This window comes from Gracilibacillus dipsosauri, from assembly GCF_003176895.1.
In the GTDB taxonomy this organism is placed as follows: Bacteria; Bacillota; Bacilli; order Bacillales; family Amphibacillaceae; genus Gracilibacillus; species Gracilibacillus dipsosauri.
On record NZ_QGTD01000008.1, the window covers coordinates 460,397 to 518,067 of the forward strand.

At 36.1% G+C, this 57,671-nt stretch carries 66 protein-coding genes and 1 other RNA gene (2 of these 67 running past the window's edge); 60 read left to right on the top strand and 7 right to left on the bottom strand.

Going from position 1 to position 57,671, the window contains the following annotated elements; genetic code table 11:
* The 50 genes from sleB to nth form a co-directional block, all read left to right on the top strand.
* Positions 1-599: the 3' portion of a spore cortex-lytic enzyme gene (sleB, locus tag DLJ74_RS09340; protein WP_425454577.1), read on the top strand. The gene continues 226 nt to the left of window position 1, outside the view; 599 of the gene's 825 nt are visible here — the last part of the coding sequence; the start codon falls outside the window, past its left edge; its stop codon occupies positions 597-599.
* Between the two features lie 15 nt (positions 600-614).
* The gene (ypeB, locus tag DLJ74_RS09345) at positions 615-1,946 is read left to right on the top strand and encodes a germination protein YpeB (RefSeq protein WP_109984249.1); all 1,332 of its coding nucleotides are present in this window, start codon (positions 615-617) and stop codon (positions 1,944-1,946) included.
* Between the two features lie 146 nt (positions 1,947-2,092).
* On the top strand, positions 2,093-2,758 hold the full coding sequence (gene cmk / locus DLJ74_RS09350) for a (d)CMP kinase (protein ID WP_245902306.1): 666 nt from the start codon (positions 2,093-2,095) through the stop codon (positions 2,756-2,758).
* A 2-nt stretch (positions 2,759-2,760) separates the two neighbouring features.
* The gene (locus tag DLJ74_RS09355) at positions 2,761-3,339 is read left to right on the top strand and encodes a lysophospholipid acyltransferase family protein (RefSeq protein ID WP_109984251.1); all 579 of its coding nucleotides are present in this window, start codon (positions 2,761-2,763) and stop codon (positions 3,337-3,339) included.
* Positions 3,340-3,439: 100 nt separating this feature from the next.
* Positions 3,440-4,582 carry a 30S ribosomal protein S1 gene (gene rpsA, locus DLJ74_RS09360; protein WP_109984252.1) on the top strand — a complete coding sequence of 381 codons (1,143 nt, stop codon included), beginning with the start codon at positions 3,440-3,442 and terminating at the stop codon, positions 4,580-4,582.
* A 136-nt stretch (positions 4,583-4,718) separates the two neighbouring features.
* Entirely contained in the window at positions 4,719-5,312 is a 594-nt protein-coding gene (locus DLJ74_RS09365; RefSeq protein WP_109984253.1) for a YphA family membrane protein, read from the top strand.
* Between the two features lie 130 nt (positions 5,313-5,442).
* Positions 5,443-6,753, top strand: coding sequence for a ribosome biogenesis GTPase Der (gene der / locus DLJ74_RS09370; RefSeq protein WP_054859688.1), 1,311 nt, complete (start codon positions 5,443-5,445; stop codon positions 6,751-6,753).
* A 12-nt stretch (positions 6,754-6,765) separates the two neighbouring features.
* Positions 6,766-7,806, top strand: a complete 1,041-nt coding sequence (locus tag DLJ74_RS09375) for an NAD(P)H-dependent glycerol-3-phosphate dehydrogenase (protein WP_109984254.1) — start codon at positions 6,766-6,768, stop codon at positions 7,804-7,806.
* A 58-nt stretch (positions 7,807-7,864) separates the two neighbouring features.
* Positions 7,865-8,125 carry a stage VI sporulation protein F gene (locus DLJ74_RS09380; RefSeq protein ID WP_054859356.1) on the top strand — a complete coding sequence of 87 codons (261 nt, stop codon included), beginning with the start codon at positions 7,865-7,867 and terminating at the stop codon, positions 8,123-8,125.
* A gap of 256 nt (positions 8,126-8,381) precedes the next feature.
* Entirely contained in the window at positions 8,382-8,585 is a 204-nt protein-coding gene (locus tag DLJ74_RS09385; RefSeq protein WP_425454574.1) for a DUF2768 domain-containing protein, read from the top strand.
* Positions 8,586-8,605: 20 nt separating this feature from the next.
* Positions 8,606-9,322 (top strand): hypothetical protein, encoded by a 717-nt coding sequence (locus tag DLJ74_RS09390; RefSeq protein WP_109984255.1) that lies wholly within the window; start codon positions 8,606-8,608, stop codon positions 9,320-9,322.
* Positions 9,323-9,632: 310 nt separating this feature from the next.
* Positions 9,633-11,111 carry a stage IV sporulation protein A gene (gene spoIVA, locus DLJ74_RS09395; RefSeq protein ID WP_054859359.1) on the top strand — a complete coding sequence of 493 codons (1,479 nt, stop codon included), beginning with the start codon at positions 9,633-9,635 and terminating at the stop codon, positions 11,109-11,111.
* Positions 11,112-11,598: 487 nt separating this feature from the next.
* Positions 11,599-11,871: an HU family DNA-binding protein gene (locus tag DLJ74_RS09400; RefSeq protein WP_054787972.1), complete on the top strand. Its 273-nt coding sequence runs from the start codon at positions 11,599-11,601 to the stop codon at positions 11,869-11,871.
* Positions 11,872-12,108: 237 nt separating this feature from the next.
* A complete protein-coding gene (locus DLJ74_RS09405; protein ID WP_054859360.1) occupies positions 12,109-12,870 on the top strand; it encodes a heptaprenyl diphosphate synthase component 1 in 762 nt (253 codons plus the stop codon).
* Positions 12,867-13,592, top strand: a complete 726-nt coding sequence (menG, locus tag DLJ74_RS09410) for a demethylmenaquinone methyltransferase (RefSeq protein WP_109984256.1) — start codon at positions 12,867-12,869, stop codon at positions 13,590-13,592. Before DLJ74_RS09405 ends, menG begins: the two co-directional genes overlap by 4 nt.
* Position 13,593: 1 nt before the next feature.
* Complete coding sequence (hepT, locus tag DLJ74_RS09415; protein ID WP_109984257.1) at positions 13,594-14,565, top strand: heptaprenyl diphosphate synthase component II; 972 nt, start codon at positions 13,594-13,596, stop codon at positions 14,563-14,565.
* 18 nt (positions 14,566-14,583) lie between these two features.
* Positions 14,584-15,030: a nucleoside-diphosphate kinase gene (gene ndk / locus DLJ74_RS09420; RefSeq protein WP_109984258.1), complete on the top strand. Its 447-nt coding sequence runs from the start codon at positions 14,584-14,586 to the stop codon at positions 15,028-15,030.
* 32 nt (positions 15,031-15,062) lie between these two features.
* Positions 15,063-15,833, top strand: coding sequence for a CheR family methyltransferase (locus DLJ74_RS09425; RefSeq protein ID WP_109984259.1), 771 nt, complete (start codon positions 15,063-15,065; stop codon positions 15,831-15,833).
* Positions 15,834-15,923: 90 nt separating this feature from the next.
* Positions 15,924-17,090 (top strand): chorismate synthase, encoded by a 1,167-nt coding sequence (gene aroC, locus DLJ74_RS09430; protein WP_109984260.1) that lies wholly within the window; start codon positions 15,924-15,926, stop codon positions 17,088-17,090.
* Positions 17,091-18,167 (top strand): 3-dehydroquinate synthase, encoded by a 1,077-nt coding sequence (gene aroB / locus DLJ74_RS09435; RefSeq protein WP_109984261.1) that lies wholly within the window; start codon positions 17,091-17,093, stop codon positions 18,165-18,167.
* Positions 18,168-18,169: 2 nt separating this feature from the next.
* Entirely contained in the window at positions 18,170-18,538 is a 369-nt protein-coding gene (aroH, locus tag DLJ74_RS09440) for a chorismate mutase (RefSeq protein ID WP_109984262.1), read from the top strand.
* 34 nt (positions 18,539-18,572) lie between these two features.
* Positions 18,573-19,661: a histidinol-phosphate transaminase gene (hisC, locus tag DLJ74_RS09445; protein WP_109984606.1), complete on the top strand. Its 1,089-nt coding sequence runs from the start codon at positions 18,573-18,575 to the stop codon at positions 19,659-19,661.
* 15 nt (positions 19,662-19,676) lie between these two features.
* Positions 19,677-20,777, top strand: a complete 1,101-nt coding sequence (locus tag DLJ74_RS09450) for a prephenate dehydrogenase (RefSeq protein WP_181397488.1) — start codon at positions 19,677-19,679, stop codon at positions 20,775-20,777.
* A gap of 9 nt (positions 20,778-20,786) precedes the next feature.
* A complete protein-coding gene (gene aroA / locus DLJ74_RS09455; RefSeq protein WP_109984264.1) occupies positions 20,787-22,079 on the top strand; it encodes a 3-phosphoshikimate 1-carboxyvinyltransferase in 1,293 nt (430 codons plus the stop codon).
* 212 nt (positions 22,080-22,291) lie between these two features.
* Entirely contained in the window at positions 22,292-23,560 is a 1,269-nt protein-coding gene (locus tag DLJ74_RS09460; RefSeq protein ID WP_109984265.1) for a tetratricopeptide repeat protein, read from the top strand.
* Between the two features lie 20 nt (positions 23,561-23,580).
* The gene (locus tag DLJ74_RS09465) at positions 23,581-24,147 is read left to right on the top strand and encodes a ReoY family proteolytic degradation factor (RefSeq protein WP_054859368.1); all 567 of its coding nucleotides are present in this window, start codon (positions 23,581-23,583) and stop codon (positions 24,145-24,147) included.
* 203 nt (positions 24,148-24,350) lie between these two features.
* On the top strand, positions 24,351-24,809 hold the full coding sequence (locus tag DLJ74_RS09470; RefSeq protein ID WP_109984266.1) for a DUF2487 family protein: 459 nt from the start codon (positions 24,351-24,353) through the stop codon (positions 24,807-24,809).
* Positions 24,810-24,929: 120 nt separating this feature from the next.
* Positions 24,930-25,433 carry a QcrA and Rieske domain-containing protein gene (locus DLJ74_RS09475; protein WP_054859369.1) on the top strand — a complete coding sequence of 168 codons (504 nt, stop codon included), beginning with the start codon at positions 24,930-24,932 and terminating at the stop codon, positions 25,431-25,433.
* A gap of 3 nt (positions 25,434-25,436) precedes the next feature.
* Positions 25,437-26,111, top strand: coding sequence for a menaquinol-cytochrome c reductase cytochrome b subunit (qcrB, locus tag DLJ74_RS09480; RefSeq protein WP_109984267.1), 675 nt, complete (start codon positions 25,437-25,439; stop codon positions 26,109-26,111).
* A 27-nt stretch (positions 26,112-26,138) separates the two neighbouring features.
* On the top strand, positions 26,139-26,915 hold the full coding sequence (locus DLJ74_RS09485; protein ID WP_054859370.1) for a menaquinol-cytochrome c reductase cytochrome b/c subunit: 777 nt from the start codon (positions 26,139-26,141) through the stop codon (positions 26,913-26,915).
* A gap of 166 nt (positions 26,916-27,081) precedes the next feature.
* Positions 27,082-27,675: a lipoprotein heptaprenylglyceryl N-acetyltransferase LhaT gene (lhaT, locus tag DLJ74_RS09490; RefSeq protein ID WP_425454575.1), complete on the top strand. Its 594-nt coding sequence runs from the start codon at positions 27,082-27,084 to the stop codon at positions 27,673-27,675.
* Positions 27,676-27,763: 88 nt separating this feature from the next.
* Positions 27,764-28,483 carry a sporulation protein YpjB gene (locus DLJ74_RS09495; protein WP_054859371.1) on the top strand — a complete coding sequence of 240 codons (720 nt, stop codon included), beginning with the start codon at positions 27,764-27,766 and terminating at the stop codon, positions 28,481-28,483.
* Between the two features lie 125 nt (positions 28,484-28,608).
* Positions 28,609-29,280, top strand: a complete 672-nt coding sequence (locus tag DLJ74_RS09500) for a zinc metallopeptidase (protein WP_109984269.1) — start codon at positions 28,609-28,611, stop codon at positions 29,278-29,280.
* A 138-nt stretch (positions 29,281-29,418) separates the two neighbouring features.
* Positions 29,419-29,757 (top strand): nucleotide pyrophosphohydrolase, encoded by a 339-nt coding sequence (locus tag DLJ74_RS09505; protein ID WP_109984270.1) that lies wholly within the window; start codon positions 29,419-29,421, stop codon positions 29,755-29,757.
* A 3-nt stretch (positions 29,758-29,760) separates the two neighbouring features.
* Positions 29,761-30,561 carry a 4-hydroxy-tetrahydrodipicolinate reductase gene (dapB, locus tag DLJ74_RS09510; protein WP_054787982.1) on the top strand — a complete coding sequence of 267 codons (801 nt, stop codon included), beginning with the start codon at positions 29,761-29,763 and terminating at the stop codon, positions 30,559-30,561.
* Positions 30,562-30,570: 9 nt separating this feature from the next.
* Positions 30,571-30,963 carry a methylglyoxal synthase gene (gene mgsA / locus DLJ74_RS09515; RefSeq protein ID WP_109984271.1) on the top strand — a complete coding sequence of 131 codons (393 nt, stop codon included), beginning with the start codon at positions 30,571-30,573 and terminating at the stop codon, positions 30,961-30,963.
* 30 nt (positions 30,964-30,993) lie between these two features.
* Positions 30,994-32,124, top strand: coding sequence for an N-acetyl-alpha-D-glucosaminyl L-malate synthase BshA (bshA, locus tag DLJ74_RS09520; protein ID WP_109984272.1), 1,131 nt, complete (start codon positions 30,994-30,996; stop codon positions 32,122-32,124).
* Positions 32,117-33,307, top strand: a complete 1,191-nt coding sequence (locus DLJ74_RS09525; protein ID WP_109984273.1) for a CCA tRNA nucleotidyltransferase — start codon at positions 32,117-32,119, stop codon at positions 33,305-33,307. The genes bshA and DLJ74_RS09525 overlap by 8 nt, the downstream gene beginning before the upstream one ends.
* The gene (locus DLJ74_RS09530) at positions 33,294-34,271 is read left to right on the top strand and encodes a biotin--[acetyl-CoA-carboxylase] ligase (RefSeq protein ID WP_109984274.1); all 978 of its coding nucleotides are present in this window, start codon (positions 33,294-33,296) and stop codon (positions 34,269-34,271) included. Before DLJ74_RS09525 ends, DLJ74_RS09530 begins: the two co-directional genes overlap by 14 nt.
* A 14-nt stretch (positions 34,272-34,285) precedes the next feature.
* Positions 34,286-35,122, top strand: coding sequence for a 3-methyl-2-oxobutanoate hydroxymethyltransferase (panB, locus tag DLJ74_RS09535; protein ID WP_109984275.1), 837 nt, complete (start codon positions 34,286-34,288; stop codon positions 35,120-35,122).
* A 2-nt stretch (positions 35,123-35,124) separates the two neighbouring features.
* The gene (gene panC, locus DLJ74_RS09540) at positions 35,125-35,976 is read left to right on the top strand and encodes a pantoate--beta-alanine ligase (RefSeq protein WP_109984276.1); all 852 of its coding nucleotides are present in this window, start codon (positions 35,125-35,127) and stop codon (positions 35,974-35,976) included.
* 27 nt (positions 35,977-36,003) lie between these two features.
* Positions 36,004-36,387, top strand: coding sequence for an aspartate 1-decarboxylase (panD, locus tag DLJ74_RS09545; protein ID WP_054787983.1), 384 nt, complete (start codon positions 36,004-36,006; stop codon positions 36,385-36,387).
* A 75-nt stretch (positions 36,388-36,462) separates the two neighbouring features.
* Positions 36,463-39,144 carry an ATP-dependent DNA helicase DinG gene (gene dinG / locus DLJ74_RS09550; RefSeq protein ID WP_109984277.1) on the top strand — a complete coding sequence of 894 codons (2,682 nt, stop codon included), beginning with the start codon at positions 36,463-36,465 and terminating at the stop codon, positions 39,142-39,144.
* 66 nt (positions 39,145-39,210) lie between these two features.
* Positions 39,211-39,999: a ComEC/Rec2 family competence protein gene (locus DLJ74_RS09555; RefSeq protein WP_109984278.1), complete on the top strand. Its 789-nt coding sequence runs from the start codon at positions 39,211-39,213 to the stop codon at positions 39,997-39,999.
* Between the two features lie 127 nt (positions 40,000-40,126).
* Positions 40,127-40,300 carry a YpmA family protein gene (locus tag DLJ74_RS09560; RefSeq protein WP_109984279.1) on the top strand — a complete coding sequence of 58 codons (174 nt, stop codon included), beginning with the start codon at positions 40,127-40,129 and terminating at the stop codon, positions 40,298-40,300.
* Complete coding sequence (locus DLJ74_RS09565; RefSeq protein WP_109984280.1) at positions 40,266-40,793, top strand: hypothetical protein; 528 nt, start codon at positions 40,266-40,268, stop codon at positions 40,791-40,793. The genes DLJ74_RS09560 and DLJ74_RS09565 overlap by 35 nt, the downstream gene beginning before the upstream one ends.
* Positions 40,794-40,814: 21 nt before the next feature.
* Positions 40,815-41,996: a pyridoxal phosphate-dependent aminotransferase gene (locus DLJ74_RS09570; RefSeq protein WP_109984281.1), complete on the top strand. Its 1,182-nt coding sequence runs from the start codon at positions 40,815-40,817 to the stop codon at positions 41,994-41,996.
* 36 nt (positions 41,997-42,032) lie between these two features.
* Complete coding sequence (gene asnS / locus DLJ74_RS09575) at positions 42,033-43,325, top strand: asparagine--tRNA ligase (RefSeq protein WP_109984282.1); 1,293 nt, start codon at positions 42,033-42,035, stop codon at positions 43,323-43,325.
* Between the two features lie 123 nt (positions 43,326-43,448).
* On the top strand, positions 43,449-44,123 hold the full coding sequence (locus DLJ74_RS09580) for a DnaD domain-containing protein (RefSeq protein WP_109984283.1): 675 nt from the start codon (positions 43,449-43,451) through the stop codon (positions 44,121-44,123).
* A 12-nt stretch (positions 44,124-44,135) separates the two neighbouring features.
* Positions 44,136-44,795 carry an endonuclease III gene (nth, locus tag DLJ74_RS09585; protein ID WP_109984284.1) on the top strand — a complete coding sequence of 220 codons (660 nt, stop codon included), beginning with the start codon at positions 44,136-44,138 and terminating at the stop codon, positions 44,793-44,795.
* A gap of 54 nt (positions 44,796-44,849) precedes the next feature.
* On the opposite strand, the gene DLJ74_RS09590 is transcribed toward nth, so the two are convergent.
* From DLJ74_RS09590 to DLJ74_RS20645, 3 genes are all read right to left on the bottom strand, one after another.
* On the bottom strand, positions 44,850-47,651 hold the full coding sequence (locus tag DLJ74_RS09590; protein ID WP_109984285.1) for a penicillin-binding protein 1A: 2,802 nt from the start codon (positions 47,649-47,651) through the stop codon (positions 44,850-44,852).
* Positions 47,652-47,668: 17 nt separating this feature from the next.
* The gene (gene recU / locus DLJ74_RS09595; protein ID WP_109984286.1) at positions 47,669-48,256 is read right to left on the bottom strand and encodes a Holliday junction resolvase RecU; all 588 of its coding nucleotides are present in this window, start codon (positions 48,254-48,256) and stop codon (positions 47,669-47,671) included.
* A gap of 322 nt (positions 48,257-48,578) precedes the next feature.
* A complete protein-coding gene (locus tag DLJ74_RS20645; RefSeq protein ID WP_219987225.1) occupies positions 48,579-48,689 on the bottom strand; it encodes a spore protein in 111 nt (36 codons plus the stop codon).
* Between the two features lie 339 nt (positions 48,690-49,028).
* On the opposite strand from DLJ74_RS20645, the gene DLJ74_RS09600 reads away from it, so the two are divergent.
* From DLJ74_RS09600 to DLJ74_RS09630, 7 genes are all read left to right on the top strand, one after another.
* On the top strand, positions 49,029-49,385 hold the full coding sequence (locus tag DLJ74_RS09600; RefSeq protein ID WP_054788957.1) for a DUF1798 family protein: 357 nt from the start codon (positions 49,029-49,031) through the stop codon (positions 49,383-49,385).
* A 127-nt stretch (positions 49,386-49,512) separates the two neighbouring features.
* Positions 49,513-49,788, top strand: coding sequence for a CotD family spore coat protein (locus DLJ74_RS09605; RefSeq protein ID WP_109984287.1), 276 nt, complete (start codon positions 49,513-49,515; stop codon positions 49,786-49,788).
* Between the two features lie 125 nt (positions 49,789-49,913).
* Positions 49,914-50,468 carry an SLOG family protein gene (locus DLJ74_RS09610; protein ID WP_109984288.1) on the top strand — a complete coding sequence of 185 codons (555 nt, stop codon included), beginning with the start codon at positions 49,914-49,916 and terminating at the stop codon, positions 50,466-50,468.
* A gap of 65 nt (positions 50,469-50,533) precedes the next feature.
* Positions 50,534-50,830 carry a cell division regulator GpsB gene (gene gpsB, locus DLJ74_RS09615; protein ID WP_109984289.1) on the top strand — a complete coding sequence of 99 codons (297 nt, stop codon included), beginning with the start codon at positions 50,534-50,536 and terminating at the stop codon, positions 50,828-50,830.
* A gap of 77 nt (positions 50,831-50,907) precedes the next feature.
* Positions 50,908-51,296: RNase P RNA component class B (gene rnpB, locus DLJ74_RS09620), an RNA gene on the top strand.
* A 90-nt stretch (positions 51,297-51,386) separates the two neighbouring features.
* A complete protein-coding gene (locus tag DLJ74_RS09625) occupies positions 51,387-52,520 on the top strand; it encodes a THUMP domain-containing class I SAM-dependent RNA methyltransferase (RefSeq protein ID WP_109984290.1) in 1,134 nt (377 codons plus the stop codon).
* Positions 52,521-52,546: 26 nt separating this feature from the next.
* Positions 52,547-52,837 carry a DUF6123 family protein gene (locus tag DLJ74_RS09630; RefSeq protein WP_054859385.1) on the top strand — a complete coding sequence of 97 codons (291 nt, stop codon included), beginning with the start codon at positions 52,547-52,549 and terminating at the stop codon, positions 52,835-52,837.
* Here the strand turns inward: DLJ74_RS09630 and DLJ74_RS09635 are convergent.
* The 3 genes from DLJ74_RS09635 to DLJ74_RS09645 form a co-directional block, all read right to left on the bottom strand.
* Positions 52,824-53,213 (bottom strand): ribonuclease HI family protein, encoded by a 390-nt coding sequence (locus DLJ74_RS09635; RefSeq protein WP_109984291.1) that lies wholly within the window; start codon positions 53,211-53,213, stop codon positions 52,824-52,826. The two genes, DLJ74_RS09630 and DLJ74_RS09635, sit on opposite strands and share 14 nt — an antisense overlap.
* On the bottom strand, positions 53,210-53,890 hold the full coding sequence (locus DLJ74_RS09640) for a queuosine precursor transporter (RefSeq protein ID WP_109984292.1): 681 nt from the start codon (positions 53,888-53,890) through the stop codon (positions 53,210-53,212). Before DLJ74_RS09640 ends, DLJ74_RS09635 begins: the two co-directional genes overlap by 4 nt.
* Positions 53,891-53,957: 67 nt before the next feature.
* Positions 53,958-54,158, bottom strand: a complete 201-nt coding sequence (locus DLJ74_RS09645; RefSeq protein ID WP_054788958.1) for a cold-shock protein — start codon at positions 54,156-54,158, stop codon at positions 53,958-53,960.
* 323 nt (positions 54,159-54,481) lie between these two features.
* Between DLJ74_RS09645 and DLJ74_RS09650 the strand changes: the two genes are divergently transcribed.
* Entirely contained in the window at positions 54,482-55,336 is an 855-nt protein-coding gene (locus DLJ74_RS09650; RefSeq protein WP_109984293.1) for a DUF72 domain-containing protein, read from the top strand.
* On the opposite strand, the gene DLJ74_RS09655 is transcribed toward DLJ74_RS09650, so the two are convergent.
* Positions 55,328-56,368, bottom strand: a complete 1,041-nt coding sequence (locus tag DLJ74_RS09655; protein ID WP_109984294.1) for a C40 family peptidase — start codon at positions 56,366-56,368, stop codon at positions 55,328-55,330. The two genes, DLJ74_RS09650 and DLJ74_RS09655, sit on opposite strands and share 9 nt — an antisense overlap.
* Positions 56,369-56,484: 116 nt before the next feature.
* On the opposite strand from DLJ74_RS09655, the gene DLJ74_RS09660 reads away from it, so the two are divergent.
* Positions 56,485-57,441, top strand: a complete 957-nt coding sequence (locus DLJ74_RS09660; protein WP_109984295.1) for a thymidylate synthase — start codon at positions 56,485-56,487, stop codon at positions 57,439-57,441.
* 16 nt (positions 57,442-57,457) lie between these two features.
* On the top strand, positions 57,458-57,671 hold the 5' end (the start) of the coding sequence (locus tag DLJ74_RS09665; RefSeq protein ID WP_109984296.1) for a dihydrofolate reductase. Its footprint extends 284 nt past the window's final position; only the first 214 of its 498 coding nucleotides appear in the window; its start codon is at positions 57,458-57,460; its stop codon lies off the right edge, out of view.

The following is a 57,671-nucleotide window of genomic DNA, read 5'->3' on the forward strand; positions in this document are numbered from 1 at the left end:
ATATTGATGGATTAGCTGGGGAAGAGACAAAACAAAAGTTGATTAGTGCTAGCGAGTATAACAAACAATATGTAAGAGAACAGATAAACAAAGGAAAAGACTTTACCCATTATGGCGGAATGGATATGGAGAAACAAACAAAAGAAAAAAATCCATCACCAAATAATCAAGGTCAAGAAACGGAAAAAAATAATGCAAAGGAAGAGGATCTTGAGCCAACAGCAGTGAACGTTCCTCAAGGTTTTTCACAAAATGATATAAAATTGATGGCAAATGCCGTTTATGGTGAAGCAAGAGGAGAACCATATCAAGGGCAAGTAGCTGTAGCTGCTGTTATTTTAAATAGAGTGGAAAGTCCAAGTTTTCCCAATACCATCTCAGGTGTTATTTTTGAGCCACGTGCGTTTACAGCTGTAAGTGATGGGCAGATTTGGTTAACACCAAACGAAAAAGCACGGAGAGCTGTATTAGATGCGATTAATGGTTGGGATCCAACGGGTGAAGCTATCTATTATTTTAACCCTAATACAGCCACATCTGATTGGATATGGTCAAGACCACAAATCAAAAAAATAGGAAAGCATATATTCTGTATGTAAATTGGAGGTGTTATGATGTTTAGATGGCTATTAATTACTTTATTAAGCTTAGGAATAGTTGGGGTTTCTGTTTGGGGATATCAAGAGCATCAAGAAAAAAATGCCATATTGATACAAGCAGAGAACAGCTACCAACGCTCCTTTCATGATTTAGCCTATTATATGGATTTATTACATGACAAAATCGGATCAACCTTAGCGATGAATAGTCGTGAACAATTATCTCCACAATTAGCTGAAATTTGGAGACTTACTTCTATGGCACACGGGAATGTTGGTCAACTCCCACTCACGTTACTACCTTTTAATAAAACAGAAGAATTTTTGTCACAAATGGGTGATTTTAGTTACCAAACAGCAATTAGAGATTTAGAAAAAGAACCATTATCAGATAAGGAACTACAAACCTTTGAATCGTTATATGAAATGTCTGGAGATATTGAATCAGAATTAAGAAAAGTTCAAAATATGGTTTTAAATGAAAACTTGAGATGGATGGACGTCCAGTTAGCATTAGTAAATAATGATGAACAAGCAGATAATACGATTATTGATGGATTTAAAACAGTGGAAAAAACGGTAGAAGGATATTCTGAAGGAAAAATGAATGCTAGCTTAATGGGAACATCTAGTAAAAAAGATGGTTTTAGCATCCTTGGTGATGAAAAAATATCGAAAGAAGAAGCAAAGAAAAAAATAAGAGAATTACTACAAGTGGATAAGGAAACAGAAATCAATGTTACTACTACTGGAGACGGGGCTACAGTTCCTTTATACAGTGGATCGTACCAGAAAAATAACCAATCAGGTTATATCGATATTACGCAAAATGGTGGTCATCCACTTACAATGATGATCAATCGAGAGGTGACGGAAGCTAAAATTGGTCTAAATAAAGCAACTCAACTAGCAGAACAATATCTGCAGGATTTAGATTTTGAGGAGTTAGCTTTATTAGAAAGTAATCAATATGATAATGTAGGGGTCTTTCATTTTATTCCTCAAGTCGATGACGTCTGGATTTATCCTGATGTGATTCAGGTTAAAGTAGCTTTAGACAATGGAGATATTTTAGGACTTGTGGCAAAAGATTATTTTGAGAACCATCGGGATCGAGAGATTCATTCACCAAAAATTACAGAAGAAGAAGCGAGAAAGGAAGTCAATCCTAACCTGAAAATTCATGAAAATCATCTAGCTATTATCGAGGATGATTTAGGAGAAGAAGTCCTAGCGTATGTCTTCTTAGGTACATTAGGAAACGACAGCTACAAAATATTTATCAATGCAGAGTCCGGTGATGAAGAGCGTGTTGAAAAGCTAAAACAAGCAGAGATTAGATATTAGTTCGATTTAGAGAAGGGAATCTGTTCCCTTCTCCCTTTTTTTTGTGATAATATATAAGAGGTATTTATTCATCATCCGTAGGTGGTCCTAAGGATGATGACGGTTTACGCTCTGAAAAGAGAACCACAATGAAAGGGGCTTTTAGTGTGACAGAAAAAAAAATAGCTATTGCGATTGATGGTCCTGCAGCAGCTGGGAAAAGTACAGTAGCCAAAAAGGTCGCAGAAAAACTGCATTATGTATATATTGATACGGGTGCGATGTATCGCTCGTTAACATACAAGGTGCTCCAAGACAATATAGATATGAAGGATGAAAATGCTGTCCTTAATCTTCTAAAGAAAACAAACATTTTATTGGATCAACATTTTGATGTATACGTAAATAACGAAAAGATAACGGCGGAAATTAGAACATCAGATGTAACGGATCATGTGTCTCTTATAGCTTCTTATCCTTCAGTTAGAGAAGAAATGGTTACACGTCAGCAAAAGCTTGCAACAGATCGTGGGGTTGTCATGGATGGTCGAGACATTGGAACAAGAGTGCTACCTGATGCGGAAGTAAAGGTGTTTTTAATAGCAAGTGTGGAGGAAAGGGCAAAAAGAAGACATGAAGAAAATGTTACTAAACACCTCCCTAGTAATTTCGAACAGATTAAGTTAGATATCGAGAAGAGAGATCGAATGGATACTGAAAGAACCGCTTCACCTTTAAAGAAAGCAGATGATGCGATCGAAATTGACACAACCTCACTTAGCATTGAGGATGTAGTCAATAAAATTCTTTCATTAGTGCAAGAGGTGGAATAAATATGAGTTTCTATAAATTTGCTCGCTCTGTTGTTAAGCTATGGTTAAAATCAAAGTATAAAGTAATAACTGTAGGAACGGAACATATCCCTAAAACAGGTCCCGTAATTATTTGTTCCAACCATATTTCTAATTTTGACCCCCCAGTAGTTGGAATTACGTGTCCACGAGAAATTCATTTCATGGCAAAGGAAGAGCTATTTAATAATAAAATGCTTGCGTTTATTTTAAAGCATGTCCATGCATTTCCAATCAAAAGAGGGATGAAGGATAGAAATGCCCTTCGAAAGGGCTTAGAGGTCTTAAAGGATGGAAATGTGCTTGGCTTGTTTCCAGAGGGAACGAGAAGTAAGACAGGTGAATTAAAAAAAGGTTTAGCAGGAGCTGGGTTTTTTGCTCTTCGTTCTAAGGCAACCATTATTCCTTGTGCGATTATTGGTGATTATCGTGGTAAGGATCCACTAAAGGTTTCCTATGGTCCACCAATTGATATGGAGGGATTAAGAAGTGAAAAAGCTTCCGCACAAGAAGTAACAGATGTTATAATGGAACATATTAAAAAAATCAAAGAAAATTATTAACTTCAACATCGTTTTAACTTGACAAATTTGTCTAAATGTTAGAAGTTAGAAAAAAGCACATTTATGTTTTTTGTGTTGTAATTTGAAGGAGGTCTTTGTCATGGAAGAGATGAACCAAGAAAATTCCGAAATTAAAGAGCTTTCCATTGGTGACATTGTTAAGGGGAAAGTGGTTAAGGTAGAGGAGAAGCATATACTAGTAGATATCGGTCAAAAGGTGGAAGGAATTGTTCCTATTAGTGAACTATCTGCCTTGCGTATTGACACTGCAAGTGACGTGGTTAATGAGGGAGACGAACTAGAATTACAAGTAAAGAAAATAGAAGATGAAGAGATCGTTTTATCTAAAAAAGCGGTCATTGCTGAAAAGGCTTGGGAGGATTTACAAAAACAGTTCGACGAAAATCAAACACTTGAAGCAGTAGTGAAGGATGTCGTAAAAGGTGGTCTAGTGGTAGATGTGGGAGTAAGAGGCTTCATCCCTGCTTCCTTGGTAGAAACACACTATGTAGAAGACTTTTCAGATTACAAGGATAAACCACTTACATTAAAAATTGTCGAATTAGATAAAGAGCAAAATCGTATTATTCTTTCCCATCGAGCTGTAATAGAGCAAGAAGCACAACAGAAAAAGTCAGAATTGCTAGAGCAATTAGAAGAGGGTCAAGTGTTAGAAGGTACCGTTCAACGCATCACAGACTTCGGTGTGTTCGTAGATATAGGTGGAATTGATGGTTTAGTACATATTTCCCAATTATCACATACTCATGTCGACAAGGCTTCTGATGTTGTATCAGAAGGTGATACCATTCAAGTTAAAGTACTATCCGTGGATAAAGAGGAAGAAAGAATCTCATTATCCCATAAAGCTACACTTCCTGGCCCATGGGACAACATCGAAGACAAGATTGCAGTAAATGATGTGGTAGAAGGTACAGTTAAACGCTTAGTGAACTTTGGGGCATTTGTAGAAGTATTACCTGGTGTAGAAGGACTTGTTCATATTTCTCAAATTTCGAGAGAACATATTGGAACTCCAGGGGAAGTACTAGAAGTTGGTCAAAAAGTAAATGTGAAGGTGCTTGAAGTGAATGCTTCTGAAAAGCGTATTTCATTGAGTATAAAAGAACTAGAAGAGGAAAAACAAGACCAGGAGATCAAACAATATGAAGCTACAGAAGATCAATCAGGATTCCAGCTTGGAGACATGATTGGCGATAAGCTAGATAAGTATAAAAATTAGTGTTTTTAAGGGCTACTTCATTTAACAGATGAGTTGAATGTGGTAGCCCTTGTTTTTTGCTCCACTTTCTTTCATATAGTTTATCATCAGATGTATAAATAAAGCTGTCATGTCGATAATGATAAGGGTGATAGCTATGAACGAAAATCTATTTTTATGGGGTATTTGGTTGCTTTGGTGTTTAGTTACCTTTTTTATGGGGAAGTCGATCCAGCGGACTTATTATGGAATTGGTTTGCTTCTATTAAGCATATGTGTTCCTTATACACTTGAACTAAGTGGTATTTTATTTCCTATGTCCCTTATATTCCTTTTATTATACAGCTTTCTAGGTCTTGTGTTATTCCCGCTAAAGCTAAAAAAATATCTGCTTATCCTCTTATTTGCTTATCTTTATGTGATTTATTTCCTTTGGAGATTTACTAGCCCAATATTTGATGATAGCTGGTTTGTTACCTTAGCTATTGTGTTCTCTACTGTTGTATTCATGTTCGTTGAAAAACAATTTCAGTCGAAAATCTTAATGTGGTGTACAAGTCTAGCGATTGGTCACACACTTTATACATTTATTTGTTGGAGTTATTATTTACAATACAATATTAACTTTCAACACTTCTACAATATCTTTGTCGGAGTGATCGTCCTTTTTACGATACAACACTTTTGGAAAACATTTATGCATAAGGTGGATGTGCTACTTCAGGTGATTAAATCAAAAAAGGTAAGTTAATTCTTTTTAATAAACGATAATTATGTTATGTAAACTAAACTTCTATAAGCTTGTCTTTTTCCAATCGTTTATGGTAACTTTAATAGGTGATATGAAGATGGTGAAATTTATTGAGGAAGGATGTGCCTTCATGAGAAATTCAGTAGTTGCGATAGTAGGAAGGCCTAATGTTGGAAAATCGACGATATTTAACCGATTAGTAGGAGAAAGAATTTCAATTGTTGAGGATATACCTGGTGTTACAAGAGATCGAATTTATGCAAAGGCTGAATGGTTAAATAATAATTTTCGATTAATTGATACTGGTGGTATTGAAATAGGAGATGAACCATTACTGATACAGATGAGAGAGCAAGCAGAGGTTGCAATCCGTGAAGCAGATGTCATCATTTTTCTAGTAAATGGACGTGAAGGAATTACCGCAGCAGACGAAGAAGTGGCAAAACTGCTATTTAAATCAAGTAAACCAATTGTCCTAGCTGTTAATAAAATAGATAATCCTGAAATGCGTGAGCAAATATACGAGTTCTATTCTTTAGGATTTGGTGAGCCATATCCTATATCAGGAACTCATGGACTCGGTTTAGGTGATCTATTAGATCGAGTAGTAGATCTATTTCCTGAACATCTTAATGATGAAATTGAGGATGATGTTATTCATTTTAGCTTAATTGGGAGACCTAATGTAGGGAAATCCTCTTTAGTAAATGCATTGTTGAATGAAGAAAGGGTAATAGTAAGTGATATTGCAGGCACCACACGAGATGCGATTGACACATCTTTCACTAAGGAAGATCAGGATTTCGTCATTATCGACACTGCCGGGATGAGAAAAAGAGGAAAAATCTATGAAACTACAGAAAAATACAGTATTTTGAGAGCATTAAAAGCAATCGAGCGATCTGATGTCGTTTTGACTCTAATCGATGCAGAAACAGGTATAATTGAGCAGGACAAAAAAATTGCTGGCTATGCTCACGAAGCAGGTAAAGCAGTAGTTATTGTTGTAAATAAGTGGGACACGATCGAACAACATGATCATGCAATAAAGGAATTTGAAGAAAAAATTCGAGCACATTTTTCATTTCTTGATTATGCACCAATTGTTTTTCTTTCAGCAAAAACCAAAAAAAGAATTCATACATTAATACCAAAAATAATTCAGGCAAGTGAAAATCACACCAAAAGGGTGGAAACGAATGTATTAAATGATGTCATCATGGATGCTCTAGCTATAAATCCAACACCGACGAAACACGGGAAGCGTCTTAAAGTACTATACGCTACTCAAGTTGCTGTAAAACCTCCAACTTTCGTGGTATTTGTTAATGATCCTGAATTAATGCACTTTTCTTATGAAAGGTATTTGGAAAATAAAATAAGAGAAGCATTCGGTTTTGAAGGAACACCGATCAAGATTTATGCAAGAAGACGGAGTTAGGGGGAATTAAAGATGTCAAAAGTTGCTGTTTTAGGTGCAGGTAGTTGGGGAACAGCTTTAGCAATGGTTCTCCAAGATAACCATCATGATGTTCGGTTATGGACACATAAAGAAGAACAGAAAAAAATGATGATTGAAACTAAAAAAAATGAAAAATATTTACCAAACATTGTTTTGCCATCAGACTTAAAGATTGTAGATTCAATGGAAGAAGCAACTAAAGATGTAGATGCGGTTGTATTAGTAGTGCCAGCCAAAGCGATTAGAGAGACATGTAAAAAACTTCAGCCATATCTTCATGACAACCTTCTCGTTATTCATGGTTCGAAAGGGATTGAACCAATTTCACATAAGAGAATTTCTGAAATTATTGAAGAAGAATTAACGGGAACAAACTATTTGGATATTGTTGCATTGTCCGGCCCAAGTCATGCAGAAGAAGTGAGTTTAAAACATCCTACCACGGTAACAGCTGCCTCAACAAAGGAAGAGGCTGCTAGAATAGCCCAGGATCTCTTTATGAATCAATACTTTAGAGTGTATACAAGTAAGGATATTATTGGGGTTGAGTTAGGTGGGGCATTAAAAAATATTATTGCCTTAGGTGCAGGTATTTCCGATGGACTCGGCTATGGTGATAATGCGAAAGCAGCCCTAATTACGAGAGGACTTGCAGAGATCTCTAGAATTGCTACTGTATTAGGGGCAAACCCATTTACCTTTATTGGTTTATCAGGAGTAGGGGATCTAATTGTAACCTGCACGAGTGTACATAGTAGGAATTGGCGTGCAGGAAATTTATTAGGAAAAGGGAAAAAATTAAAGGAAGTTCTCCAGCATATGGGGATGACGGTCGAAGGTGTTAGAACAGCTGAGGCCACATACCAGTTAGCTGAAAAATGGGAAGTGGAGATGCCTATTACTTCGGGGATATATGAGGTGATTTTTCATGACAAGCACCCAAAGGATGTTGTTGACAAATTGATGCAAAGAAATAAAACAAATGAAATGGAAGACATCATCCGAATATGGTCCAATAGGTATTCTCATTAACTGTTTACACACTCCTTGCATACTATGGAATGGAAATCTATAGTTAGGAGGAGTGACATTGAGCGATTACAAACAAAAAATGTTTGATCAAATACAAAAAAAATCAAACATTCAGGCTGATGAAATTATGAAGGTAGCCCAATCTGTGCAAAATGCAGATTTTTCTGACGAAGCTACTGTTAGAAAGTTAATTCGCCGCCTTTCAAATATGGCAGGTAAACCTGTCTCAAAAGAAAAAGAAGATAAAATTGTCAAAGCCATTACGAACAATAATATGCCTGCAGATATGAATACACTGAGTAAATTATTTAAAAAGTGATCCTATGGGCACATGAGGATGCAATATCCAATTGCTTCGCATAGAATAAATCGCACAAGCATTCACTTTCAGGGTGAATAAGGGTATTAATTTAGTCATTGCCGAAGTAGATCTGCCCCTTCTACCTCGGTTTTTTTTATTAATCATTGTTTTTTGTTCATTGAAGAAAATTAAGGATGATGGAGTAATTGTGCTATAATATTTATGATCGATAGGATCTAAACGATTTGAATGCTTATACGAAGGAAAGGATGAAATGATATTGTCAGCTTCAATGATGATGATGTGGGTTTCTTTTGCTGGAATGTTTGCACTATTTTTGGCAATTGGGCTAATCTTACTAAGTAGATATAAATTGAAAGGGATTGTAGCAGGCATTGTAGCAACATTTGCTTATGCTTTTTTAATTATTGGCGGTTTAATTATCGCATTTGTTGTACTAAGAGGACCTACAGCATAAATGGAGGCGAAAGAGACAGAATGACACTAAGAAATAACTTTTTACTAATCTTATTACTATTAATGTTATCAGGCTGTATGTATCCACAAGAACAATTGAGCCAAAATGAACTCACAAACGATGCACAATTGAATATGGTTCAACAAGCTATTAATCAATATCAAGAGAGAAATGAAGGAAGACTCCCAATTATTACAAAAGATCAGGATACACCTATTTACCAAAAATATCTTATTGATTTTACCTTATTAAAACAACAAGGATTAATTCAATCCATCCCTGGATCTGCTTTCGAAAATGGTGGATTCTATCAATATGTTCTAATTGATGTAGAAACAGAGCCGACTGTAAAAGTCATCGATTTAAGAGTGACAGACCAATTAAGAGAAGTACAGCAAAAGCTTAATTTTTATCGGAATGAACATACATATCCACCATTTGGTGAAAAAGAAGGAGAAGGGGTCTATACCTTGAATTATGAGGCATTAAACCTAGACAAGCCTCCGCATATTGAAAGCCCTTATTCGGGGAATAATTTACCAATATTGATTAATACAGATGGTGAATTGATCATTGACTATCGATTAGATTTATATCCATTACTCGAAGAAACAGACCGTACTTTTCAACAGGATGAAGATATTCGATCACTTTTAACCGATCAATATCCTATTGTACCAGCATATTCTGCTCCATATTATGTAAAAAATAACGAACCTGTTTTTGCAATCCAATAAAATAAGAAACCGGACTTTATCAGAAAATGAGGTAGATAAAGTCCGGTTTTTCATTTCTTACATTTTTTACTTTTTATATCATTTTGTGCTTGAAGCATATTTCGGATTAATTAAAATAATATAGGACTAGATAGAAAAATAGGTACTATCTATCGTCTACTACTAATTTAGGACTTGTTTACAGACAATAGATAAAATTATTTTCCACTACTTATTATTTCTTAGCATATTTTAATAGGACAACATCATAAACTATAAATGTCAATTGCTCGAGTTATCATAAATGTTTAATAGATCGGGAGGGGATCACTTGGAAAGAGTAGATATCTTCAAGGATATTTCGAAGCGTACGAACGGTGATATTTATCTAGGTGTTGTAGGAGCAGTTAGAACAGGTAAGTCTACATTTATTAAAAAATTTATGGAAAAAACAGTATTACCTAATATTCCGAATGAAAGTGACCGATTAAGAGCACAGGATGAATTACCACAAAGCGCAGCAGGCAAAACGATTATGACAACAGAGCCGAAATTCATTCCAAATCAAGCAGTAACGCTACAAGTAGATGAAGGCTTAGAAGTAAACGTTCGACTAGTGGATTGTGTAGGCTACACCGTGAATGGGGCACAAGGTTTTGAGGATGAAAACGGTCCAAGAATGATTCATACACCATGGTATGAAGAGCCTATCCCATTCCATGATGCTGCTGAAATTGGAACGAGAAAAGTCATCCAAGAGCATTCTACTATGGGAATTGTAGTAACAACAGATGGAACAATTGGAGAAATCCCAAGAGAAGACTATGTGGATGCGGAAGCAAGAATTGTAGAAGAATTAAAAGAAGTAGGAAAACCGTTCATCATGGTTATTAATTCTGTTCAGCCATTTAATCAAGAGACTGAATTACTTAGACAAGAGTTAACAGAGAAATTTGATATTCCAGTACTAGCGATGAGTGTCGAGAGCATGACAGAACATGATATAAATAATGTTCTGCGAGAAGTATTATATGAATTCCCTGTGCTCGAGGTTAATGTGAATCTTCCTAGCTGGGTTTTAGTATTAGATGATAATCATTGGCTAAGACAAAACTATCAGGTTGCGATTGAAGAAACAGTAAAAGATATTAAAAGATTAAGAGATGTGGATCACGTTATCGGTTATTTTGATCAATTTGATTTCATTGATCAGGCTACATTAGCAGGAATTGAGATGGGAGAAGGGGTTGCAGATATTGATCTCCACGCTCCTAACGAATTATATGATCAGGTGTTAAAAGAGATTGTAGGTGAAGAGATAAGAGGGAAGGACCATTTATTACAGCTTATGCAGGAATTTACAAATGCCAAAAAAGAATACGATCAAGTCTCCGATGCTTTGAGAATGGTCAAGCAAACTGGATACGGAGTTGCTGCACCTGCTCTAACAGATATGGCATTGGAGGAGCCTGAGATCATTAGACAAGGGCCAAGATTCGGCGTTCGGTTAAAAGCTGTTGCTCCTTCTATCCATATGATTAAGGTGGATGTAGAGTCAGAATTTGCACCTATCATTGGTACGGAAAAACAAAGTGAGGAGCTGGTTAGATACCTAATGCAGGATTTTGAAGAAGATCCATTATCCATTTGGCAATCTGACATATTCGGACGTTCCTTAAGTTCTATCGTTAGAGAAGGAATTCAAGCAAAACTGTCTCTAATGCCTGAGAATGCAAGATTTAAACTAAAAGAAACATTGGAAAGAATAATTAATGAGGGCTCTGGTGGTCTGATAGCAATCATTTTATAACCAATAACGATTTTAAAAGCGATAATGCTACATGCGTTACGCTTTTTTATTTTTTGTGAAAAATTTGAAATAGGAAATGTTTTCATAGTTTAACCGTGATTCTCCATTTCCATCAAAATGTAAGAAAGAAGAGGTTCTTAGATGGAGTTTCCTCCTAATTTCGTTCATTTTTTAGTATAGAATCTCAAAAAATGTCTATACTGTTGATAAAATAGATAAATTGAATTTCCAAATCATAACAAATGCTGATATCATGGCATTTGAAAACACTTGCATCACTTTAGAACATGTGATACTATTCTTGTAAATTCAACAAAAATTCACTAGAAATAATTTTTTTCTAGTGAAAAACAAGATTAATTGTTGAATTATATTGGATTCTCAGTTATTATAAGCCTTGTCATCACATTCTGATGACAAAGCTATAAAGAATTCTGTGAAAATAATTTCCGAATTTTATAGCTTATTTTGGGAGGAGGTGAATATCATGAACAAAACAGATCTAATTAATGCAGTTGCTGAGAAAAGTGAGCTATCTAAAAAAGATGCTACAAAAGCTGTTGATGCGGTTTTTGAATCTATCATGGATTCACTTAAAGGTGGAGACAAAGTTCAATTAATTGGTTTTGGAAACTTTGAAGTGCGCGAACGTGCTGCTCGTAAAGGACGTAACCCGCAAACTGGAGAAGAAATCGAAATTCCAGCAAGTAAAGTTCCTGCTTTCAAACCAGGTAAAGCCCTAAAAGATATCGTAAAATAATAGATATTACATATGGGCAACTATAAAAAGGGTGCAAAATTGCACCCTTTTTTTTCACTATTTATAGTAGAAGGCTTAATAAAGCAAAGGGAATAACCGTTTGTTCCTTTTGTTTTATTAAGTCAGACTAAACGGGCATATTACGATTAGGAACGTTTTTACGAGAGAATAATGTAAAATTATGATATACTTATGATATGATAATAAAGGATTTTTCAAGAATTGCGGTGATTTCTCATGAGGCAGCATCCATTATTCGAGCATTATACGAATTTAATACATACTTCTACAAAAAATAAATACTTAAACAAGCATCTAGACAACGTTTTTGTTGAGACAGAAAAAATTCAAGCATTAGATTGTCTTATTAACAATAATGCGAACAAGGAGAATTTTATTCTGGCAACAATGCTTGTTCAAATTGCACTTAATACACATGATCAAATAGATAAGCAGATGGATGATCAAGATATTAAAGCCAAAAAAGAACAACAACTCACTGTGTTAGCAGGTGATTATTATTCAGGCATTTATTATCACATCCTTTCCCAATCCAGTGACATAAGCTTTATACGCCAGCTCGCCGAAGGTATTCATGAACTAACAAAACTTAAAACAACCGTTTTTTATCAAGCATACGATCGTACGGATCGCTTTTTGGCAGACTATTCTGCCTTAAACAGCATGATTATAAAATCTGTTGCAGCATATTTTAATCGAGAGACTCACTTTGATTTTGTTAGTAAATGGCTGCTTGCGATTAAATTAGAAAGAGAATATTCTAGGTTAGAGCAAGGGGACCAGACTTTTTTTCATCAATTGGTACAAGATAAACTACTAAAGCAAAACACAACAAAGCATTTACAGAATTTGCTTAAGCAGATGATTCATTATACCAAAAGAGAATTGAGTGACTATAAAAAATTATTACCAGAATATCTTCACCCTTTAACCACTTTTTCTGTTAATACCATTTTGGAAGAAGGATTATCGAAATGAAACCACAATCAAAAGAAGAAAAAGTACACCAAGTATTTGAAAAAATCTACGATAATTATGATCAAATGAATTCTATCATCTCCTTTCAGAAGCATAAAAAATGGCGTCAGGATGTTATGAGGAGAATGCAAGTTAATAAAGGAGAAAGGGCCTTAGATGTATGTTGTGGGACAGGTGATTGGACATTTGCCTTAGCGGAACAAGTAGGTAGATCAGGAGAAGTGATCGGCCTTGATTTTAGTAAAAATATGCTCTCTGTAGCCAAACAACGAAATCAAAAGGGAGAATTGCCACAGATAGACTTTGTTCATGGTAACGCAATGGATTTACCTTTTGAGGATAATTATTTTGACTATGTCACCATTGGCTTCGGATTAAGGAATGTACCAGATTATTTAAGGACGTTGGAAGAAATGTATCGCGTGGTGAAGCCTGGTGGAAAGGTGATTTGTCTAGAAACTTCTCAGCCAACCATCCCTGTATATAGACAGCTCTATTATTTCTATTTCAAAAATATCATGCCACTATTTGGAAAGGTTTTTGCCAAAAGTTATCAAGAGTATGTATGGTTACATGAATCAGCAAAAGACTTCCCGGGTAAAGAAGAATTAAAAAAATTATTCGAGAAAGCTGGTTTAAGTAATATTAAAATAAAAAGCTATACTGGTGGTGTAGCAGCAATGCACATGGGGGAAAAGATAGTAAATAGTAAAGGTGACTAGAATGAAGCTTGCTAAAAATTATGCGTTTTTAAGAAGAGACTTAAAGCAAATCGAATCAACATTAGAGGATACGATCTTCACAGATCAGCCAGTGTTACATGAAGCATCTACTCAATTATTAAGGGCTGGTGGAAAAAGACTTCGCCCTATTTTTGTTTTATTGGCAGCAATGTTTGGGAACTATAACCTTAGTAAAATAAAGAAAGTCGCAAGTGCTGTGGAGCTAATACATATGGCGTCATTAGTTCATGACGATGTGATAGATGACTCAGATACGCGAAGGGGAAAACCTACCGTGAAGTCACATTGGGATAATCAAATTGCTATGCTAACCGGTGATTTCATCTTCGCAAAGGCACTACAGCAATTCACAGATATTGAATACCCGAGGGCACATCAGATATTGTCTAAAACAATGGTTGAATTAACCATTGGGGAAATTGAACAAATAAGAGATAAGTTTAATTATGAGCAGAATTTCCGCTCCTATCTTCGGCGGATTAGGAGAAAGACGGCATTGCTCATATCCTCTAGTTGCCAATTAGGAGCAGTTGTAGCCGAAACTTCTAGTGAAACAGAAAAAGCATTATATAATTATGGTTATTATATGGGAATGTCTTATCAAATTATTGATGATATTCTTGACTTCACAGCAACAGAAAAAGAGCTCGGGAAACCATCTGGAAGTGATTTACTACAAGGAAATATCACTCTTCCCGTATTATATGCGATGGAAAATCCACAAATAAAGGCTTCTATTATCAATCTATTTGCAAATAAAGAGCAAATGAACCAGGTAGAACTAAAACGAGTGGTAGAGGCAATTGCAAAATCTGGTGCTATAGAAAAAGCAAGAAGAGTAAGTAATACATATTTAAAGAAAGCTTATCACTCGTTAAAAAAATTACCAAATAATCAATCCAAAAGTGCTCTTGAAAATATTGCAAACTTCATAGGTAATAGAAAAATCTAACTATTCGAGGTGAATCAAATGGAAAGAACATTTTTGATGGTAAAACCAGACGGTGTACAACGCAACTTAATTGGAGATATTGTGTCACGATTTGAGCAGAAAGGCTTCAAGATAGTCGGGGCTAAATTAATGACTATTTCAAAATCACTAGCTCAAAAACATTATGCTGAGCATGAAGGAAAGCCGTTTTTTGATCAACTAGTTGAATTCATTACTTCCGGTCCTGTATTCGCTATGGTATGGGAAGGCGAAAAGGTTATCTCTACAGCAAGAAAAATGATGGGAAAAACGAATCCATCGACAGCTGAAGTAGGGACGATTAGAGGAGATTATGGAATGGTTACACATCGAAATATCATTCATGGATCTGATTCCGAAGAGAGTGCAGAGAGAGAAATTTCACTATTTTTTAATAAGGAAGAACTAATCGAATACTCAAAAGACGTTGATAATTGGCTTAGATAACCACTTGTTTACAATACTAAGGGAGAAGAGAAATGGAAGAATACCAAGCGTTCATTCAAAAGGTTCATAGTAAAACGGGCCTTGATCTAAGCTTGTATAAAGAAGCACAAATGAAGAGAAGATTAACTTCACTAAGGAATAAACGGGGATTCCGAACGTTCGATCACTATTTTGATGCCATTAATAAAGACCAGACATTATTACAAGAATTCTTGGATAAAGTGACTATTAATGTATCAGAATTTTATCGAAATCCTAGTAGATGGAGCGTTTTAGAAAAGGAAATCTTACCGAAGTTAAAAGCAAAGAAAGACAAAATAAAAATTTGGAGTGCAGCATGTTCTACAGGAGAAGAACCATATACATTAGCAATAATTGCAAGCAAATTCTGGCAAACCACCGAAGTGGATATTTTAGCAACAGATATTGATGATAATGTAATTGCTAGGGCGAAGCAAGGTATCTATAATGAGCGTGCTGTACAGGATGTGCCAGAAGAAATGAAGAAAAGGCACTTTATACAGCAAGGAAATACTTACAAAGTAAAGGAATATATTAAGCAATGTATTACCTATAAAAAACATAATTTACTAGCAGACAAATATCCAACTAATATGGATTTAATAGTATGTCGAAATGTGCTCATTTATTTCACAGAGGAAGCAAAAAATTCTATTTATCATCATTTTAGTAAGTCCTTAGCAGATGATGGTGTGTTTTTTGTCGGTAGCACGGAACAAATTTTTCGTCCGGAAAAATTTGATCTGCGTGTCATGGATACTTTTTTTTATACAAGAAAGTAGTTTATTTTCATACTTTGTGAAATTCATTTACTTACAAATAAAAAAAATATGATATAGTAATACAAAATGAATCTACTGGGGGGACTTTTTATGCGCTACTTAACTGCAGGTGAATCACATGGTAAGCAGCAAACCACGATAGTTGAAGGCTTACCAGCTCAAATGCCAATCACAAAAGAAGATATTAATGAATCCTTATTACGTCGTCAAAAAGGGCATGGTCGAGGAAAAAGGATGCAAATAGAAAAAGATTTAGTGGATATCGTCGGTGGAGTTAGACATGGATATACGCTAGGATCACCCATTGCGCTTGTTGTACATAACGATGATTTCAAGCACTGGGTTGATGTAATGGGAGAAGATCCGGTACCAGAAGAACAAAATATCCGGAGAGTTGTAACAAGACCAAGACCTGGTCATGCCGACTTAAATGGTGCGTTAAAATATGGTCATCGGGACATGCGAAATATTTTAGAGCGTTCCTCCGCAAGAGAAACCACTGCTCGTGTTGCAGCAGGTGCTGTTGCCAAGACATTGCTAAAGCATTTAGACATCCATATTATCGGATATGTAAAAGAAATTGCAGCAATAAAAGCAGAGGAAAAACCTAATTTAAGTATTCAAGAAAGAATCAATATATCAGAGGCATCTCCTGTACGCTCTTTAGACGATGCTGCTGGTAAAAAAATGATGGATGCCATTGACCAAGCGAAAAAAGACGGAGATTCCATAGGCGGTGTTTGTGAAGTTTACGTGGAAGGAATGCCTGCTGGTATTGGTTCCTATGTTCACTATGACCGCAAGCTTGATGGGCGTATTGCAGGAGCCGTTCAAAGTATCAATGCATTTAAAGGAGTAGAGTTTGGTATTGGATTTGAAGCAGCGCGAAAAAATGGTAGTGAAGTGCATGACGAGATCGCATGGACAAAAGAACAAGGATATTACCGAAAAACGAATCGATTAGGTGGTTTTGAAGGTGGCATGACAACAGGAATGCCTATTGTAGTAAAAGGTGTTATGAAACCAATTCCTACCCTTTACAAACCATTACAAAGTATAGATATCGAATCAAAAGAACCATTTAGTGCAAGTATCGAACGTTCAGATTCTTGTGCGGTGCCTGCAGCTGCTGTGGTAATGGAGCATGTAGTTGCCTTTGAAATAGCCAAAGCAATTTTAGAACAGTTTCCCAATGATCAATTTCCAAAACTTAAAGAAGCGATTGATCAATATCGTGAGGAAATTAGGTGTTTCTAAATGCATAAACAAACGATTCAAACAAGTACGAATAAATATGATGTGATAATCGGTGAAGGGTTATTAACAAATATTGCTGAATATTTTCCTAAACGATACACAAATATATTAATCATTACAGATAGCGCGGTAAGGTCATTATATGCCGAAACGATTCAAACAGGACTAAAGTCACACTGTGATAATATCGGTATAGCCACTGTCCCAGCTGGTGAAGCATCGAAAAGTATCGATTATTATTATCAGCTTTTAACAGAAGCAGTCGATCATCATCTTGATCGGAAATCATTAATCATTGCACTTGGTGGTGGAATGATTGGCGATCTTGCTGGGTTCGTTGCTGCAACCTATATGCGTGGTATTGATTTCATTCAAGTTCCAACAACAATCTTAGCACATGATAGTAGTGTCGGTGGTAAGGTAGCTATTAATCATCCGAAAGGAAAAAACCTAATCGGAAATTTTTATCCACCTGTGGCAGTTATTTATGATGTCAAGACATTAACTAGCTTGCCTGCTAAAGAAATTCGATCTGGTTATGCAGAAATTGTTAAGCATGGATTTATTAGTCGAAAAGCGTTCTTAGATCAAATCATGAAGACTAATTTACGTAACACATTGGACCCATACGATTTAGTCGATCAATTACAAAAAGGAATTGCAGTAAAAGCAAGGATTGTAGAACAAGATGAGAAGGAAAATGATATTCGGAAATTTCTGAATTTTGGGCATACTCTTGGACATGCGATCGAGGCTGAATTAGGTTACGGTAACATTACACACGGAGAAGCTGTTGCCATTGGTATGTTATTTGCTATACGTGTAAGTGAACAAATATTCCAAGTAGAGTTACCTTATGATAGTCTACTTCAATGGTTGAAGGAAAATAATTATCCATTAACGATTTCGTCTTTAAACATCGAACACGTAATAGATCGCATGAAACTTGACAAGAAATCAGAGAATGCGATAGTGCAAATGGTGCTTTTAGAAAAAATTGGGCAACCAAAGATTGTAAATTTGGAAGACCAAGTGCTTAAGAAACATCTTGAAATTTTTATCAGAGAGTTGGGTTAACATTGATCAGAGGGATACGAGGGGCCACTACTGTTCAAGCTAATCAGGCAGAAGAAATAATTAAAGAAACAAAGAAAATGGTTGAAAAAATGGTAGAAGTAAATCAGGTTAAACCAGAGGACATCGCGTCAGTACTTATATCTGTAACTCCTGATTTAAATGCTACCTTTCCAGCAAAGGCGCTTCGTTTAATAGATGGTTGGAAGTATGTACCAGTTATGTGTATGCCTGAAATAAATGTTCCAGGGAGTCTTGCACAGTGTATTCGTGTTATGATGACAGTAAACACTTCATTGAATCAAGAAGAAGTAGAGCACATCTATCTAAATGAGGCAATTAAATTAAGACCAGATTTATTAGGAAAGGATTAGTACAATGAGAAATCGCGAAAATGATGAAATGCGTATTCAGGCGAAACAAGTTTTTCAAAGTATGTCTCCATACACTCCTGGAAAACAGATTGAAGATGTAAAAAAAGAATATGGCTTAAACCAAATTGTAAAATTAGCTTCGAACGAAAATCCATTCGGCTACTCATCAAAAGTAAAAAAAGCCATTCCTCAAATGCTAGATCACTTAGAAATTTATCCAGACGGATATGCAAAGCAATTACGTGATGGATTGGCATCTAAGTTAGAAATTAACGAGGAGCAGTTAACGTTTGGTTGTGGATCAGATGAGATTGTTGATATTATCTGTCGTTCTTATCTGGAAAAAGGGACAAATACCATTATGGCTACGCCTACGTTTCCTCAGTATAAGCATAATGCTTTAATACAAGGAGCGGAGATTATTGAAGTACCATTAATCAATGGTTATCATGATCTTCCAGCAATGCTTGATGCAATCAATCAACAAACAAAAGTTATCTGGCTGTGTTCGCCTAATAATCCAACAGGATCCTTAATTCCAAAGGATGAGCTAATTAACTTTTTAGATAATTGTCCATCCAATATTATCGTTGTTCTTGACGAGGCGTATTATGAATATATTGAAAGATCAAAAAAACCAGATAGTATTTCATTGGTTCAAAAATACGCTAACTTAGTTGTATTACGAACTTTTTCAAAGGCATATGGTCTAGCAAACCTGCGGGTAGGTTATAGTATTGCATCAGAGGAAATTACGACGATTCTTAACATAACCCGAGGTCCCTTTAATACGACAAGCATCTCCCAATTATCAGCTTTAATGGCATTAGAAGATGAGGACTTTCTTGAAGAAACATATAAACGAAATATTGAAAATAAAGTCGCATTCATGGAGTTTTGTAATGAAGTTGGATTAGATTATTATGATTCAGAGGCAAATTTTTTATTTGTCAAACTACCAACTAGTGGAGACCAATTATTTGAATTCTTATTAACCAAAGGCTTTATTGTCCGTTCTGGCGAGGCACTAGGGCATCCAAATGGAGTTCGAATCACTATAGGCTCTAAAGAGAACATGGAAGTATTACAGCAACGAATCAAAGAATTTTTAGCAAATGTTTAAAAAGGAGAATAAATCGTGAAACAAACGGTTTTAATAGCGGGCCTCGGTCTTATCGGAGGCTCGCTTGCTTTAAGTATAAAAGAGATAAAGGGAATAAGGTTGATCGGTTATGATGCAGATCGACATGCCCTAGAATATAGCAAAATGAATGGTATTGTCGATGATATCTATTATCAATTCGATAAGGCGGTATTAGAAGCAGATATTTGTATTTTTGCTACACCTGTTTCCAAAACGGTTGACTTAATTCATCAATTAAACGAATTGACTTTAGAGAAAGAGTTGCTTCTTTCAGATGTTGGTTCAGTAAAATCCTTAATTATGAATACTGCAGAAAAGATTACTTCAGATAAGGTAACCTTTATTGGTGGTCATCCAATGGCTGGGTCTCATAAAAGGGGCATCCAATCAGCAAAAGCTCATTTGTTTGAAAATGCGATTTATGTGTTAACTCCAACAAAAAAGAGTACTGCTGAGGATATGGAAAAATTGAAGGCTCTCTTAACACCTACGAAGGCCAAATTTTTGATCCTTGATGCAAAAGAGCATGATGAAATGACTAGTGTTATCTCCCATTTTCCACACTTAGTTGCTTCCTCTCTTGTTCATCAGGCAAGAGAGTGGCAAAAAATCCATCCATATATTCCGAAGCTAGCAGCAGGAGGATTTCGTGATATCACAAGAATTGCCTCCAGTAATCCAAGTATGTGGAAGGATATCTTTTTTCAGAATCGTGATAAGATGAGTCGTCTTCTAGCAGATTGGATAGAAGAAATGAAGAAGCTCAAGGATTTAATTGATTCTGGTGAAAAAACACAAATTCAAACATATCTAGAACAGGCTAAGGACTATCGAGACGGATTAGATAGTAAGAAAAAAGGTGCAATCTTATCATATTATGACTTATATGTAGATATATTTGATCAGCCAGGTGCACTTTTGAAGGTTGTCCATTTATTAGCAGAGCATGATATTAGTATTAATAATATTGAAATTCTAGAAATTCGTGAAGGAATAACAGGAGTTCTACGATTAAGTTTCCAAAATAAGAATGATCAGCAAATAAGTCAAGCAATCTTGAGTAAAAATAACTATGAAACAATGATAGAGGAATAGGAGAGATCGATGTTGTCTAAAAAAGTTTTATCATTTAAAGATAGAAGTCTAAAAGGGAATATTTCTGTTCCTGGAGACAAATCTATTTCCCATCGTGCCGTCATGTTTGGATCACTCGCAAAAGGGGAAACACGTATTACTAATTTTTTGGCGGGAGAGGATTGCTTATCTACCATTGCTGCATTTCAGGCAATGGGCGTCGATATAGTAAGAAACAATGATTCCGTACAAATCCAATCACAAGGAATCAAAGGATTAAAGGAACCAGCAGAACCAATAAATCTTGGTAATTCTGGAACAACAGCAAGATTATTAATGGGAATCTTAGCAGGTTTACCTTATCACTTCACCTTATACGGGGATGCTTCTTTATCTAAAAGACCAATGGATCGCATTACAAACCCTTTAAAACAGATGGGTGCAAAAATTGACGGTAGGGAAAATGGTAGACTTTTGCCCATCTCGATTCGTGGTGGTAATTTAAATCCCATCCATTATCATACACCGATGAAAAGTGCACAGGTTAAATCAGGTGTACTTTTAGCAGGCTTACTGACAGATGGAACAACAGTGGTAACAGAGGACACGAAGACCCGTGATCATACAGAAAATATGTTAAAAGCATTTGGTGCAAAGCTTAATGTTAATGGTACAGAAGTAACGGTTGAAGGGAATAAACCCTTAACAGCTTGTGATATAGAGGTGCCTGGAGATATCTCTTCTGCAGCATTTTTCTTAGTTGCAGCCGCAGTTACAGCTGGTAGTGAAGTGAAGATCACAAATGTAGGGCTAAATCAAACACGAACAGGAATTATCGATGTACTCCAATTAATGGATGTAGATATTACGGTCAAAGAAGATCGAATCGTAGGGGGAGAGCCTATAGGTGATATTGTCGTAAAATCATCTAAACCAAAAGCCGCAGTCATCGAAGGTGACATTATCCCACGAATCATTGATGAGATACCAATTATTGCCTTACTTGCTACCCAAGCGGAAGGTAAGACGGTTATTAAGGACGCAAAGGAATTACGTTTTAAAGAAACAGATCGAATCGAGTCTGTTGTGAGCACACTTAAAGCATTAGGGGCAGAGATTGAAGCAACTGAAGACGGGATGATTATAACCGGTGGGACGAAGCTTCATGGTGGAGTGACAAATTCATATGGTGATCATCGCATAGGTATGATGATAGCTATTGCTTCCTTACTTATAGAGGAAGAAGTTGAACTCATTGATGATAAATGTATAGCTGTTTCTTATCCTGGCTTTTTTGAGGATTTAGACAAGTTATCCCATTAGAAAAAGGATATAAGGACCACCTCAAAAACTTTCTGTATGATCATGTACTCTTACTAGGATACTATCCAAAAGCCAAGCATTGTTGTTGGCTTTTTTCTTATGTAATTTTAGTTTTTTTCATCCATCACAAAATTTCGTTTAGTTGCTTCCAAACATTTTTTCCGCTAATATGAACATAAGTAGAGCCTGTTAAAAAAGAAAGGTTGAAGCATGTGAATCCATTAAACCAAGCAATAGAACTCATTCATAATGGCGAAATGAATGAAGCATTCAAGCTATTGCAACAAGAGGCTGAGAATTCAGATACAGACGGCAAATTAGATATAGCGGAGATCTATAGTGAGTTGGGAATGCAGGAGGAAGCAGCTCACTTATTAGAAGAAGTTATTCAGATAGAGCCTTACAATAATGAGGCAAAATTAATGTTGGCCGAAATATTTATTAATGATAATAATGATGAAAAGGCAATAATGTTATTAAATGAAATAGACGAACAAAGTGAGTCATTCTTACAGGCTTTAGTTTTATTAGCAGATCTATATCAGACCCAAGGACTATTTGAAGTAGCTGAATCCAAATTGTTAGAAGCAAAGAGAAGGGCGCCAGATGAGCCAATTATTGATTTAGCACTTGCGGAATTATTATTTTCAATTGGATCCTATCACAAAGCTATCATATATTATGAAAAAATTTCCAAGACAACAGAAGAAATGGGTGGCGTTAATCTTCAGGCAAGACTTGCGGAATCTTTTGCCTTAAATGGACAATTTGAGGAGGCATTACGTCATTTTCAAGCATTAGAAATAGAGGACCCTGATCAACTCTTTCGATATGGTTTTCTTGCCTTTCAAGCAGAACGATTTGAGATAGCGATTCAGGCATGGGAGAGGCTATTAGATTTGGATAGTGAATATCCTTCAGTATACCCATATTTATCAGAGGCATATGAAGAGGAAGGATTATTAGAAGAAGCATATAATATTGTGTCAAAGGGATTAGAAATTGATCCATACAATAAGGAAATTTGGTTTATCGCTGGAAAAATAGCGAATAAGTTGGGAAATAGAGAAGAGTCCTATCAATATATGGAAGAGGCCTTAAAAATTGATCCAGAATATCAAGAGGCACTATTATTTTTGTTAGAGGCATTTAAAAAAGAAGAAAATTACCAAAAGCTAATCAACGTGCTGACAACAATCGTAGATATCGATCATTTAGATGGTGTTTTTCAATGGGAATTAGCCAAATCATATAATGAAGAAGAACAATATAAAGAGGCATTATTTACTTACCAAAAAGCATACACTAAAATGAACAGTGATACTGATTTCTTAAGAGATTATGGCTATTTCTTAGTAGAAGAGGGGAGGATTTCAGAAGCAATTAGTATTTTCAAGCAATATATGAAATGGGAACCTGCTGATTTTGAAATTCAGCAATATATAGAACGGCTAATGAATCAAAATGATACTCTCTCATAAAAACGGAGGGGAATAGCAAATTGGAAACATCAGTAAGTGTAGAAGATAAAAAAACATTTATTCAATGGTTTCTTGGCCATTACCAACTAAAAAAGAGAGAAAGTGTGTGGATTTTAAATTATTTATTAAACCACTCACAAGTTCTAGAACAGGTTCATTTTGTTTTAGAAGCCAGATTTTGCCCAAGGGCAATGATTATTTCAACACATTGTTCGAAAGAAATCGCATTCCGCTTTTATAAAAAGCATATTGTCACAACCGATGCAGATAAGTCCTTTCATGATATTCGATTACACAATGACGAACCAATTTACATTCAATTAAATTTTAAAGGTGCGCAACAAAGTGTCCAATACATGAATGTTTTGGAGGATAATCCTTTTATTCCTGATGACTATTTTTTATCAAGTCATGACAAAAAGGAGATGGATCTGTGGCTTGATTATTCTCTATATAAATTTAGAAAAGCCAAAATCGAACAAAAAATTAATGAAGCACTAGATCAAAAAAATGAAGAAATGTTTTTAAATTATACAGAAATTTTAAAAAAGCTGGATAATTTGTCAGATTATAGGTATAATGATTAATGAATAGGAACTGTTTATACACAGATTCTCTTATTGATCGAATTTCATTTTGAGAAAGTAGATGGAATTCGTTTTTTTCTTGCATTTTAAAAGATCGTTACTAGCTTTTCCTTCACTAATTGAATGGTTATAAGGTAATAGATATGAATAGAAGTATATTAAAAGAATATATATGGCGATCTAGTGGGGGGGAGGAAATCTTCATGAAATGGGACAAGGATGATTTAAAGGTCTATTATAAATCAAAGGAATATGTAGATACTGTCTGTATTCCGTTAGCTCCAATTTCTTACGAGAAGGAAGAAGAAGCTGTGAAGCTGTCCAATCAATATCAATCCTTACAATTGTTATCAACTGAATTAGAAAGAAATTATGTTGGTAGGATGATGTTAAGTCCATTGTATACATATAAGAAAGATAAAAATATGGAAATGGAAATCAAAAGAATGAATCAATGGATTCATGATTTTCAAGCAGATTTTAAGCATGTCTTTTTATTAACCTTTGATGTGAATTGGAGAAAGCAAGAAAAAGATCTTGATGGTCAGTTAATTTGGCTTCCTGGGACGTCGATTGAAGCACAGCCAACAGAGTTAACAAAGAAATGGATACAGGAACAAATAAGCCAAATTAGTGAATTGATTCAATCGTATTGGGACTAGAATGAAATTAAAAGGAGATTTTATTGACCATCTTAAAAGTTTGCGCTATCATAGTAATGTCCTAGTATAATAAGAGATTATAATCCATGAAGTCGGAATATGTGTAGAGGGGGGTAAATGATGTCGGAGAAAAAACAACAAGTGTCCCGTCGCCAATTTTTAAATTATACATTAACAGGTGTTGGGGGATTTATGGCCGCAAGCATGCTCGCACCAATGGTTCGTTTTGCAATTGATCCCGTTTTAAAAGCATCAAGTGCTAGTGAAATGCATGCTGTTGTTGAAGTTTCTGAAATTACAAAGGAACCACAAAGATTTGATTGGACAGTGGAACAAGTTGATGCTTGGTATACGTCCGATGTAACCCATAGTGCATGGGTTTACAAAAATGAAAAAGATGAAATAATTCCATTATCACCTGTATGTAAGCACTTAGGTTGTCAGGTGAACTGGGCTACAAATGAACCAGACGAATTTTATTGTCCTTGTCATGGTGGGCGTTATTATAAAAGTGGAGAAAACGTTCCAAATACACCACCAAATGCTCCTTTAGATTTATATGAATTTGAAGTGAGAGATGGCACTTTATTTCTTGGACAACCCGTACCAAGACAGGAGGTTTAATGAATGCTACAAAAGGTTTATGATTGGATTGATGAGCGTGTAGATATTACACCACTTTGGCGTGATATTGCAGATCATGAAGTGCCAGAGCATGTCAACCCTGCACACCATTTTTCTGCTTTTGTTTATTGCTTTGGTGGATTAACTTTTTTTGTAACGGTTATCCAAATTCTATCAGGTATGTTTTTAACGATGTACTATGTTCCTGATATTGAAAATGCTTGGCGTTCTGTTTATTATCTACAAACAGAGGTAGCTCATGGACAGATTGTAAGAGGGATGCATCATTGGGGTGCCAGTGTTGTTATAGTCATGCTATTTTTACATACTTTACGTGTATTTTTCCAAGGTGCTTACAAAAAACCACGTGAGCTTAACTGGATGGTAGGTGTGCTTATTTTCTTTGTTATGCTTGCACTTGGATTAACCGGATACCTATTGCCGTGGGATAACAAAGCATATTTTGCTACAGTAGTAACTTTACAAATTGCAGAACAAGTTCCACTGATCGGTGAATTTGCTAAAACATTGTTAAATGGAGATCCTTCTATCGTAGGTGCACAGACATTAGCCAGATTCTTTGCGATCCATGTCTTTTTCTTACCTGCCGCATTGTTTGTTTTAATGGCTGTTCACTTCATTATGATTCGTAAACAAGGGATTTCTGGTCCGCTATAAAATTAACGTTGTAAAGGAGGGATTTCAGTGAAGAGAGGAAAGGGAATGAAGTTTGTCGGGGATTCTCGAATTCCTGCTGAAAAGCAAAAATTTATTCCAAAAGATTATTCTGAATATCCTGGTAGAACAGAAGCATTTTGGCCTAACTTTCTATTGAAAGAATGGTTAGTAGGTGCGGTATTTCTTGTTGGCTTTTTATGTTTAACCGTTGCCCATCCTGCACCACTGGAGAAGATTGCTGATCCAACGGATGCTTCTTACATACCATTGCCAGACTGGTATTTCTTATTTCTATATCAATTACTAAAATATGAGTTTGCAAGCGGACCATATTTTGTATTAGGAGCACTTATCATACCTGGTCTTGCATTTGGTGGTTTATTTTTAGCTCCTTTCTTAGATAAAGGAAAAGAGAGACGACCACATAAACGACCAATTACTACATCACTAATGATTTTAGGTTTTGTTGCTGTATTTTGGTTAACTTACGAAGCTGCTGCTCATGTTGATTGGGAGGCAAAAGCTGAAAATAATAAACCGGAACTACCTAGTGAAGTGGAAATTGACACTTCAGACCCTGGCTATGCAGTTTTTGAAAAAAGCTGTATGCAGTGTCATGGAGGGGAATTAGAAGGTGGAGCGGCTGCACCAACCCTTATTGGAATCGATTATAGTGTTGATGAGATCAAGGATATTGCAGTGAATGGTATTGGTAGCATGCCAGCAAACCAATTCCAGGGCTCTGATGAAGAATTACAACAATTAGCAGAATTTATCGTATCTGTAAACGAAGAACAAGAGTAGTCTTAACCCTCGTCTGTTTGTAGGCGAGGGTTTTTCCTTTCTGTTATTGAAGTGATTAAAATTTTGTGAATAGAGATTGGAATCACAGACTGGAATTCTCACCATAGCTATCACATATATCTATGCGTAACAAATCTAATTATTTGTTTTATGAGGGGGTATCCTTTTGTTAAAATACTTATTTTTTAATCGCTATTCTCTAATAGCCTTGTTCACCATCAATTTACTCGGAACTATTTATGGGTACTACTGGTATAAATCCCAAATTGCTGAAACTCCTGCCATCTTTATCCCGTTTGTTCCAGATAGTCCTACTGCCAGTTTATTTTTCACCTTATTTTTATTGTTTTATCTTAATGGGAAAACTGTACGAACGATTGAGGCCTTAGCCTTTGTGTCACTTTTAAAATATGGGATATGGGCGGTAGTAATGAATCTGTTTACCTTAGTGGTGGATGGGCAATTACCGTGGACTGGATATATGTTGATGGTCTCACATGGAGCTATGGCTTTACAAGCTTATATTTACTCTCCATTATATACTTTTTCATTACGTCACTTAACGATAGCGTCCATTTTTTTGTTACATAATGAGATCATTGATTACGTTTATGGAATGATGCCTACATATGGAAGCTTGTCTGAATACGCTGATCATATAGGTTATTTTACTTTCTGGTTAAGTATCGCTTGTATCCTATTCGCCTATTTTAAGACGATTTATTCGAAAGAGAAAAAAGTTCATTCTAAATCCCTTTAATTATTCCAAACAGTATAGAGTAACTGACATATCTAACTTGGACACTTCATACATTAAGTATAAGGAATGTATGGAAGAAGGGGTTTGAGTGGACAGAAAATATTTATTTTGCGTATTTATTCTTATCTTTATTACTGCTACTTTTATAACATCACTTGTGAATGCACAACCTGAAAAACAACAATTAGTCCATTTTGAAAGACTGGTACAAGAAAAACGTTATGATTTAGCATGGAAAAAGCTTGAACAACAAAAGTTAGACTTAATGAATAAAGTACAGGAGAATGCTCCATCTTTCCGTCAAAGCTTTGAAAATATGGTGGAATTAAATATGCAAAACCTTCCGAATAGCTCTGTGTCCGATTATGAAAAAATGAAACAAGCTCAGACATTAGTCGTTGTATATGACGCGATCGTGAATAAAAAAGCACCTCTTTGGCACAAATGGAAGGAAGAATTAGAAATCTCCATCCAAGAAATACTTCATTCTAATGAGGTAACAGAGAGCCAAGTGAAGGCGGTTATGTATCAATGGGAGGTAATCTCACCAGTACTTAAGATGTATCTTCCGGAAGGGGAATACAAGGAGCTAGAAGCTGATTTTGATGAATTATATCAAAACAGCACTTGGAAGCAAGATTCCACATTAGAATCAGTATTTCAGCAAATGTCGCTAATTGATTTAGAAAGCTTACAAAAACAGCAACAAGAAAATTATCTACTTTGGTTGATGTTAGTAGTAGGTGGATTTATTTTCTTGTCATTATCCTATGTCGGTTGGGTAAGGTATAAAGCAGAAGGAAAATAATTCATAGCTTCACCATGTGAAAGCACCCACATAAAAAACACACTATTTAAAATAAGCGTACAAATTGACAGATGTTCATTTTTTGACTAAAATTGACCTATATAGAATGCTTGGAGGAATGACAAATGGGGTATTTGATTTATCTTGTAATACTCATTGCCGTACCTTTAATTGCCCAATCAAAGGTGAAAAGTACGTATAAGAAATATTCTAAGGTAATGAATTCGAATATGGTAACAGGGGCACAAGTGGCTAGAAAAATACTGGATGATAATGGCCTGTATCACGTTTCAATTGAAGAGACAAGAGGAACACTCTCCGATCATTATGATCCAAGGAAAAAGGTAGTTCGCTTGTCCAGTGATAACTATCATGGCTATTCTGCAGCAGCTGCAGCTATTGCGGCACATGAGGTAGGACATGCCATTCAAGATGCAGAATCCTATGCATTTTTACGTTTCCGTCACAGTCTTGTTCCAATTGCGGGCTTTGGAGATAAAATGTCGTTTATCTTTATCATAGCAGGTTTCCTTCTTGGGCAAATGAACTTAGTCTTAATTGGAGTTATTTTTATGGCGTTTGCTGTATTATTCCAATTAGTAACATTGCCTGTGGAATTTGATGCATCGAACCGTGCAATGGCACAATTAGTTTCATCAGGTATCATTCGCAACAATGAAGAGAGACAAACAAAAAAGGTACTAAACGCCGCAGCATTAACCTATGTCGCTGCAGCATTAGTTGCAGTAGCAGAGCTCATCCGCTTTGCATCCATATTCCTATTAAGTGAAGAATAGTATTTCCTAAGGCAGATGTATATAGCATCTGCTTTTTTGATATGGAGAAAAAGTATTTCCGTTCGTAATAAATCAAGCTGTCGATAAATCTTCATTGATTAGGAAGGAATGTTATACTTTATTTAAGGAGGTATTAGAATGTATAATAAAGATAGTGTCCAGGATATGCAGAAACGAGTCGATGCTTTTATCTCTCAATTTGAAGAAGGTTATTTCTCACCAATGAGTATGTTAGCAAGATTCACTGAAGAGATCGGTGAACTTGCGCGAGAGGTTAACCATGTATATGGAGAAAAGCCAAAAAAATCTACAGAAGAAGAAAATACGATCGAAGCAGAGCTCGGTGATCTTTTTTTCGTCATGATAAGCTTCGCTAATTCACAAAATATAAATCTTGGCACAGCTTTTGATCAAGCCATGACAAAAATAGAAACAAGAGACAAGAATCGATGGACCAAGAAAGAACTGGAGGAATAAACATTGGATAAAATTAAAGTTATTGTGGCAGGACCTAGAGGAAAAATGGGTGCAGAAGCACTTCGTATGATCGAAAAACAATCAGATTTAGAACTAGTTGCTTGCCTTGACCATAAGTATGAAGGAAAAAACATACAAGAATTTGAAGAACTGCCAAACTTAGATGCTGTTATCTATACGAATATAGAAGAATGCTTATCAACCGTTCAAGCAGATGTATTGGTAGACCTAACAACTCCTGAATTTGGTTACATACATACGAAGACAGCTATTTTAAACGGAGTTCGGCCAGTGGTCGGAACAACAGGCTTTACAGAGGAAGAATTGAAGGAATTAACAGACTTAGCAGAGGAAAAAGAAATTGGTGTCATCATTGCACCGAATTTTGCACTTGGCGCAGTATTAATGATGCAATTTTCTAAATGGGCAGCAAAATACTTTCCAGATGTAGAAATCATTGAAAAGCATCATGATCGTAAATTAGACGCACCATCTGGTACAGCTGTTAAAACGGCTGCTTTAATTAAAGAAGTAAGAGAATCCAAACAGCAAGGACATCCAGATGAAAAAGAAACGATTGCAGGGGCACGTGGAGCCGATGTAGATGGTATGAGAATTCACAGCATGAGGCTGCCAGGACTTGTCGCACATCAAGAAGTGGTTTTTGGTTCAAAAGGGGAAAATTTAACGATTAAGCATGACTCGTTTCATCGAGAATCCTTTATGACAGGAGTTAAACTTGCTATTGATCAAGTAATAAAGCTAGATCTACTCGTTTATGGGTTAGAAAATATATTAGAATAGGTGATGAGGATGAACATAGCATTAATAGCTCACGATAAGAAGAAAGAGGATATGGTAACCTTTGCCATTGCCTATACGAGCATTTTAGAAAAACATACCTTATTTGCAACAGGGACGACGGGAAAAAAAATTAATGAAGCGACAGGGTTAACGATTCATCGATTCCAATCAGGGCCACTTGGTGGGGATCAACAAATCGGTGCCAAAATCGCAAACAATGAAATGGATTTAGTGATATTCTTTCGAGACCCTTTAACAGCACAACCCCATGAACCAGATATTACTGCACTAATAAGGTTGTGTGATGTTTACCAAATCCCTCTAGTTACGAATTTGGGTGGTGCAGAGGTGTTAATTCGCGCGCTCGACGCTGGATTCTTCAATTGGAGAAATTTAAAATAACCACAATTGGAAGATAGGTAGGTTTTGTATATGAAAATAGGAATTACATGTTATCCTTCTGTAGGCGGTTCTGGTATTATCGCAACAGAACTTGGGAAAATGCTTGCTGAAAAAGGGCATGAAATTCATTTTATCACCTCTAGTGTACCCTTTAGACTAGATTCATTTTATCCTAATATCTATTTTCATGAGGTTGAAATGAGTCATTATCCAGTATTTCAGTATCCGCCGTATGATTTAGCACTTGCAACCAAAATAGCAGAGGTTATCGATAATGAGAAGCTGGATATTATTCATGCACATTATGCAATGCCCCATGCTATTTGTGCTATTTTGGCAAAGCAAATGGCGAAACACCCAACAAAAATTGTCACAACATTACATGGTACAGATATTACAGTTTTAGGAATTGATTTAAGCTTAAAGAAAATCATTAAATTCGGAATGGAACAATCTGATGCGGTTACAGCGGTTTCTCAGAGCCTGGTACAGCAAACCAAAGACATGCTAGAAACAAATAAAGAGATCGAGGTCATATATAACTTTGTTAATGAGAAAGAATATTATAAGCTTCAAAACACCAATCTGAAGGAAAAATACGGAATTCAAGATTCGGAAAAGGTACTTATTCATATTTCTAATTTTCGTAAAGTGAAGCGAGTAGAAGACGTTGTTCGAACTTTTGCGAAAGTAAATGAACAGATTCCTGCCCGGCTTCTCCTGATTGGAGATGGCCCAGAATACTGCCAAATTGTTGAATTAGTAAAAACGCTAGGGCTTAGTGAGTCTGTTCATTTCCTTGGAAAGCAAAAAAACATTCCAGAATTATTGTCTATTTCTGATATCAATCTATTATTATCAGAAAAAGAAAGCTTTGGTTTAGTATTATTAGAAGCAATGGCTTGTGGTGTTCCATGTATTGGAACAAATATAGGTGGAATTCCAGAAGTGATCCAACATAAAGAAAATGGTTATATCGAAGAGCTAGGAGATGTGCAAGCGTTCGCTGATCGAATCCTTACTTTATTAGAAGATAAAGAGAAGTATCTACAATTTTCTAGAAATGCAATTAATCATGTGAAAACTAACTTTTCTTCAGACCAAATTAGAAACCAATATGAAAGACTTTATCAAAAAGTTTTAGGAGTCGGACATGAGTAAATGGTTATTTTCCCATGCTTTTAAAATCATTGAACAGATAGAATCTAATCGATTTCAAGCATTTATAGTAGGTGGTGCTGTACGCGATTATCTGCTTAACCGTCCTATATCAGATATCGATATTGCGACAGATGCTTTGCCTGCAGATATAATGAAAATATTTGATAAAGTAATTCCTACAGGCATTAAACATGGGACTGTGCTCGTTCGGTCCCAGCAGTTATCTTTTGAGATCACAACCTTTCGAAAAGAAAGTGGTTATCAAGACCACAGACATCCAGATAGTGTGACTTTTGTCTCGGATATAGAAGAAGATCTGTCAAGAAGAGATTTTACGATGAACGCATTAGCAATGGCTCGCAATTTCAAGGTCATTGATCCATTCGGAGGAGAAAGTGATATTAAGGCTCAAATCATTCGAATGGTAGGTAATCCTAATCATCGATTACAAGAGGATCCGTTAAGGATGATGCGAGCTGTCCGATTTAGTAGCCAGCTTGGTTTTGCTGTCGACCCGATAACCTTAAAAGCTATTCAAAAAAATGCACTATTATTAGAACATATCGCAGTAGAAAGAATAGCAGTAGAATGGGAGAAGCTTCTTACAGGCTCTTATATGAGAAAAGGCCTGCAGCTATTATTGGAAACTGGCATTCATTCACATTTACCTCTTTTATCAGAACACGTAGAGGTTCAAAATCAGTTAAAGAAATTAAAAGTGCCTTTCCCTAGTATGACCGCATTTATCGCATGGGCACATTTACTAAAACGAAATACCCCCATTTCAGCATGGTCACGCAAGTGGAAACTATCTAATCAACAAAAGAAGGATGCTAATCTACTCGTAAAAGTTTTTGATATTTTATATGACGAAAATCAATGGAAATGGGCTGTGTATCTTTTACCGGAACGTCTTATCTCTTCCTTTGTAGCCGTTTATACAAGCTTTACAAAACAACCGATTACTATGGAAAAAATAATTGATATAAAGAGGAACCTACCTATAAACTCTCGTGCTCAGCTTGATATTAATGGGAAAGATGTGATGAAATGTTTTCCTGAAAGATCGAAAGGTCCCTGGATACAAAAAAATCTAGAACGTGTGGAACAAGCAGTAGTCAACGGGGAAATTGAAAATGATTCAAAAAAAATAAGTGAGTGGATATTAAATGAAAGATTCTAAACGCAATCAATTGATACAGCTATTAGCGAAGCATGAAGAAGACTATATTTCTGGCCAAACATTGTCAGACAAATTAGGTATATCAAGAACAGCTGTCTGGAAGCATATTAATGAATTAAAAAAAGATGGGTATCAGTTCGAATCTGCCCCCCGAAAAGGTTATAAGTTAATTCATCGTTCTTCTGATCTCAGCGAAAGCTCGATTAAATGGGATTTACAAACAAACTGGGTAGGACAAAAAGTTTATTTTCAAGAAGAAATGGATTCTACACAGGATTACGCTCATCGGCTGGCGAGAAAAAATGCGGAACATGGCACAGTTGTCATCACTAATAAACAAAAAAAGGGTAGGGGAAGGATGAACAGAAGCTGGGAATCTAACCACCCAGAGGGTATCTGGATAAGCATCCTCTTACGACCTGACACCCCTCCACATCATGCTTCCCAGATGACGTTATTTACAGCAGTAAGTATTGTGGAATCATTAAGACTTATAACGAATGCAGATATCCAGATTAAATGGCCAAATGACCTCTACTTAAACGGAAAAAAAATATGCGGCATTTTAACAGAAATGCAGGCAGAGCTTGATCAAATAGACTACTTAATTATTGGTTTTGGGATTAATGTCAATCAAACATTGGCTACTTTTCCAGAGGACTTAAAGAATAAATCGACTTCCCTTTCGATTGAAACAGGAAAGGAATGGAATCGCAAGGAGTTAATCCAAATTATCCTAGAGAATTTTGAAGATCATTATCATCACTATCTTGAAAATGGATTCCATCATACAAAACAAAAATGGATGAACTATGCATATAAATTAAATGAAAAAGTGGAAGTTAAAACTCCAAAGTCGCATTATTCCGCTACCATTCAAGGTATTAATGATGAAGGTGCTTTAATTGTCAAAAAGGAAAATCAACAACTAGAAACGATCTATAGTGCAGAAATTCATTGGTAAGAGGGGAATTTTTTATGAAATCAACCATTCAATTAAAAGAAATGAAAAAAAATAATGAAAAAATAACGATGGTAACAGCATATGATTTTCCATCAGCTAAAATAGTAGAAGAAGCTGAAATGGATATGATTTTAGTAGGAGATTCGTTAGGAATGGTAGTTTTAGGATATTCATCCACCGTGGAAGTAACAATGGAAGACATGATTCATCATGCAAAAGCTGTAACACGAGGTGCACCAAATACATTTGTCGTAGTGGATATGCCCTTCATGTCCTACCACATTTCAATGGAACAGGCTATGGTAAATGCACAGAGATTAATGCAAAAAACTAATGCTCAAGCATTGAAGCTCGAGGGTGCATCCCCAGATGTTTTACAATTGGTTAAAAAGCTTACGGATGCAGGGGTACCTGTCATTGGACATTTAGGTTTAACACCTCAATCAGTTCATGTCTTAGGAGGCTATCGGGTGCAAGGTAAGGATAAGGCAACTGCCCTAAAATTAATCGATGATGCTAAAAAGTTAGAACAAAATGGTGCGATTAGTATTGTTCTCGAGTGTGTACCGGATCGATTAGCAAAACATATTACAAAATCACTTTCTATCCCGACGATCGGAATTGGTGCTGGAAAGGATTGCGACGGTCAGGTTCTTGTATTTCATGACCTATTACAATATGGTGTTTCGTATACACCCTCTTTTGTAGAAAAATATGCACAAACTGGCGATCTTATAAAAGAGGCGTTAAAGACATATAACAATGAAGTTAGAACGCAACAATTTCCAACTGAATCTCATACATTCTTAATGGAAGAATCACTTGCTAAGGAATTACAATTGGAGGAGTAACCATGAAGATTATCAGAAAAGTAAACGACATGATTACCCTTTCACACGAACTCAAAAATGCTCATCTACAGATTGGTTTTGTACCGACAATGGGTTATTTACATGAAGGGCATACCACTTTAATGGAAACGTCTATCCGAGAGAACGAAGTCACGATTGTCAGTATTTTTATAAATCCACTTCAATTTGGACCAAATGAGGATTTTGATCAATACCCGCGTGACGAAAAACGTGATATAGATATATTAAAAAAACATCAAGTTGATTATTTGTTTCTTCCAGATGTGCAGGAAATCTACCCAAGTGAACCGACCGTTTCCATGACAGTCCAAAACAGAACGAATGTTTTATGTGGTAAACGACGACCTGGCCATTTTGATGGAGTGGTGACCGTTCTATCGAAATTGTTTCATATCACTAAAGCAGATTTTGCTTATTTCGGGATGAAGGATGCCCAGCAGGTAGCGGTGATTCAAGGACTTGTTGAAGATTTAAATTTTCCTATTCAAATACGACCAGTACCAACCGTTAGAGAAAATGATGGACTTGCTAGAAGTAGTCGTAATATATACTTATCTAATCAAGAACGTAAGCAAGCTCCACATCTGTATAGAAGTTTAAAATTAGCAGAGCAATTAATCATTGACGGAGAAATTAATCCTGTTATCATAATAGAGGAAGTAAAAAAATATTTAAGTTTACATACGGATGGAAAGCTGGATTATGTGGAACTATTATCCTATCCAGAATTGAAGCCTATCCAAACGATTGGTGGACAAATTATTATTGCTTTAGCTGTTTTTTTTGGAAAAGCAAGGTTAATTGATAATATAGTTATACAAGTAGAGAGTTAATGAACCGTATGTTTAGGGGGAAAACATATGCTACGTACGATGATGAAAGCCAAAATTCATCGGGCTAGAGTAACTGAAGCAAACTTAAATTATGTAGGAAGTATTACGATTGATGAAAATATTATGGATGAAGTTGGTATTTTACCACATGAGAAAGTCCAAATCGTTAATAATAATAACGGCGCACGATTAGAAACATATGTTATTCCCGGAGAACGAGGGAGTAGAACGATTTGTTTAAATGGTGCTGCAGCAAGACTTGTTCAACCTGATGATATCATTATAATTGTTTCCTACGCTCTCGTAACAGAAGAGGAGCTGAAGGATTTTCAACCAAAAGTAGCGATTATGGATAATCGCAATAATATTCTAGAAATCATACATCAAGAACCACCACTAACTAGTGGTTAATGAGGAATGTTAAAACTCTTATCATCTCACTTGATAAGAGTTTTTCTATCATGGAAGAAAAGAAGGCGTGATCCAATGAAAAAATTTGTCGTGATTGATGTGGAAACAACTGGGCATTCACCAGCAAAAGGTGATAAGATCATCGAAATTGGTATTGTCGTGATCGAAAATGACCAAATCGTGAAGCAATACAATCAGTTAATTAATCCAAAAAGCGGAATTCCCCCATTTATTACACAATTAACCTCTATATCAGAGGAGCAAATACGTGATAAACCTAGTTTTTCTGAGGTAGCCGATGATCTCATCCCTCTATTAGCCGATGCTATTATGGTTGCACACAATATTAACTTCGACCTCAGCTTCCTGAATGACGAGTTGACGCAAGCAGGGTTGGCGACATTGCAGCCTCCAATTATTGATACGGTGGAATTATCACGAATTTTCTTTCCAAGAGCACCAGGCTATAAATTAGGTGAATTAGCTCAACATCTCCACCTGACACACGATCAGCCCCACCGTGCTATTTCTGATGCCTTGGTAACAGCTGATTTATTACTCTTATTAATGAATAAAATAAATTCATTACCTATACAAGTTATCAATCAGTTATTAGATATTTCGGTGAAGCTTAAATCAGACTTAGCTATCTTGTTACCAGATGAAAAAGAGGCAGCAATTCGTCACGATTTATGTAACTACAACGGCTTAGCCATCAAGAACTGGCAAGAATATCAAAAGCCCGAAGCAGAGAAATATGCATTATCATTTCAAGATTGTTTAGACAGATTCTATGGAGAAAATGGCTATTTGCAAAAAAAGTTTCAAGAATATGAAAGAAGAAAAGATCAACAATGGATCAGTGAAACCATCTATGATCAATTTCAGAGGAATAGACATGCAATGATCGAAGCAGAAACAGGAATAGGTAAATCTATTGCCTATTTACTACCAGCCGTTTACCAATCGATACACAGTAAAGAACCCGTAGTGATTAGTACATCTAATACGAATCTTCAAGCAAAGCTAAAAGACGAGGATATGCATAAAGTATTCTCTTTCTTTTCACAAGAATTACAAGTGACATTAGTGAAAGGGAAGCAAAATTATTTAAGCATCGAGAAATTTTTTCAATTTTATCAAGATAGGTCGCAAAATAGTTACCATCATCTTCTAATTAAGGCTATGATTCTAGTATGGTTAACCGAAACAACTACTGGGGATTTAGATGAAATTCAATTACCAAAGAAGGATCAACAAATGAAGCAACAATTGGTGGTAGATAAGCAAGACTCCTCATCACCATGGTCTTCTGCTTGTTTTTATCAGAGAATGAAAAGAAAGGCAAAACATTCTCATATTATCATTACCAACCATGCTTTGTTGTCTCTTGATATTGTTTCAACAGATAAGCTATTACCTAACTATGCTTATCTTATTTTAGATGAAGCACATCGCTTAGACACAGTTGCTTCACGTTATCTTGGTAATTCGTTAAACTATTTTGAACTCAGTGCATTCTTTCAACGATTAGAAAAATCGCTAGGAGAAATAGATCCGCTTATCAAGATATTAAAGGATACACATTATGAAATTGACAGCCTATTTCGATTACTGTTTTTGTTCGTGAAAGATAATAATAACAAAAATAAAACCTATAATGATCGCGGTAGACTTCAAAGCTTATGGGATTTAGAGTCATTCGACAGGGATAAAACAGTGATTCGAGACGGTGTGTATAGATCTATTGAGCTTTTAAACTTGCTATCCCAACAATTGTTGGAGGCAGAAGCTAACCTAATTGATCGTGAGACATATCTTTTGGAGTTAAGGGAATTTTCAGATAAATTGAAGTGCTTATTACTTTTGAGCGAAGAGTCTGAGGTGACTTGGTTGGAGATTGATCAAAATGGAGCAGAGAACGCAGTCTATATTTACCGTGAACTGTTCTCAGCAACGGAACAATTGACCAACCATCTATTCACACAAAAAAAAGGAATTATCATGATTAGTGGCACCTTGACGATCCAACAATCCTTTGCATATATGCGAAAAAGCTTTGGATTAAAGGAAAAAGAAGTTGATTGCTATCAATTAAAAGCAAATTTTCCATATGATCAAAACGTACAGTTAATGATTCCCAGCGATTTCCCTGAAATTCGTTATCCTCAACATGATGAGTTTGTTTTTGCAACAAGTGAAGCTATTCTCTCTTTAGCAAAATTAATCAAAGGTAAAATGCTCGTTCTCTTTACCTCTTATGATATGTTAAAGCAAACGTATTATCTTTTGAAAGAGACGGAAGACTTAGAGGACTACATGATCATCGGACAAGGCTTATCAACCGGTAGTCGAAATCGATTGATTAAGCATTTTCGCTCTTTTGAGCAGTCTATACTGTTGGGTACGAATGCTTTTTGGGAAGGGATTGACATTCCAGGGGAGGGTCTGTCGTGTTTAGTCATTGTAAAATTACCCTTTCAATCACCAAGTGATCCAGTATATACAAAAAAAGCCGAATACTATAAGAAATTAAATCGAAATCCTTTTATGGAATTATCTCTACCTAAAGCCGTCTTTCAGTTTAAACAAGGCTTTGGGAGATTAGTTCGCAAGCAAACAGATCGTGGTGTCATTTTCGTGTTCGATGATCGTATAATGAAAAAAAGATATGGCAAATATTTTTTAGAATCCATTCCTGATGTCCCTTTATCGTATGAGCCATTACATCAATTGTTAAAAAAAGTAAATGTTTGACTCTGATAAATATCGAACAATTGAGCAATCCTATTTGTAAATATGGATTAAAAGGTAGGATGGATTATGCTAAAAAGTGGATGGGCACATTTATTTCTTCTTTTTATTTTCAGTCTGTTCTCGATTATCGAAACAGCTTGGCAAGATGAGAACGGAATGGAAAATGGGGAAATAGATATGGTATTCTTTAATCTGCCACACGGGGAAGCAACATTAATTACTAATTATTATGGTGACAATATTCTCATCAATACAGGCTCTGAAAAAAGTGAAAAAAGCCTGAATGAGCAGCTTAAGCAAATGGGGATTACAGAAATAGATCAAGTTATTATTTCAAATGAAGAAGAAGCATATAGTGGGAATCTCCAAAATGTTATTACAAAATACCATGTGAATAAAGCGATTTTGCCAGAATCATTTGAAATGGAACAAAATCAATCAGTCAAAATTGAAAAATGGCAATCCGACAAGGTTTATACGTTGTTTGATCATTTAATGGTACAAAATATTGATATTAGTAAGGACGATGAAATCAGTTTTATGCTCCATTATGGAGAAGAATCCGTGTTATTTTTAAATGATGGAAATATTTCGATTGAGCCAAAGCTAATCGATCAGCATAGGCAAGTAGATATTTTGAAAATTGCCGAGTTTGGAAGTGGGGAATCTCCTTCACAAAGACTGTTAAAACAAATAAACCCTATCATCAGTATTATATTCCATAGTAATAAGCATGAAATCAATGAGGATCTAATCGAAAGGCTTAACGCCTCGTGGATCGATATTTATTTTCTAAAACAGTCAGGAACGGTATATGTGAGAATGTCCCAATCAGACTATGAACTGTTGTCCTAACTATTTCCTAAAGGTTTGCTCATGTTATGCTTGTACAAAAAGCAGTTTTTGAAAGGTTTTTAGTTGAAAAAAATGAAGAACTACCGCAAAATAGAGTATATGAAAGTCGGCTTATGGGGGTATAATAATGAGTCAGTCAAAAATTGTTACCTTATCCACGGTGAAGGTAGATTTTCATGATGATTTATATAAAATAGTGGATGGTTTAAATCGAACATTAAAGGGCGACAATTTAATGTTCGGTTTAACATTAAGTGAGGATAATGATGAGAAAGCAATATTTACTATCTATCGAACTTAAAAAGTCATTTTGGATATCTGTTGTTGTCGTCATCTTATTAGGAGCATTTCTTTACTTTTGTGTACATACTTATCAAGGGATTATGAAGACCAAGACAGCGAATTTTTCAGATGTAGAGAACTTTTTGCTCGAGAGTGATTTAAAGATTGACGATATACACAGTATCGAACGGTTTCATGGTAATCAGTTATATTATGTCGTAGAAGCCGAAAACATCAATGAGGAAGCTCTACTTATTTATGTGTATAAGGATGAAGAGGTATTCCAATATAGAGATTACGCGATGGAATCCTTTTACACACAAGATGAAATACTAGAAGATTGGAAGCAACGATGTACATCTTGTCATTTATTAGGATCAAATTTCGGTTTATTGAATGAAAATCCAAGCTTAGAAATTAAATATTTGGATGATCAAGAGCGACTTGTTTATGAGCATGTTTTGTTAAATGATTTGTCTGAATACCGTTTAACATTAAATCCAGCATATTAAAAAAGAAGGGTGAACATAATCATGGAATTAGCCAATCGAGTACAAACATTAACGCCATCATCTACATTAGCTATTACTGCAAAGGCAAAAGAATTAAAGCAAGCAGGGCATGATGTAATTGGTTTAGGTGCAGGCGAACCAGACTTTAATACACCGGAATATATATTAGAGGCTGCCTCCAAAGCGATGTATGATGGCTTTACGAAATACACTCCAGCAGGTGGAACACCTGGCTTAAAGCAATCGATCGCAAATAAAATGGAAAAGGATCATGAACTGCGCTATGATCTAGATCAAATAATTGTCACAACTGGTGCAAAACACGCATTATATACATTATTTCAAGTATTATTAAACAAGGACGATGAAGTCATTATTCCTGCACCATACTGGGTTAGTTATCCAGAGCAGGTTAAACTTGCAGAGGGGAAACCAGTTTTCGTCAATGCTAAGGAAGAGAACGAATTTAAAATAACTCCAGAGCAATTAGAAAATGCGATAACAGATAAGACGAAAGCAGTAATTCTTAATTCACCTAGTAATCCAACTGGGGTTATGTATGAAAAGGAAGAATTAGAAGCCTTAGGTAAGATATGTTTAAAGCATCATATTTTTATCGTTTCTGATGAAATTTATGAAAAGCTCATTTACACAGGTACGGAGCATTTTTCCATTGCCCAATTATCAGAAGAATTAAAAGAGCAAACAATTATCATAAATGGTGTATCCAAATCCCATTCCATGACGGGCTGGAGAATCGGTTATGCAGTAGGTAATAAACAAATTATTAAAGCAATGACAAATTTAGCTTCTCACTCAACTTCTAATCCGACATCTATTTCTCAAATTGCTGCAGAAGCAGCATATAATGGTGGAAATTCCGAGATAGAAGCTATGAGAAAAGCATTTAGTGAGAGGCTAGAAAAGCTCTATCAATGGTTAACGGAGATACCAGGAATTAAATGTGTGAAGCCAAAAGGTGCCTTTTATCTGTTTCCAAATGTAAAAGAAGCAGTCCAAAAAAATGGCTTTGATTCTGTTGATGATTGGGTAACAGCACTACTGGAAGAGGAAAAAGTAGCGCTTGTCCCTGGTTCAGGCTTTGGAGCATCTGATAATGTACGTTTATCCTATGCTATTTCCTTAGACCAATTAGAAGAGGCCTCCGTTCGCATCAAGCGATTTGTAGAAAATCATCAATAAAAACACGAAAACATTTAAAAAACACGGGTGAGATAAATGAAAGTAACCATAAACAAAGTCCATCAATTTGTGGACCAAGAAGTGACCATTGGAGCATGGCTAGCTAACAAGCGTTCAAGTGGTAAAATAGCATTTTTGCAATTGAGAGATGGAACAGGTTTTATGCAAGGGGTTGTAGTAAAGGCAGATGTCGATGAAACGATATTTCAACAAGCAAAGTCGTTAACACAGGAATCTTCTTTATATGTAACGGGAAAGATTGTCGAAGATTCACGTTCGTCATTTGGTTTTGAGATGCAAGTGAAGCATATCGAACTTATTCAAGAAGCGACAGATTATCCAATTACTCCAAAAAATCACGGCACAGAATTCTTAATGGATCATCGTCATTTATGGCTACGGTCTAAGAAGCAGCACGCGATTATGAAGATTAGAAATGAAATTATCCAAGCTACTTATCGTTTTTTCGAGCAAGAAAATTTTGTCAAAATAGATCCACCAATTCTTACAGGTACTGCAGCAGAGGAGACCACGGAGCTATTTCATACCAAATATTTTGAGGAAGAAGCTTACTTATCCCAAAGTGGACAGCTATATATGGAAGCTGCGGCAATGGCTCTTGGAAGAGTCTTTTCCTTTGGACCAACTTTTCGAGCAGAAAAATCAAAAACTAGACGACATTTAATTGAATTTTGGATGATAGAACCTGAAATGGCCTTTACCACACACGAAGAAAGCTTAGAAATCCAAGAAAACTATGTACAGTTTATCGCAGAATCTGTTCTCACTAATTGTTCATTAGAATTAAATACGCTGGAAAGAAACTTGGAAATGCTTCAAAAAATAAAGGCACCATTCCCACGAATTACGTATGACGAAGCGATTGAACTGTTAAAACAAAAAGGCTTTACAGATATTGAATGGGGGGAGGATTTCGGTGCACCACATGAAACAGCTATTGCCGAAAGCTTTGATAAGCCTATATTCATCACCCATTATCCAAAAGACATTAAAGCATTCTATATGAAGCCAGATCCAGATCGTGAAGATGTTGTACTTTGTGCTGACTTAATTGCACCAGAAGGTTATGGTGAAATTATCGGTGGTTCTGCTAGAATTGATGATTTGAGCCTCTTGAAGCAGCGATATATGGAGCATGAATTAATAGGGGATGCCTATGAATGGTATTTAGAGCTTCGTAAATATGGCAGTGTTCCCCACGCGGGATTTGGTTTAGGCTTAGAAAGAACGGTGGCATGGATTAGTGGTGTTGACCATGTTAGAGAAACCATTCCGTTTCCACGATTACTTAATAGACTATATCCTTAACGTTTGAACATGACGGTATCTCGTTTAAGTATAATCCTTTGCAGTTGATGCAAAGGATTATACTATTTATTATAGGTATGAGGGAATACGTTTAAAAGACGTACCAGAAGGTGGTTAACATAGATGAATGACAAGATCAGTAATGTCTTATTTGATCAGATCAATATACCTACTTCTTTATTATATCACTATAAAGATCTAGGATTGGATGAAAAACAAGTGATGTTACTCGTTCAAATTTACATTTCACAGAAAAATACGATTTACTTTCCAACACCTGAACAGCTCGCTCAGCATGTAACGATGTCGATGGAAGAATGTTCTGGTTTATTACGACAATTGATTCAGCAAGGATTTTTGAAAATTGAAGAAGAAGAAAATGATGATGTTATCAAAGAAATCTACTCTTTAGAACCTCTTTGGAATAAATTATTTGTAGAAAATGATGGCAAAGAGGATAAGGAGGACAAGCAGGTAGGGGAAATGTTCCTGCGTTTTGAACGTGAGTTCGGTAGGCCACTATCACCGTTTGAGATCGAACGAGTAAATCAATGGCTAGACGGGGAACAACATTCGATTGAATTAATCTATGCTGCTTTAAGAGAAGCTGTTTTGATGAGTAAATTAAATTTTAATTACATTGATCGGATTCTGTTCGATTGGAAGAAAAAAGGGATTCAATCTCCAGTGCAAGCAAGAGAATCAAGCAAAGCATTTCATGGAAAGAAAATAGACAATAAAGGGAATAACACAAATTCTTCAAAAAAATCACTTTATTATAACTGGTTAGAGGATTAGGGAGAGAAGGTTATGCTAACAAAGAAAGAAATACGTTTTGTATTAGATACCATTGCAGATATGTTTCCAGATGCAGAATGTGAATTGAATCATCGCAATGCCTTTGATTTATTAATTGCAGTAGTTTTATCGGCGCAGTGTACAGATGCACTAGTAAATAAAGTGACAAAGGATCTATTTAACAAATACCACACGCCAGAAGATTATGTGAATGTATCACTAGAAGAATTGCAAGCTGATATCCGATCAATTGGTCTTTATCGCAATAAATCAAAAAATATTCGCAAGCTTTGTCAAACTTTAATTGATGAGTATGACGGTGTTGTACCAAATTCAAAGGCAGCATTAGAAAAATTAGCAGGAGTGGGGAGGAAGACGGCAAATGTCGTAGCCTCTGTTGCTTTTGATGAACCTGCTATTGCGGTGGATACTCATGTGGAAAGGGTATCCAAACGATTAGGTATTTGTAGATGGAAGGATAGCGTCTTAGAAGTGGAGAAAACGCTAATGCGCAAAATTCCGGTTGAGGAGTGGAGTGATACACACCATCGACTTATTTTTTTCGGAAGATATCACTGTAAAGCCAAAAATCCACAATGCGGAATTTGTCCATTATTAGATCTTTGTCGTGAGGGAAAGAAAAGAATGAGAAAAACAGAAACAGCAAATTAAGATTTTCTGCCAATAGAAAAACAGTGCATCGATCACGATGCACTGTTTTTTATGCTATTCTTCAGGGGTGCCTCCACTATTGTCATTATCTTTATCTTCTTCTTGCGTCCCATTTTCCCCAGAGCCTGCCCCTTGGTTACCATTTCCACCTTCATTGTCGTTTCCTTCGTCATCTCCTGGTTGTTCTTGATTACCTTCACCACCTTGACCTTGGTCTTGTTGTTGCTCGTCTTCCCCTTCATCAGGTTGGCCTTCATAGCCTTGGGTGGAGATTTCAACAGAAGTACTAGGGCCTTTACCATTTTCCTGATTTTTTAGAACAGGGGTGACGGTAGCAGTATACACCTTGCCTAGCTCCAATCCGTTTAACGTAATCGAAGTTTTATTTGTCGAGGTTTGATTTACGACATTTCCACCTTCCATTAGGCTCACCTCAAATTCAATCGGACCTTTCTGATCATAAGACCAAGTAAGCGATGCAGTACCTGAGGTCGGATCAAAGGACTGTTGTAATTGCTGTACTTGTGATAGTTCCACCTCATCTGACGGTATCTCAACATTGACAGATGCAGCTTCACTCGTTTGGTCATCCTTGATCGCTTGTACGGCAATCGTATAGGTAGTGCCTTTTTCTACTTTATCGATCTCTAGTTTTTTATCAGATGTGGTCGTTAGCTTATTTAATGATCCTCCGGCACCGGCAGAGACCTCGAATTCAACATCAGAGTCATCATGGTCCCATTCAACCAGTATTTTTTCTTCCTTTTCATCATACTCTGCTTTCAAGTCTTTTACAGGGTCTAATTCCTCAAACTTCTCAGAAACTTTCTGTGGTTCGGTACCTTTTACAAATAGCTCTGTCACAATTTGAGAGCTTGGTGTATCTTCGCTTGGAAGTTTTGCAGGGTTAGAGCCTTTTTCTACACCGACTTCTATGACAGATTTTGGTTTTGTAAAGTCTTCCGTTTCTACATCACTCGAAATATGGGACATAAGCTCCCTGAATATATGAAGTGGAATTTGAGTATCATTAATCGGCTTTCTCTCATTGCCATAACCACTCCAAATAGATATCGTATAATTCGTTGTATATCCAGTAAACCAGGAATCAGGACTTCCATCTTGATCCTCTAAATTAGTCGTACCCGTTTTCCCTGCAACTGGTAAACCAGAAATGTTTGCATTTGTTCCTGTCCCATTTTGTACTACTGATTTCAGCATATCTGTGATCATATATGCTGTATAGTCGGACATTGCTTCAACTGATTCGGATTTAAATTCCTCAGTGCGACCATTTGGGTATTCTATCTTGGTTACAGAGTACGGTTCATGATAATTTCCTTCATTTCCGAAGGCTGCATAGGCACCTGCAATTTGAAGAGGGAGAACTCTTGTACTTGTACCACCAATGGCATCTCCAATTGCAATGCTATCACCTGCAAATTCAATCCCTAATCCTTCTGCGAATGATTTAGCATCCGTGTATCCGACCTCATCTAAGGTTTTGACAGCCGGTACGTTTAAGGATTCCTTAAGAGCATACCTAGCAGACATCCAGCCTTGATATTCTCGATTCCAGTTACGGATTTCTTGATTTGTGCCTTTAATTGGATAAGGTTTATCATCATTTAATTGATGGTAGGTTGACCATTTTAAATGTTCTATAGCCGGTCCATATGCAACAATAGGCTTCATCGTTGAACCACCTTGAAGACCATCACCATCAATCGCATAGTTCCAACCACCGCTTTCCCTGTTTCTGCCGCCACCAATGGCCTGGATAGCACCTGTGTGAGTATCAACGACAGCTACACCTACCTGGATATCCTCATCAGAGCTGTAATCAATTGGATTATCCTCAGAATTGCTTAGAAGCAACTCCGTTTGCTCCTGTGCATCTGGGTTTAAGGTAGTATATACCTGAAGTCCATCCTTGTATATATCTGCCCCTGTTTTTTCTTTTACTTCACTAGCTACTTGCTGAATAAAGCCTTCATATTTCACATAATCTGTTTTCTTATTTGTAAGCAGTGAAGCAACATCTACTTGTTTTGCTTCATTTGCCTGTGCTTCTGTTATTTTATTATGTTGAACCATTAAATCTAGAACGGTACTCATTCTTTCCTTGGTTAAATCAGGATTGACAAACGGGTCATACGCTGTAGGCCTTTGTGGTAGACCTGCAAGTATCGCTGCTTCTTCTAGTGTTAATTCACTCAAATCAGTTTTTCCAAAATAAACCTCTGCTGCGGTTGCGACACCATACGCGCCAGCACCGTAATAAATTCGGTTTACATACATTTCAAAAATTTCTTCTTTGGAATATTTCCAGTCTAACTGCAAGGCTAACCATTGTTCTTGAACCTTTCTTTTCAGCTTTTTATCATTAGACAAGAAGGAGCCTTTTACTACCTGCTGTGTGATTGTACTTGCCCCTTGAGAACCAAATCCATCAGTAAAGTTAGCAATTACTGCTGCACCTATTCTTCGAAAATCAATCCCAATATGATTCATAAATCGAACATCTTCTGTTGCCAATATGGCATCTTTTAGTACATCTGGTATGTCATTATAGTCGACCTTGGATCTTTTCTCTGAACCTAAATTGGCAAAAGGTTCTCCATTTACATCATATAGCTTTGTAGACGCAGGTACAGATAGTTTCTCTGGATCCAATTCTGGAGCTGTCGCAATATAATAAGTAAATAATGCACCTATCCCTAATCCAATACATAGGATTGCAATCAGAGCATATTTCATAACTCTTTTCCAAGTAGGTTTTTTTCCAGTCTTTTTTTGTTTCTTCTTTTGATTTCTTCTCGCCATTCTTGATTGACTTTGACCATTTTCAGTCATTGGTTGTTCCTCCGTTCTTATATATAATACTGTTCAATGATCTTTAAATAATCCACTCTTGCTTGATATTGAATGGGTATTATATATCCTTCTTTCTCTATGGTTTTTATCGATATAGACTTTCTTCCCCCATTAAATTGGTTCTCCCAGTGATCGAATAACCTCTCTGCTGGATAGAAATAAGTTTTTTGGTATAAGCTAAAACGAATTAAGATAAAACAAATCGCTCCATGCTCGACTACTTGTTTCATATGATCGATTTGATGCTCATGGATATTATGAAAGGGAAAAGATGTTTTATTCTTCGTTTCCTTTGCTTCAAAATCAATATATCTTCCTTTGTAAATTCCATTGTAATCAGTTGTGGAAGCCTGTTTGAAATAAGCTTCCTTAATCACTGCTGCACTTCGTCGCGGGTAATCTACACGAACGATTTGCACAGGGGTTGGTTTCTTATGAATTATGGCTTGGTTTGTCTGTAAATAAAATTGGTTCGTTGCATTTATGTCTGCTTCTAAAGTCATTCCTCGATTACTGTAAATCGTTTCATTAACTGATGTACTAGCAGCATTTACCGATTGTTTTTTCCCATTCGGATAATGCATATTCGCCCTCCTAAAAACAGTTCTATTCATCATGGTGATGATAGATACATCATACGCTAAGGCACCAAAATGTTCAATTAATAAGGAAAGAAGAAAAGACTCCTAACTTATATATTCGAAAGGAGGAAACATTTAATAAGGGTATTATGATTAAAAAAACTCACATTCGATCGTTCTTGAGCGAATGTATTAGGTTTCTTACACTTTGGACCTTTAAATTTTCGTGCGTTGTATTTACTTCCTTGCTAAAATTATCCTTTCCTAAATTGTGAAAAAATAAACGGTATTGCATCTTAGAGCAATACCGGTTGTGTGCATACTATTAAGTAGACGGTCGATTAGGACCATTCAGCTTTTTGTCGTTTTGTGTAGGAATTGTTCGATCTTCTCTTTTCTTTTTTTGGTTTTCTCTTGATTTTTTAGTTGGTTCCACCTGAAAAACCTCCTTTTTTTAAATAGTATGGCTATTCTTGCAGAAAAAATGCATTTCATTATAACCTTTGTCAATCTTCTTCTAGTTTTGTCACCTAGGCAGGAGTTTATAAGAGAAAAGGGAATTAATACACTATCGATATTCTATAAGAAAAAGGTGATTTAGTGAAAACAAAAGGTCATTACATTCATAAGAACGAAATTATGAAGCAACTAGATATTCTGATTAGTAGGGTTGAACAATTAGAAACCATCACCAAAACTACTCATCCTTTTATAAAACAGGCTTCTCATGATAAAATAACAAAAAAAGCAATTTAATAGGAAAAGGTGAGTAAATTTGTGTTTAGAGGATCACATTAACACTTTAGAAGAAATATTATCAGATTTAAAAGAACATTATTTAGCGAATGAGAAGCCTGAGAATAAAAGGGATCCTGAATTTTTCCAATATGTAAAGGAACAAACAAATCCTGTTTTTAAAGAGATTGAACAATGGTATCAGAAAGCGAAGGCTTTCGTTCAAAATCGGAGCGTTTCCGTTCATCCGCAGCAGATTGAGTCAACTGCAGAAAATTTAAGATTACTACTATTGCATAGCTATTATATTGATGCACGTAAAAAAAGATACATGGAATTATTTCAATCTGTTACTTATGTGTTCGATATGTTAAAAAGAGACCTTTCAACCTATTAAATCTAGGCGAATTGTACAATTAAATATACAAGTAGAAAAAAACTTGTGAATGTAGGTTGGTGCCTTAGACAAACTTCACGACCATGACATACGCTAGTATAGATCATATATAGTGAGGTGATACTAAATGAGGCATAGAAGACATTGTGGTATGCCAACGAAAACAATCGTTTGTCCAACACAGTACAATCAAGCACACACTTGTAGTGAAAGTAATGTAAATATCATTCATCCATCTCATACAACTGTCACCAACCATCACTTGGTGAAAAACACCCATTATTACCCTCATACTACTTCGTACCAAAACACAATGGATGAAATTAACGTTAACGGAGGAGCGAATCCTCCAGGTTTTAATCCAATGGGACCAGGTAACTTCCCGGGAGGCTTCTTTCGTTAAACCATTTATGCTCCAAAGCTGCTAATCATATTAGCAGCTTTTTCCATTTGATTACATCTAGCTAGCATAACTTTGTTAAATAGCTTATACTTTAATAGAGCAATAACGATTTGGAGCATGTGAATATGAGAACTATTACCATAACTGGAAACAAACCAGCAGAACTAAATATTCAAGGGGAAAATGATCCAAGAATCGCCTATATAAAAAAAGCCTTAACCCGAAAAATATTAACATTACTGGACGAAGGGTTAGAATGGGTCATTGTGGCAGGACAAATGGGGATTGAACTTTGGACCTGTGAAGTAGTCATCGAGTTAAAGAAGTCTTATGAGTTAAAATTAGGGGTTTTTCCACCTTTCCTAGAATATTCTTCACGATGGCCAGAGTCATATCAAGAGCAATTTGAACAAATCAGCTTAGAAGCTGATATTTATAAGCCTCTATACAACAAAAAATATGAAGGACCGTATCAATTTATTAATAAAGATCAATGGATGATTCATAAAACAGATGGTACTGTAATATTAGTAGATGAAGAGTATCCAGGCAGCGTCCAATATTTTCTTGAACGTGCAAAAAAAGCACACATGGAGAGTGATTATCCGATTATTTGGATAACACCAATGGATTTAGAAGATATTGTTCGTGAGGAAATGGATCACCAGGATTTTTATTAGTATCGTTGACAAGTTGTGAAGTTTTTGGAAGAATGAAAAAGGAATGGTATAAAGAGGTGATAAGAATGGCAAATCAATTAAATGGAAAAGATATTTTAGAAAAAAGTTTTAAAACAGCAATGCGTGGATATAACCAAGAAGAGGTGGATGAATTCCTCGATATAATTATTCAGGATTATGAATATTTTCAGCAAGAAATCACAAGATTATCTCAAGAAAACAATCTTTTGAAGAAAAATAGTGAAACACCGACTACGAGATTTCGAGCAACTCCATCCAATCATCAAGTCAATTATGATATCTTAAAAAGGCTTTCTAATCTAGAAAAAGCTGTATTTGGGAAAAAGTTTGATGACGAGTAGAAAGGATACTATTACCATTGACTAATGGGAATAACGTGGTAAAATAGAAATGATGTAAAAAAGTTAACGTGAGAGTGAATGTTGTAGTAATCGCTGCATACGTTCAGTGTGTAGAGGAAAGTCCATGCTCACACAAGCTGCGATGCTTGTAGTGTTCGTGCTTGACGAATGCATAAGTCAAGGTAACCAATATGGTTAACGGCAGAGAAAATACCTGTGTCTGTTATCAGATATGGTATGAGTATCTTGAAAGTGCCACAGTGACGTAGCTAAGTGGGAAACTACTTAGGTGGAACGCGGTAAACCCCTCGAGTGAGCAACCCAAATTTTGGTAGGGGCATCTTCTTAGTAGGGAATTGGAACCGAAGGAAGGACAAGCTTAGTTGCTTGTAGACAGATGATTACACCTTATGTACGAGGCTGACCACCGTTTGGAGTACGAAGGAACAGAACATGGCTTACAGACATTCATTCTGGTCAGATACTATAAGTAAACCCCTTTTAATAAGAAAAGGGGTTTTGTTATATCAACCTATGTGCGGAAAGGATTTCCAGAATGAAAAAAGACTATACATTGATTGCAACAGCAGCAATGGGGCTAGAATCCGTTGTGGCGAAGGAAGTTAAGGACTTAGGCTTCGAAAATGTTAAGGTGGAAAACAGTAGAGTGGTTTTTGATGCAGATGCAGCTGGCATTGCCAGAGCTAATTTGTGGCTAAGAACAGCAGACCGTGTGAAGCTACTTATTGGGGAGTTTGAAGCAAAGACGTATGATGAACTGTTTGAACAAACGAAAGCATTACCTTGGGAGGCATTTATTTCAGAGGATGGAGAATTTCCGGTAATCGGCAAATCGCACAAATCTAAGCTGTATAGCGTACCGGACTGTCAATCCATTGTCAAAAAAGCTATTGTCGAAAGAATGAAACAAAAATACGGAATTGCACAATGGCTAAAAGAATCTGGAGCGCTGTATCGTGTCGAAGTGGCTTTATTAAAGGATCAAGTAACCTTGACATTAGACACATCTGGAAGTGGTCTTCACAAGCGAGGATATCGAATTGGACAAGGAGAGGCCCCATTAAAAGAAACACTTGCAGCAGCTCTTGTTCAATTAACGAATTGGAGAGGCGACCAGCCTTTTTATGATCTATTTTGTGGATCTGGAACCATTCCTATTGAAGCTGCCCTCATTGGACAAAATATTGCACCAGGCTTCAATCGTGAATTTGCAGCAGAGAATTGGAGCTTTTTGTCTGCTGATATTTGGGATAAAGCACTAGAGGAAGCAGAGGATTTGGCAAATTATGATCAAGAGCTACATATTTTCGGAACAGATATTAATCCGAAAATGATCGATATCGCCAAGGCAAACGCTACTGAAGCCGGGCTAGGGGATTTGATAACATGGAAACAAATGAATGCATTAGACTTTCATTCTGATCAATTAGGGGGTTATATTATTAGCAATCCACCATATGGTGAACGAATTGGCCAAAAGGAAGAGGTGGAGAAGCTTTATGAAAAACTTGGGAAGCATCTCGCTCAATACCCTACTTGGAGCATTTATATCATGACTGCTAACGAGAAATTTGAAACACTATTCGGACGTGAAGCATCAAAGAAACGCAAGCTTTTTAATGGATTTATTCGCACAGATTATTATCAGTATTTTGGAAAAAAGAAATAACCTTGTAGACAGAGCGGGGGATAGAAATGAAGGAAAATGAAGTATTGGCATATTTTTTAGAGCATTTATGGTCGAAAGGCTTTAAATTATCAGATGAAGAAGTCCAATTCATCTATTTTGGCAAAAAATACACCAATACTTCCGTACATCATGTCAAGTTAGCGATCTCCTTGACTTTACAGCTGCAGTTATCGTTCGACAGAAGCTTTTATATCAGTTTATTGGAATTGTTCCAGAAGAATGAAGTCCGATCATTGGAAGAAGCAAAGCAGCTTTTAATGCAACATCAATTAATTCATGATTCTATTGATTTTTGATTGCTGCTTTTGCTAATTGATCAGCTGTTCCGTTCTGCTTTTCAGGAATCCATTTAATAAAGATATAAGGAAAAGCGGCAGAAAGTTGGTTGACCTTATTTAATAAAATTTGAAAAGCTTGATTTTTCGTATACCTTTTTTCAATGGTTTCGACGACTACTTTGGAGTCAGAGCGAAATGAAAGTATCTCATTAGGATAGCGCTCTTGACAAAATTCTAACGCCTTGATGACAGCGATAAATTCTGCCTCATGGTTCGAATAATGGCCAATATATTCCGAAAGATTATGCTGTTCTTTGCTGCTTTTAATAAAAACTCCGATACCACTTGGTCCTGGATTATTCCTCGTTGCTGCATCTGTATAGATCTCAATCATTGCACATCACCATGGATTCGTTTTGCGAGATAGAGAAACGGTGTATCCAATGTGGCAATGATAAATTTAATCACATAAGTTGTAAATAGGATCATAACCCAATCCCCCCACGAATATAAGCCAAAGAAGGCGATCGAACAAAAAATAAACGTGTCAATAAATTGACTAATCATGGTACTTCCATTATTTCTTAACCATAACCATTTGGTTGAAGGCATTTTTTTCTTCCATTTAGAATAAATCCAAACATCGATATATTGGCTTACTAAGAATGCGGCCATACTGCCAATCGCTATTTGAGGTACTATTTCAAAAATGGTGGCTAACGCATCCTGTGCAATGTCTGATTCATGTGGGATGAAACGAATCGCAAACTGCATTACAATTGTCATAAATAACAAAGAACAAAATCCCATCCAAACCGCTTTTTTGGCCTCTTTCTTTCCATGATTTTCATTAAGAATATCTGTAGCAAGAAAAACCGTTCCATAAGAAATATTCCCTAATGTAGCGATTAATCCAAACATTTCGACTGTTTTCAATACTTGAATATTAGCTATAACGGTAGACATACCTATCCAGACGAATAAGCCTGCCTTACCGAACAAACGATACATAATTAGTAATAAAACAAAGTTGGTTATGGCAAATAACATCCAAAGCCATTCGTTCAACAAAATAATCATCCTTCCGTTTCATCATTATAAAAGGCGGTGAACGAAGTCACCGCCTGTAAGTATAAGATTATTTTTTTACAACATTTGCAGCTTGTGGCCCTCGTTCACCTTCCACGATTTCAAAGGTTACTTCCTGACCTTCTTCTAACGTTTTGAATCCTTCTGCTTGAATAGCGGAATAATGGACAAACACATCATTTCCTTCTTCTAGCTGGATAAAGCCATAGCCTTTCTCTGCATTAAACCATTTTACTACTCCGTTTTCCATGAATATCTTCCTCCCTAGAACCTTTCACGCTTAGACGTGGTAAAATTACAAAAAAGATGATGGATAGTAGAAAAGGCAGCAACCACAGAAGTATAGGATCACCATTCCCATTTACTTCTATAGAAGCTGCCTGATCATAATGAATCCTGTAACATCTCATTTGCTTGTGTTTACTATAGCTTATTTTACCAATAACGTCAAGAAGCGCTTATCCAATTGGTGAGCAATTTATGGCTTGGAATTTTAACTAAATCATGATAATTTAAATACCAGCCATATAAAATGCTGGTAGCATAACAATGTTTTGTAAGGGTGAATAGTCCATGACGATCTTAATCGGTTTAACTGGATGGGGTGACCATCCTCGTCTACATCAAAATCATTCGAATACGAAAGATAAACTCATTACCTATAGCTCCCATTTTCCAGTGGTGGAGGTAGATAGTGCATTTTACGCCATTCAATCACCTAGTCAATATGAAAATTGGGTAACGAAAACACCAGATTCCTTTCGTTTTGTTATAAAAGCCTTTCAATCCATTACAGGGCATGACCGTAAAAATCTCACAAATCTTGAAATGAAGCAATTAATCCAAGATTTTAAGGAATCCATAAAACCTGTAGTCGAAGCAAATAAGTTAAATGCATTACTTTTTCAGTTCCCACCATGGTTTTCCTTGCAATCTAAGAATATCAATAAATTAAGAAAGCTTAGAGAATGGATGGGGCCATTACCTGTAGCTCTCGAGTTTCGAAACAGGACTTGGTTGGAAGAGCGACAAGCAGACACCATTTCGTTTTTAAAAAAGGAAGGATGGATTCATGTTATTTGTGATGAACCTCAGGCAGGGGAAGGATCTGTACCTCTAGTACTAGAAACCACACATTCTAAAAATGCGCTTGTTCGCTTTCATGGTAGAAATGTGCATGGTTGGAATAATCATGGCCAAGAAAATTGGCGTGAGGTACGTTTTCTTTATCGATACAATCAAACAGAGCTTTTACAATGGGTAGAGTACATAAAGCAATTAGAAAAGCAGGTGGAAACCGTTACGCTTTTGTTCAATAATAACTCAGGTGGAGACGCCTATGACAATGCTAAGCAATTAATTCAGCTTTTAAACATTGAATATGAGGGTCTCCACCCGAAGCAAATGGATTTTTTTGATTTATTGTAAAGAAATTCGTTTAGCGCCCAAATAGCGTTTAGACCAGTATTCTTGATCAATTGTACTAATTTCTACACCTCTTGATGCACCAGCATGAATAAATTTACCATCTCCTAAATAGATTCCGGCATGAGATGGACCTGGTTTATATGTTTCAAAAAAGACTAAGTCTCCGATAGAAGGCTTTTGAACTTGCATAGTCGCATTCCAAATCTCATGTACCGTTCTTGGAAGTGAAATATCATATTGGTTATAGACATATTGAATATAACCACTGCAATCAAATCCATTTGGTGTAACGCCACCCCATATGTAGGGAGTCCCTTGATATTGTTTAGCGGTTTGAATAATTTGTTGGGTAGTTCCACTTGGACTGGACGTTTTTACTGTTATTTGTTTGGACATCTCTTCCGTAGGTTTAGATCCGGTGGATGCCGCATCCTCCTGCTTCGTTTCCAGTGAGGCAATAAAGGTTTCTGGCGTTTCTTCCATTTCCGTCTGTTCATTTTCAATATGCATGATCTTCATACCACTATCTTGCTTGTAAGCACTGATGCCCTGATCGGTTTTTGGTCCAAAAATACCATCCAGAGGACCATCATAGTAACCAAAGTGTTTTAGAGCTTCCTGAAGCTTTAAAACCTCGTTACCCTTTTGGCCATAATCAAATGCTGTTTCTTGTGTTAATGTTTCCTCATATAATCGCTCTTCTTCTTCAGATATTTTTTGAATGGTTTTTTTATTTACCTGACCATCATCTTTTATTTGATGATCTGATTGAAACTTTTTTAATGCATATTCGGTTAACACACCATACTCTCCGTCAATAGAAGAATCATAGTACGATATTTTGTGTAGTTTTTCCTGCAACACACGTACTGCTTCATGTTGCATGCCATACGTTAATTGGTCTGCTTGTTCGAATAATTCGCTTTGCAGAATTGGATATGCATCTACATAGAAGGAAAATGGGTGGGTAAATGCAAAACTATAGGCTACGGAGTGCTTCGCGACGACTGCTAATTGTTCCTGTCCTAACATAAAAGCCCTCCTATCGTAATTACTTATTCAAAAATGTATGTTAAAATAAATAAAATATTATTATTATCATTGTTTGTTACGAATTTGTAATATAAGTGAATGAGAGGAAGATAAGAATGTCTATGAGTGAACAAGCTTATTTAGATTTATGCAAAAGAGTATTAGAAGAAGGTACAAAAAAAGAAGATAGAACGAAAACCGGAACACTTTCCGTATTTGGGCACCAAATGCGTTTTGATTTAGCAGAAGGTTTCCCACTTTTAACTACCAAATTCGTTCCGTTCCGACTTATTGTAAGTGAATTAATTTGGTTTATCCAAGGTGATACGAACATTCGATATTTACTCAAACATAATAATAATATTTGGAATGAATGGGCTTTTAAAAAATGGGTGGAAAGTGATGAATATACAGGTCCAGATATGGACAATTTCGGTCACCGTGCTAATGAGGATCCTTCTTTTAAGGAGCTTTATTTGAAGGAAATGGACAAGTTCAAAAAAAGCATCCTAGAAGATGATGAATTTGCAGCTAAATATGGAGATCTTGGATCTGTTTATGGATCTCAATGGAGGAAATGGAGAACATCAAAAGGAGAAACCATCGATCAATTAAAAGGGGTTATCCAAGCGATAAAACAAAATCCAGATTCTAGAAGACATTTAATCACAGCATGGAATCCAGAGGATGTTCCTTCTAATATGGCATTACCTCCTTGTCATACTATGTTCCAATTTTATGTGGCAGACGGAAAGTTAAGCTGCCAACTATACCAACGAAGTGGAGATATTTTTCTTGGTGTACCGTTTAATATTGCTAGCTATGCTTTATTAACCTATTTGATTGCTAAAGAATGTGGATTAAAGCCTGGTGAATTTATTCATACTTTAGGAGATGCACATATTTATTCTAATCATATAGAACAGATTAAAACACAGTTAAAACGTGAGCCACGAAACCTACCGAACCTTCATATACAGGATTTCCAAACCATTTTTGATCTGGAAGCAGAGGATATCTCGCTCGAAAATTATGATCCTCATCCAGCTATTAAGGCTCCTGTAGCCGTATAAGAAAGGAGTAAGACGAATGATCTCACTTTTGTTTGCAATGAGTAAGAATCGTGTCATCGGGAAGGACAATGATCTTCCGTGGCATCTACCGAACGACTTAAAGTTTTTTAAAGAATTGACTACTTCCCAAACGGTTATTATGGGAAGAAAAACCTTTCTCTCCATGAATGGTGCCCTTCCAAATCGGGAAAACGTCGTCGTAACGAGAGACACTTCCTTCGAGGCACCAA

Bases quoted from the DNA above. Each gene is read 5' to 3' on its own strand.
- ypeB (WP_109984249.1), top strand. From the start codon at position 615: ATGTTTAGATGGCTATTAATTACTTTATTAAGCTTAGGAATAGTTGGG.
- DLJ74_RS09355 (WP_109984251.1), top strand. From the start codon at position 2,761: ATGAGTTTCTATAAATTTGCTCGCTCTGTTGTTAAGCTATGGTTAAAA.
- rpsA (WP_109984252.1), top strand. From the start codon at position 3,440: ATGGAAGAGATGAACCAAGAAAATTCCGAAATTAAAGAGCTTTCCATT.
- DLJ74_RS09365 (WP_109984253.1), top strand. From the start codon at position 4,719: ATGAACGAAAATCTATTTTTATGGGGTATTTGGTTGCTTTGGTGTTTA.
- der (WP_054859688.1), top strand. From the start codon at position 5,443: ATGAGAAATTCAGTAGTTGCGATAGTAGGAAGGCCTAATGTTGGAAAA.
- DLJ74_RS09375 (WP_109984254.1), top strand. From the start codon at position 6,766: ATGTCAAAAGTTGCTGTTTTAGGTGCAGGTAGTTGGGGAACAGCTTTA.
- DLJ74_RS09385 (WP_425454574.1), top strand. From the start codon at position 8,382: ATGATATTGTCAGCTTCAATGATGATGATGTGGGTTTCTTTTGCTGGA.
- DLJ74_RS09390 (WP_109984255.1), top strand. From the start codon at position 8,606: ATGACACTAAGAAATAACTTTTTACTAATCTTATTACTATTAATGTTA.
- DLJ74_RS09400 (WP_054787972.1), top strand. From the start codon at position 11,599: ATGAACAAAACAGATCTAATTAATGCAGTTGCTGAGAAAAGTGAGCTA.
- DLJ74_RS09405 (WP_054859360.1), top strand. From the start codon at position 12,109: ATGAGGCAGCATCCATTATTCGAGCATTATACGAATTTAATACATACT.
- menG (WP_109984256.1), top strand. From the start codon at position 12,867: ATGAAACCACAATCAAAAGAAGAAAAAGTACACCAAGTATTTGAAAAA.
- hepT (WP_109984257.1), top strand. From the start codon at position 13,594: ATGAAGCTTGCTAAAAATTATGCGTTTTTAAGAAGAGACTTAAAGCAA.
- ndk (WP_109984258.1), top strand. From the start codon at position 14,584: ATGGAAAGAACATTTTTGATGGTAAAACCAGACGGTGTACAACGCAAC.
- DLJ74_RS09425 (WP_109984259.1), top strand. From the start codon at position 15,063: ATGGAAGAATACCAAGCGTTCATTCAAAAGGTTCATAGTAAAACGGGC.
- aroC (WP_109984260.1), top strand. From the start codon at position 15,924: ATGCGCTACTTAACTGCAGGTGAATCACATGGTAAGCAGCAAACCACG.
- aroB (WP_109984261.1), top strand. From the start codon at position 17,091: ATGCATAAACAAACGATTCAAACAAGTACGAATAAATATGATGTGATA.
- aroA (WP_109984264.1), top strand. From the start codon at position 20,787: ATGTTGTCTAAAAAAGTTTTATCATTTAAAGATAGAAGTCTAAAAGGG.
- DLJ74_RS09470 (WP_109984266.1), top strand. From the start codon at position 24,351: ATGAAATGGGACAAGGATGATTTAAAGGTCTATTATAAATCAAAGGAA.
- DLJ74_RS09475 (WP_054859369.1), top strand. From the start codon at position 24,930: ATGTCGGAGAAAAAACAACAAGTGTCCCGTCGCCAATTTTTAAATTAT.
- qcrB (WP_109984267.1), top strand. From the start codon at position 25,437: ATGCTACAAAAGGTTTATGATTGGATTGATGAGCGTGTAGATATTACA.
- DLJ74_RS09500 (WP_109984269.1), top strand. From the start codon at position 28,609: ATGGGGTATTTGATTTATCTTGTAATACTCATTGCCGTACCTTTAATT.
- DLJ74_RS09505 (WP_109984270.1), top strand. From the start codon at position 29,419: ATGTATAATAAAGATAGTGTCCAGGATATGCAGAAACGAGTCGATGCT.
- mgsA (WP_109984271.1), top strand. From the start codon at position 30,571: ATGAACATAGCATTAATAGCTCACGATAAGAAGAAAGAGGATATGGTA.
- bshA (WP_109984272.1), top strand. From the start codon at position 30,994: ATGAAAATAGGAATTACATGTTATCCTTCTGTAGGCGGTTCTGGTATT.
- DLJ74_RS09525 (WP_109984273.1), top strand. From the start codon at position 32,117: ATGAGTAAATGGTTATTTTCCCATGCTTTTAAAATCATTGAACAGATA.
- DLJ74_RS09530 (WP_109984274.1), top strand. From the start codon at position 33,294: ATGAAAGATTCTAAACGCAATCAATTGATACAGCTATTAGCGAAGCAT.
- panB (WP_109984275.1), top strand. From the start codon at position 34,286: ATGAAATCAACCATTCAATTAAAAGAAATGAAAAAAAATAATGAAAAA.
- panC (WP_109984276.1), top strand. From the start codon at position 35,125: ATGAAGATTATCAGAAAAGTAAACGACATGATTACCCTTTCACACGAA.
- panD (WP_054787983.1), top strand. From the start codon at position 36,004: ATGCTACGTACGATGATGAAAGCCAAAATTCATCGGGCTAGAGTAACT.
- dinG (WP_109984277.1), top strand. From the start codon at position 36,463: ATGAAAAAATTTGTCGTGATTGATGTGGAAACAACTGGGCATTCACCA.
- DLJ74_RS09555 (WP_109984278.1), top strand. From the start codon at position 39,211: ATGCTAAAAAGTGGATGGGCACATTTATTTCTTCTTTTTATTTTCAGT.
- DLJ74_RS09560 (WP_109984279.1), top strand. From the start codon at position 40,127: ATGAGTCAGTCAAAAATTGTTACCTTATCCACGGTGAAGGTAGATTTT.
- DLJ74_RS09565 (WP_109984280.1), top strand. From the start codon at position 40,266: ATGAGAAAGCAATATTTACTATCTATCGAACTTAAAAAGTCATTTTGG.
- DLJ74_RS09570 (WP_109984281.1), top strand. From the start codon at position 40,815: ATGGAATTAGCCAATCGAGTACAAACATTAACGCCATCATCTACATTA.
- asnS (WP_109984282.1), top strand. From the start codon at position 42,033: ATGAAAGTAACCATAAACAAAGTCCATCAATTTGTGGACCAAGAAGTG.
- DLJ74_RS09580 (WP_109984283.1), top strand. From the start codon at position 43,449: ATGAATGACAAGATCAGTAATGTCTTATTTGATCAGATCAATATACCT.
- nth (WP_109984284.1), top strand. From the start codon at position 44,136: ATGCTAACAAAGAAAGAAATACGTTTTGTATTAGATACCATTGCAGAT.
- DLJ74_RS09590 (WP_109984285.1), bottom strand. From the start codon at position 47,651: ATGACTGAAAATGGTCAAAGTCAATCAAGAATGGCGAGAAGAAATCAA.
- recU (WP_109984286.1), bottom strand. From the start codon at position 48,256: ATGCATTATCCGAATGGGAAAAAACAATCGGTAAATGCTGCTAGTACA.
- DLJ74_RS09605 (WP_109984287.1), top strand. From the start codon at position 49,513: ATGAGGCATAGAAGACATTGTGGTATGCCAACGAAAACAATCGTTTGT.
- DLJ74_RS09610 (WP_109984288.1), top strand. From the start codon at position 49,914: ATGAGAACTATTACCATAACTGGAAACAAACCAGCAGAACTAAATATT.
- gpsB (WP_109984289.1), top strand. From the start codon at position 50,534: ATGGCAAATCAATTAAATGGAAAAGATATTTTAGAAAAAAGTTTTAAA.
- DLJ74_RS09625 (WP_109984290.1), top strand. From the start codon at position 51,387: ATGAAAAAAGACTATACATTGATTGCAACAGCAGCAATGGGGCTAGAA.
- DLJ74_RS09630 (WP_054859385.1), top strand. From the start codon at position 52,547: ATGAAGGAAAATGAAGTATTGGCATATTTTTTAGAGCATTTATGGTCG.
- DLJ74_RS09635 (WP_109984291.1), bottom strand. From the start codon at position 53,213: ATGATTGAGATCTATACAGATGCAGCAACGAGGAATAATCCAGGACCA.
- DLJ74_RS09645 (WP_054788958.1), bottom strand. From the start codon at position 54,158: ATGGAAAACGGAGTAGTAAAATGGTTTAATGCAGAGAAAGGCTATGGC.
- DLJ74_RS09650 (WP_109984293.1), top strand. From the start codon at position 54,482: ATGACGATCTTAATCGGTTTAACTGGATGGGGTGACCATCCTCGTCTA.
- DLJ74_RS09655 (WP_109984294.1), bottom strand. From the start codon at position 56,368: ATGTTAGGACAGGAACAATTAGCAGTCGTCGCGAAGCACTCCGTAGCC.
- DLJ74_RS09660 (WP_109984295.1), top strand. From the start codon at position 56,485: ATGTCTATGAGTGAACAAGCTTATTTAGATTTATGCAAAAGAGTATTA.